Origin of the sequence: Pseudomonas sp. Root71 (assembly GCF_001429045.1) — a bacterium.
Taxonomy (GTDB): domain Bacteria; phylum Pseudomonadota; class Gammaproteobacteria; order Pseudomonadales; family Pseudomonadaceae; genus Aquipseudomonas; species Aquipseudomonas monachiensis.
Window position 1 is genome coordinate 392702 of the sequence record NZ_LMHY01000001.1, and the last position, 56770, is coordinate 449471.

Sequence of the window (56770 nt, forward strand, 5' to 3'; positions counted from 1 at the left end):
AGCATCCGCAGCCACTGGATGCGATTTTCGTCCCGGTGGGCGGCGGCGGCCTGATCGCCGGCATCGCCGCTTACGTGAAGTACCTGCGCCCCGACATCAAGGTCATCGGCGTCGAACCGGATGACTCCAATTGCCTGCAAGCCGCCATGGCGGCGGGTGAGCGTGTGGTACTGCCGACCGTAGGCCTCTTCGCCGACGGCGTGGCGGTGGCCCAGATTGGTCAGCACACCTTTGACATCTGCAAAGACCATGTCGACGAAGTGATCACCGTCAGCACCGACGAAATCTGTGCGGCGATCAAGGATATCTACGACGATACCCGCTCGATCACCGAACCTGCCGGCGCCTTGGGCGTGGCCGGGATCAAGAAGTATGTCGAGCAGCGCGGCGTCAGCGGCCAGACCTTCGTGGCCATCGACTCCGGGGCCAACGTTAACTTCGATCGCCTGCGCCATGTCGCCGAGCGTGCGGAGCTGGGTGAGGGTCGCGAAGCAATCATCGCCGTGACCATTCCCGAGAAACCGGGCAGCTTCAAGGCGTTCTGCGAGGCCATCGGCAAGCGTCAGATCACCGAATTCAACTACCGCTACAACACCGGCAGCGAAGCGCACATCTTTGTCGGCGTGCAGACCCACCCGGAAAACGACCCGCGCAGCGCGTTGATCGCCAGCCTGAGCGAGCAGGGTTTCCCGGTGCTGGACCTGACCGACAACGAACTGGCCAAGCTGCACATCCGCCACATGGTGGGTGGGCGTGCGGCGCATGTGGTCGATGAAGTGATCCTGCGTTTCGAATTCCCGGAGCGTCCGGGCGCGCTGTTCAACTTCCTCAACAAGCTCGGCGGGCGCTGGAACATCTCGATGTTCCACTACCGCAACCATGGCGCGGCCGATGGCCGTGTCGTCGCGGGCCTGCAAGTGCCTCACGACGAGCGCCACCTGGTGCCGGCGGCGCTGGAAGAAATCGGTTACCCATACTGGGACGAAAGCGACAACCCGGCCTATCAGCTGTTTCTTGGCTGAACGGCTACGCTGACGGGCAAGGCAATAAGGAAATCTGACAATGGAAACGTTAACTGCCCTGAAAGCGGCGCACATGGTGGCAACGGTTGTACTGCTGGCTTGTGCGCTGGGGCTGGGAGCCTGGGTTTTGCTTGCGCGGCGCAAGGGTGACGCGACGGCGGGTAGTCGAACCTTGCAGCGGCCAAGGGTATTTGTCTGGCTGCTGATGGGCCTGGCACTGCTGAGCATGCCGTTTACCGGCTGGTGGATGGTGCACCTGGTGGGCTGGCCGCTGGGGCAAACCTGGTTGCTGGCGTCGAGCGTGCTGTACACCGTGGCGGCGCTGGCGTGGTTTTGGCTGCTGGTGCGGCTGAACAAGCTGCGCAAGACGCCGGGTGGTGTGGGGAAATTCACCTTTGCCTTGGCGTTGTTCAGTTTTGTCTGTCTTGTGGCCATTGCCGGGTTGATGGGTGCCAAGCCTGTTTGACCCAAAAAGATCGCAGCCTTCGGCAGCTCCTACAGGTGTGTGCGCGATACCTTGTAGGAGCTGCCGAAGGCTGCGATCTTTTGATTTATCAATCGCGCAACGAAATCACCGGCCAACCCCGCTTCTCGGCCTCGGCTCGCAGATTCGGGTCCGGATCAACCGCCACCGCATGAGTCACCTGCTCCAGCAACGGAAAATCATTCATCGAGTCGCTATAGAAGTAGCTGTCTTCCAGCGTAAACCCGGTTTCCTCCAGCCAGCGATTCAAGCGCGTCACCTTGCCCTCGCGAAAGCACGGCACGTCGGTGCTGCGCCCGGTGTAGCGGCCGTCGACCATTTCGCATTCGGTGGCGATCAGGGTTTCGACACCCAGGCGCTCGGCAATCGGCCCGGTGACGAAGCGGTTGGTCGCAGTGATGATCACCAGTTTGTCGCCGGCCGCGCGGTGCTTGGCCAAAAGCTCGATGGCTTTGGGCAGCAGGATCGGTTCGATGCAGTCGCGCATGTAATCGCTGTGCCATTGAGCCAGCGTGGCCATTTCGGTGCGGCCGAGGACTTCCAGGCAGAAGTTCAGGTAAGCGGCGTTATCCAGTTTGCCGGCCAGGTAATCCTGGTAGAACGCATCGTTGCGTGCCTTGTAGGCGACGGCGTCTAGAAAGCCGCGCTCGCACAGGTAATCGCCCCAGGCGTGATCGCTGTCACCGCCCAGAAGGGTGTTGTCCAAATCGAATAAAGCCAGGCGCATTACAGTTACCCGCTGAAAAGTCAGTAAAAAGGCGACAAGAATACGGTCTTTTCACAAGAGTGCACATAAGGTAGGAACCTTCGTTGCCGCCTTCACAACCTTTGTGGAACAATGCGGCGACATGCGTTTGCGAGGTTGTTGCCGTGATCGACCCCGATGGTTTTCGCCCCAATGTCGGGATCATTCTGACGAATGACGCCGGCCAGGTGCTATGGGCTCGCCGAATCAATCAAGATGCCTGGCAGTTTCCGCAGGGGGGAATCAACCCCGAAGAGACGCCGGAAGACGCCTTGTACCGCGAGCTGAACGAAGAAGTGGGCCTTGAACGCGAAGATGTTGAAATTCTCGCCTGCACCCGGGGCTGGTTGCGCTATCGTTTGCCGCAACGTCTGGTACGTACCCATAGCCAACCGCTGTGCATCGGCCAGAAACAGAAATGGTTTCTCCTGCGCCTGATCTCCAACGAGCAGCGGGTGCGGATGGATTTGACCGGTAAACCGGAATTCGATGGCTGGCGCTGGGTCAGCTATTGGTATCCGTTGGGCCAGGTGGTGACATTCAAGCGCGAGGTGTATCGACGCGCTCTCAAAGAGCTTGCCCCGCGCCTTTTAGCGCGCGACTGACGACGGAGTTCGACCCCGAGCCATGCTCAATACGCTGCGCAAGATCGTCCAGGAAGTTAACTCCGCCAAGGATCTCAAGGCGGCGTTGGGGATTATTGTGTTGCGCGTCAAAGAGGCCATGGGCAGCCAGGTCTGCTCGGTCTACCTGCTTGATCCGGAGACCAACCGGTTCGTGCTGATGGCCACCGAGGGCTTGAACAAGCGCTCGATCGGCAAGGTCAGCATGGCGCCCAACGAAGGTCTGGTGGGTCTGGTCGGCACGCGTGAAGAACCCCTGAACCTCGAAAACGCCGCGGACCACCCGCGCTACCGCTACTTCGCCGAAACCGGTGAAGAGCGCTACGCTTCGTTCCTCGGTGCGCCGATCATTCACCACCGCCGCGTCGTCGGCGTGTTGGTCATCCAGCAAAAAGAACGTCGCCAGTTCGATGAGGGTGAAGAAGCCTTCCTCGTGACCATGAGCGCGCAGCTCGCCGGTGTTATCGCCCACGCCGAAGCCACTGGTTCGATCCGTGGCCTCGGTCGCCAGGGCAAGGGCATCCAGGAAGCCAAGTTCGTCGGCGTGCCGGGTTCGCCGGGTGCGGCAGTCGGTACGGCGGTGGTCATGTTGCCCCCGGCCGATCTGGACGTGGTGCCGGATAAGGCCATTTCTGACATCGACGCCGAGCTCAAACTGTTCAAGACCGCCATCGAAGGCGTACGCGCCGACATGCGCGCGTTGTCGGCCAAGCTCGCCACCCAGCTGCGCCCCGAAGAACGGGCCTTGTTCGACGTCTACCTGATGATGCTCGACGATGCCGCGCTGGGCAGCGAAGTCACCACCGTGATCAAGACCGGCCAGTGGGCCCAGGGCGCGTTGCGCCAGGTGGTCACCGATCACGTCAACCGCTTCGAATTGATGGACGACGCTTACCTGCGTGAGCGTGCCTCCGACGTCAAGGATCTCGGCCGTCGCTTGCTGGCTTATTTGCAGGAAGAGCGCCAGCAAACCCTGGTCTACCCCGACAACACTATTCTGGTCAGCGAAGAACTGACGCCGGCGATGCTCGGCGAGGTGCCGGAAGGCAAGCTGGCCGGCCTGGTGTCGGTGCTCGGTTCCGGTAACTCCCACGTCGCCATCCTCGCCCGCGCCATGGGCATTCCGACCGTGATGGGCCTGGTCGACCTGCCGTACTCCAAGGTCGACGGCATCCAGATGATCGTCGACGGCTACCACGGCGAGGTCTACACCAACCCGAGTGAAGTGCTGCGCAAGCAGTTCGCCGAGGTGGTCGAGGAAGAGAAACAACTGGCCCTGGGGCTGGATGCGCTGCGCGACCTGCCGTGCGTGACGGTCGATGGCCACCGCATGCCGCTGTGGGTCAACACCGGCCTGCTGGCGGATGTGGCGCGCGCGCAGAAGCGCGGTGCCGAAGGCGTGGGTCTGTACCGCACCGAAGTGCCGTTCATGATCAACCAGCGTTTCCCGAGCGAAAAGGAACAACTGGCGATCTACCGCGAACAGCTGTCCGCCTTCCACCCGCAACCGGTGACCATGCGAACCCTGGACATCGGCGGCGACAAATCGCTGTCGTACTTCCCGATCAAGGAAGACAACCCATTCCTCGGCTGGCGCGGCATTCGCGTCACCCTTGATCACCCGGAAATTTTCCTGGTGCAGACCCGCGCCATGCTCAAGGCCAGTGAAGGCCTGAACAACCTGCGCATCCTGCTGCCGATGATTTCCGGCACCCACGAGCTGGAGGAAGCCCTGCACCTGATCCACCGTGCCTGGGGTGAAGTGCGTGACGAGGGCTGCGACGTACCGATGCCGCCGATTGGCGTCATGATCGAGATTCCGGCGGCGGTGTACCAGACCAAGGAACTGGCGCGGCAAGTGGACTTCCTGTCGGTCGGCTCCAACGACCTGACCCAGTACCTGTTGGCCGTGGACCGCAACAACCCGCGGGTGGCCGACCTCTACGATTACCTGCACCCGGCGGTGCTTCAGGCGCTGCAGAATGTGGTGCGTGATGCCCACGCCGAAGGCAAGCCAGTGAGTATCTGCGGTGAAATGGCCGGTGATCCGGCGGCGGCGGTGCTGTTGATGGCGATGGGGTTCGACAGTTTGTCGATGAACGCCACCAACTTGCCGAAAGTGAAGTGGATGCTGCGCCAGATCAACCTGAGCAAGGCCAAGGAACTGCTGGCAGAGCTGATGACCATCGACAACCCGCAAGTGATTCACAGCTCGTTGCAGCTGGCGCTGAAGAACCTCGGGTTGGCGCGGATGATCAATCCGGCAGCAATCAAGCCCCTCTAAAACGCTGACGGCCCCTGTGGCGAGGGAGCTTGCTCCCGCTGGAGTGCGAAGCGCTCCTAACTCCGGCTAATGCGGTTTTTCAGAAAAACTGTGGTAGCTGGATTGCGACTGCTTCGCAGCCGAGCGGGACGGTGCGGCGATCCGACAAGCACCCTCGCCACAGGGCCACGTCAGATCAAATTTTGAGTTCCACTTCTCCAAGATGCCCACCAAACGGCCCGAAACTCCTTTCGACCATATGCAGCGCCCCATCCGCCTGCACAATCAACGCCGTACTCGCCCGCGTTCCATAGCTCTGGCTGGCAATGAACACGCTCGACAGCAACGTCTCGGTGGCCAGTCCGACACCGGTATCCGGCAACTCGGCAAACGGCGCGGTCTGTGCATCGCTCAATAACGCCAGCAGCGCCTGCGGCTGCGGATCATCCAGCACCTCGCTCAATGCAGCCTTGGCCTTGAGCAACTTCGGCCATGGCGTATCCAGCCCGGCGTTCGACACGCCGTAGACTCCCGGTTGCAGCATCACGGCTTCCGTTTCCCGGGCGTTGAAGTGCCAGAGCTCGTTCCTGTTGCCAACCAGTAGATTGAAACCGCCATATTCAAGCGAACGTCGGACAACGTCGGCCAAATAGTCATCAATCGAGCAGTCGCCATTGAGAAATCGCGCGACCAGCTCCCCACGAGACTTGCGCCCCGGTGGCCGATGGGGGTCGCGGATGTTGGTCAGCGCCGCAAAGCGTCCGTTGGCGCCGACGCCGAGCCAGGTACCACCGGCCTCGAGGTCGCGCCCCGCATGCACATGCGGCGCTTCGGTCCATGACGCCAGGGGCAGGCTGGGGCGGGCGTAGAATTCATCGCGATTGGCCGCCACGACCAGCGGCTGGGCATGACCCGGTCGCCAGGCAAAAACAATCAGGCACATCAGGCTGTCCTTGTGTGTTTTTTGCTCACTCTACGCAGACATCGCTCATCGATCCATCGCCTTGCGCAGTGGAGCTTGAGGCCATGCATCCGTTACCATGCCGCTCCGGTTTTGGGGATGCGGGCGGGACGACCATGGAATTTCTGCTCTATCTGGCGCTCGGCGCCTGTGCAGGTGTACTCGCCGGGCTGTTTGGCGTGGGTGGCGGGATTATCATAGTCCCGGTGCTGGTGTTCAGCTTCAAGGCCCAAGGGTTCGATCCGTCGATCCTCACGCACCTGGCAGTGGGTACGTCCCTGGCGACGATCATCTTTACCTCGGTAAACGCGGTACGCGAGCATCATCGCCGTGGCGCCGTGCGTTGGCCGATCTTCATGTGGATGACCGTCGGTATTCTGCTCGGAGCCGGGTTCGGCGCGCTGACGGCCGAAGCGATTTCCGGCCCCAACCTGCAGAAGCTCATTGGTGTATTCGCCCTGGTGATCGCCGCTCAGCTGGCGCTGGAGATCAAACCCAAGGCCAGCCGAACCGTGCCGGGCAAACTCGGTCTGACCGTGGCCGGCAGCGTGATTGGCTGGGCTTCGGCGATTTTCGGCATTGGCGGCGGTTCGTTGACCGTACCATTCCTGACCTGGCGCAGCGTGCCGATGCAGCAAGCGGTGGCCACTTCATCGGCCTGCGGTCTGCCGATTGCCCTGGCCAGTGCACTAAGTTTCATGATTCTGGGCTGGCACGATCCGTTGCTCCCGGCCCATAGTCTCGGTTTTATCTATTTGCCGGCGTTGCTGGGCATTGCCCTGACCAGCATGGTGTTCGCCCGCTTGGGCGCGCGATTGGCCCACAGGTTGTCGCCGAAGTTGCTGAAACGGCTGTTTGCCGCTTTGCTGTTCTGCGTCGGCCTGAACTTTCTAGTCTGAAGCATCTGCTCTGACGGGCAGCGCAATCCTGGCTTAATCCTGAGGTGGCAGCGTCGCCCGGGAATTTTTAAGATTTGAACTCTAACGAGGAGTCGCAATGCTGCCTTACCCGCAGATCGACCCGGTGGCCCTGGCCATCGGTCCGCTGAAAATCCACTGGTACGGCTTGATGTATCTGATCGGCATTGGCGGCGCCTGGCTGCTGGCGTCCCGCCGCCTGAACCGCTTCGACCCGACCTGGACCAAGGAGAAACTCTCCGACATGGTGTTCTGGATGTCGATGGGGGTGATCGTCGGCGGACGTCTGGGTTATGTGCTGTTCTACGATCTGAGCGCTTACCTGGCCAACCCGATGCTGATTTTCGAAGTGTGGAAGGGCGGCATGTCGTTCCACGGCGGTTTCATCGGCGTGATGCTGGCGGCATTGTGGTTCGGCAAGAAGAACAACAAGTCGTTCTTCCAACTGATGGATTTCGTTGCGCCGATGGTGCCGATTGGCCTGGGCGCCGGGCGTATCGGCAACTTCATCAACGCCGAGTTGTGGGGCAAGGCGACCGATGTGCCATGGGCGATGGTCTTTCCGACCGATCCGGCGCAACTGGCGCGTCATCCGTCGCAGCTGTACCAGTTCGCCCTCGAAGGCGTGGCACTGTTCCTGATTCTCTGGCTGTTCTCGCGCAAGCCACGGCCGACCATGGCGGTATCGGGGATGTTCGCGCTGTTCTATGGCATCTTCCGTTTCATCGTCGAGTTCGTCCGCGTACCGGACGCCCAGTTGGGCTATCTGGCCTGGAACTGGCTGACCATGGGCCAGGTACTGTGCGTGCCGATGATCGTCGGCGGGCTGTTCCTGATCTGGCTGGCGTATCACCGCGCCCCGGCAACTCCAGCGGCAGCCGTATAAAATTCGAACCCCGGGGCTACGGTCCCGGGTTCAAGGACACAGGTAATTCATGAAGCAATATCTCGAACTGGTCGCCCACGTCATCAAGAACGGCACCAAACAGGCCAACCGTACCGGCGTGAACACCATCAGCTTTCCCGGTGCGATGCTGCGTTATGACCTGCAGGAAGGTTTCCCGGCGATTACCACGCGCAAGATGGCGTTCAAATCGGCCATTGGCGAAATGTGCGGATTCCTGCGTGGCGTGAACAACGCTGCCGAATTCCGCGCTCTGGGCTGCAAGGTCTGGGACCAGAACGCCAACGAAAACGCCCAGTGGCTGGCCAACCCGTTCCGTCAGGGCGAAGACGACCTCGGCGAAATCTACGGCGTGCAATGGCGCAAATGGCCTGCGTACAAGCAGATCCCGGTCAGCAACCCGGCTGCCATCGAGCAGACCCTGAAGCAAGGCTATCGCCAGATTGCCGAAGGCGAAGAAGACGGCCAGGCCTATGTGGTGCTCTACAAGGCCATCGATCAGGTTCGCCAGTGCGTCGACACCATCATCAAGGACCCGGGCAGCCGCCGCATCCTGTTCCATGGCTGGAACTGCGCGCAGCTAGATGAAATGGCCTTGCCACCGTGCCACCTGCTCTACCAGTTCCACCCGAATGTCGAGACCAGGGAGATTTCCCTGACCCTCTACATCCGCTCCAACGACCTGGGCCTGGGCACGCCGTTCAACCTCACCGAAGGTGCTGCGCTGTTGAGCCTGATTGGTCGCCTGACTGGCTACACGCCGCGTTGGTTCACCTATTTCATCGGTGATGCCCACGTCTACGAAAACCACTTGGACATGCTCAACGAACAGCTCAAGCGCGAGCCGTTCCCGATGCCGAAACTAGTGATTTCCGACCGTGTGCCGGAGTTTGCCAAGACTGGCGTGTATCAGCCGGAATGGCTGGAGCTGGTGGAGCCGAGCGATTTTTCGCTGGAAGGTTATGAACACCACGCGCCGATGACCGCGCCGATGGCGGTCTGAAACACGACGCTTAACCAATGTGGGAGCGGGCTTGCTCGCGAAAGCGGTCTGCCAGTGATATTTCTATCAGCTGACACGGCCCCTTCGCGAGCAAGTCGAATCGTCGCACCGCCGCTCCCACATTTGGTTTTGTGTTGTTTTCAGTGGCCGTGACTACGGCCAACGTGGGAATGCTCCACCTCCGTCGCCGCCACCCCGCCACTCACTTCCAGCCGCTGCAAAATCCCGCATTGATCGACTCCCGGCCCTTCGCCACAGCGTTGGCGCAGGTCGAGCAGTTGTGCCTGCAAGGCCAGCAAGCCGTCGATCCGCGCCTTGACGTGGTGAATGTGCTCGTCGATCAGTGCATTCACGCTTTCACACTGATCCTGCGGACTGTCGCGAAACGCCAGCAGGCTGCGGATTTCCTCGAGCGTCATGTCGAGGGTGCGACAGTTGCGGATGAATGTCAGGCGCTCGGCGTGGGCCTGGGTATAGACGCGATAATTGCCGTCACTGCGGGCCGGTTCCGGCAGAAGGCTCTCGCGCTCGTAGTAGCGGATCGTTTCCACGGCGCAGTCCGTGAGTTTCGCCAATTCTCCAATTTTCATGACGCCAATCTCCAAAACTCCGGAATGGGTGCTTGACCCTATAGTGGCTACAGGGTCTTTACTTGGCAACAGGCACTCTTATGGACGCAACCAATGAGCGATTCCCTGCATTCCCACAAACCCGAGGCTGGACACGAGCACAGCCACAAGCTCAAACCCGTGAAAAAACATGACCACGGCGGTCATGGCGACGCCTGTTGTTCATCTAAAGCGGCAGCGCCTGCGCTGGTAAAACTGAGCGAATTGCCGACGCCCGGGGCCCGACTGAGCCGTTTTCGCATCGAGGCGATGGACTGTCCAACCGAACAGACGCTTATCCAGAATAAGCTAAGCAAACTGACCGGCGTGCACCAGTTGGAGTTCAATCTGATTAATCGGGTGCTCGGCGTGACCCACGATTTTCCTGGAGTCGAGCCGATCGTCGAGGCCATCAAGTCCTTGGGCATGCAGGCCGAACCGCTGGAACAGGGTGCTGAAGCCCCGACGCCGACGCCGGCGCCTGGGAAAAAGCCGTGGTGGCCCTTGGCGCTATCCGGTGTTGGTGCATTGCTGGCAGAAGTTATCCACTTCACCGGCTTCGCGCCGAACTGGGCGGTGGCGGTTATCGCGCTGGTCTCGATCCTCAGCGGTGGCCTTGGTACTTACAAAAAAGGCTGGATCGCCCTTAAGAACCGCAACCTGAACATCAACGCCCTGATGAGCATTGCCGTGACCGGCGCGGTGCTGATCGGCCAGTGGCCGGAAGCGGCGATGGTGATGTTCCTGTTCACCGTGGCCGAGTTGATCGAAGCCAAATCCCTCGACCGTGCGCGCAATGCCATCAGCGGTTTGATGCAAATGACCCCGGACACGGCAACGGTGTTGCAGGCTGACGGGAGCTGGCTTGAGCAGGATGTCAAAAGCATCGGGCTTGGCGCGCGGGTACGGGTGCGCCCCGGTGAGCGTATCGGCCTGGACGGTGAAGTGTTGTCCGGTCGCTCGACCATCGACCAGGCGCCAATCACCGGTGAAAGCCTGCCGGTGGAAAAAACCGTCGGCGACAAAGTGTTCGCCGGGACCATCAATCAGGCCGGTTCGCTGGAGTACGCGGTGACCGCCGTGGCGGATAACTCGACCCTGGCCCGCATCATCCACGCCGTCGAGCAGGCCCAAGGGGCGCGGGCGCCGACCCAGCGTTTCGTCGACAGCTTCTCGAAAATCTACACCCCGGCGGTGTTTGTCCTGGCCTTGGCCGTGGCGGTGATCCCGCCATTGTTCATGGGCGAGTTGTGGTTCGACTGGATCTACCGGGCGCTGGTGCTGCTGGTGGTGGCCTGCCCCTGTGCGCTGGTGATTTCCACGCCGGTGACCATCGTCAGCGGCCTCGCGGCGGCGGCGCGCAAAGGCATTCTGGTCAAGGGCGGCGTCTATCTGGAGGGCGGTTACAAGCTCGATTACCTGGCCCTGGACAAGACCGGTACCATCACTCACGGCAAACCGGTGCAGACCGACTACCTGTCGCTAGACCCGACCGCCGACGACTCGGCGCCCGCCATTGCCGCCGCGCTGGCCGGGCGCTCGGATCACCCGGTCTCCCTGGCCATCGCCAAAGCGGCTGTGGATAACCAGACCGCGATGCTGATTGTGGATAACTTCGAAGCGCTTGGCGGGCGCGGGGTGCGCGGCGAGATCAACGGCCAGCTCTACCATTTGGGCAATCATCGACTGGTGGAAGATCTGGGCCTGTGTTCGCCGGCGCTGGAGGAAAAGCTGTTTGCCCTGGAAAAACAGGGAAAATCGGTGGTGTTGCTGCTCGATTCGTCCGGCCCTTTGGCGCTGTTTGCCGTGGCGGACACGGTAAAGGAGTCAAGCCGCGAGGCTATCCGGCAGTTGCATGACCTGGGCATCAAGACCCTGATGCTCACCGGCGATAACGTCCACACCGCGCAAGCCATTGCCGTGCAAGTCGGCATCGACGAAGCCCGGGGCGACCTGTTGCCAGGCGACAAATTGCAGGCTGTCGAGGAGCTTTACGCCCAAGGGCATCGGGTCGGCATGGTCGGCGATGGCATCAACGACGCCCCGGCCCTGGCGCGTTCCGAAATCGGCTTCGCCATGGCCGCCGCGGGTACCGATACCGCAATCGAAACCGCCGATGTCGCCCTGATGGACGACGATCTGCGCAAAATCCCGGCGTTCATTCGACTGTCTCGGCAGACCTCGAGCATCCTCAAACAGAACATCGCCCTGGCTTTGGTGATCAAGGCGATCTTTCTTGGGGTAACCTTCGCCGGGGTCGCTACCATGTGGATGGCGGTGTTCGCCGACATGGGCGTGAGTCTGCTGGTTGTGTTCAACGGTTTGCGCCTGCTGCGCAAGTAAAGGATGAGGGGCGGGTGTGCTGAGTGCCGAGCTGAAGGCGTTTTACATGGTGGCCCGCCTGGGCAGCATTACCCAGGCTGCCAAAAAGCTCGGCCTGAGCCAGCCGACGGTGACGACGCAGATCCGCAACCTCGAAAGTCAGTATTCGGTCGAGCTGTTCTACCGTGGCGGCCGGCGTCTCAGCGTCAGCGAGGAGGGCGCGCGGCTGCTGCCGATGGTCAAGGTGCTGATGCAGCAGGAAGCCGACATCGAGTTTTTCCTGCGTAACTGCGGTCAGGTCCAGGGCACGTTGCGCATAGCCGCCACGGCGCCGTATTACATTCTCGACCTGGTGAAAACCTTCCGCGAACGCCTGCCGCAGGTTGAGGTTTCGGTGGAAATCGGCAACTCCCAACAGGTGCTTGAAGCGCTGGAGGATTACCGGGTCGATGTCGCGGCCTCGTCGCAGTTGCTTGACGACGCGCGACTGGTTCGCCGGGTGCTCGGTAGCGATCCGCTGGTGCTGGCGGTGCATCGCAATCATCCGCTGGCGGTTCACGATCACGTGCCGCTCGGCGCCTTGGCCGGGCACACCTTGCTGATGCGCGAACCGGGCTCGACCACCCGTCGTTTGACCGAAGAGTTGCTGCTCAGCGCTGGCGTGTGTTTCGGCCCGCTGCTGGAGATCGGCAGCCGCGAATCGATTCGCGAAGCGGTGCTGCGCAACATCGGCATCAGCATCATTGCCCGACAGGAAGTGCCCCATGATCCGCAACTGCGAGTGCTGACCATCGAGAATGCACCGCAGATACCCGAATACCTGTATTGCCTCAAGGAGCGCAAAAACGCGCGGCTGCCGGCGGCGTTTCTGGGGTTGGCGCAGGAAATGGCTCCGGCCTGAATTCTGTGGTGTCTGTACCGGCGCCATCGCGAGCAAGCTCGCTCCCACAGGGATTTTGGGTGTTCACACAATTTGTGTTTCACCTCAAACCCACTGTGGGAGCGAGCTTGCTCGCGATGAGGCCAGTTCAGGCAATACAAAATTTGAACCAAAATCCTTGAATACCACTATCGGCAGTTTTTGCCTTACTGCCACATGACGGACTCATTACAACTCTAGGATTGCCCCATCTGCTAGATGAGGTCCGTCCATGAACAACCCGATTGCAACTGCCTTGACCAACCCCGGTGCACCGATGAAAGTGCGCGGCGTACAGAAATGTTTTGGCGCTTTCACGGCGCTGGATAACGTTTCCCTCGACGTGGCGGCCGGTGAGCTGGTGTGTCTGCTCGGCCCGTCGGGTTGCGGCAAAACCACGTTGCTGCGTTGCATCGCCGGTCTGGAAAAGCAGGACAGCGGCGAGTTGTACCTCGGTGATCGCGACGTTTCACACTTGGCGCCCCAGGCGCGGGACTACGGTATTCTGTTTCAGTCCTACGCGTTGTTTCCCAATCTCACCGTCGAAGCGAACATAGCCTACGGCCTCGCCGGCAGCGGTCGCGACGAAGTGCGCCGTCGTGTCGGTCAGATGTTGGAACTGGTCGGCCTGAGTGGCAGCGAGAAAAAGTATCCCGGTCAATTGTCCGGCGGCCAGCAGCAGCGGGTTGCCCTGGCTCGCGCCCTGGCCCCGGCACCTTCGCTGTTGCTGCTGGACGAGCCGATGTCGGCCCTCGATGCCCGGGTGCGCGAGCATCTGTGTACCGAGTTGCGCCAACTGCAACGCAACCTTGGCATCACCACCCTGATGGTCACCCACAATCAGGACGAGGCCATGCTGATGGCCGACCGCATCGCCGTGATGAACAACGGCAAGGTCGAGCAGTACGCCACGCCGCAGGAAATCTACAACCGCCCGGCCACGCCGTTTGTGGCGGAGTTCGTCGGCCAGGGTAATTGGCTACCCTTCCAGCGCAGCGGCGACAGCCACGCCCAGGTCGGCGGGATGAACATGCGTCTGGCCGATGGCAGCGCCAAGACCGCGTCGGGCCGCTTGTTCTGCCGTCCGGAAGCGATCAATGTCAATCCGCTGGTGCACGAGGAAAACCTGTTCCCGGCCAAGGTTCGCGAGATCACCTTCCTCGGCAACCGCTGCCGCATGAGCTTTGAACTCGATCATTTGCCGGGCCACGCCTTGCTGGCTGAGCTGGCGCCGGAAGCCATGCCGCGCCTTGGCACCCAGCAGATCATGGTCGCCTTGCCGCCGCGCAGCCTGCAGGTGTTTGCCTGATGAGCGCGAACATCGCCCTGCCGCTGCCGCACAAGCAGGTTCGGCAAACCACCCGCGCCGAGGTTGGTGACCGGTTGTTCGTGGTCGGTGGCAAAGTCCTCATGCTGGTGTTGTTGGGCGTTGCCGTATTGATGCCGTTGCTGGCGATCTTCTGGCGCGGTTTCAGCGCCGAAGCCGGGCAGGGCGGTGGCTGGGTCGCAGCGAAAGAGCTGGTGAGCAGCGAGAACTTCCATTGGTTGCTCGGTAACAGCCTGAAGGTTTCCCTCAGCGTCGCGGCCATTGTCGTACCGCTGGCCTACCTGTTTGCCTACGCCCTGCAACGCACCTTGATTCCGGCCAAAGGCATCTGGCGCGGTATTTCGCTGTTGCCATTGATGGCGCCGTCGATGCTGCCGGGGATTGCGCTGGTTTACCTGTTCGGCAACCAGGGCATGTTGCGTGGCCTGCTTTCGGACAACATCTACGGCTTCTGGGGCATTGTGCTCGGCGAAGTCATCTACACCTTCCCACACGCCTTGATGATTCTGCTGTCGGCCCTGTCCCTGGCCGATGCGCGACTGTTCGATGCTGCCTCCAGCATGGGAGCCAGCCCGGCCAAAGCCTTCCGCAGCATCACCTGGCCGGCGACCCGACAGGCTGTGTTCGCTGCGTTCTGCCTGGTGTTCACCCTGACCATCACCGATTTCGGCGTGCCCGTGGTGGTCGGTGGCGACTATCAAGTGCTGGCGCTGGAAGCCTACAAGGCGGTGGTCGGCCAGCAACAGTTTGGTCGCGGGGCGTTGATCGGCATGGTGCTGTTGCTGCCGGCGCTCTTCAGTTTCGGGGTCGATGCCTGGTTGCGTCGGCGCCATGGCGACGCCATGAGCGGTCGCGCCCAAGTGTTCAAGCCTTTGCCGTCGAAGCTGCGCGACAGCTGCTACCTGGTCATCGTCCTGCTGATCTGCGCCGCGTTGCTGCTGGTGTTCGGCATGGCGGTGTTCTCGTCCTTGGTGAAGTTCTGGCCGTACAACCTGTCGCTGTCGCTCAACCACTATCAGTTCAACGAAACCGCCGGCGGTGGCTGGCTGGCCTACGGCAACAGCCTGAAGATGGCCCTGGGCACGGCGTTGATCGGCAGTCTGCTGATTTTCACCGGCGCCTACCTGATGGAAAAAACCAAGGGCCAGCGCGGCCTGAACCTGAGCTTGCGCATGCTCAGTTTCGTCCCGATGGCGGTACCGGGACTGGTGCTTGGGCTGGGTTACGTCTTCTTCTTCAATCTCACCGGCAACCCGCTGCATGTGCTGTACGGGACCATGACCCTGCTGATCGTCTGCACCATTGCTCACTATTTGACCACCGCACAAATGACCGCCACCACCGCGCTGCGTCAGCTCGACGCCGAGTTCGAAGCCGCCGCGCTGTCGCTCAAGGCGCCGCTGTATCGCCATTACCTGCGGGTCACCGTGCCTATCTGCCTGCCGGCACTACTGGACATCGTGCGCTACCTGTTCGTCTCGGCCATGACCACCGTTTCGGCGGCGATCTTCCTCTACAGCCCCGACACCATCCTCGCGGCGGTGGCGGTACTGAACATGGACGACGCCGGCAACGTCGGCGGTGCGGCAGCGATGTCGACGCTGATCCTGATTACCTCGGCGGGCGTGTCTCTGCTGCTGGCCTGGGCCTCGCGCGGTTTGCTGCGCCGCTCCCAAGCCTGGCGGCAGACCGCGCCCGGTCATTGAATCTGCACAACCCCTCAACTCAAAAACAGGAAAAGATCATGTTCAAGCCTATGGCCCTGGCCGCTGCTGTCCTCACCGCTTTCAGCCTGAACGCCTTTGCGGCGAAAACCGAGTTGACGGTGTACACCGCCCTCGAAGCCGAACAACTGAAGACCTACAAAGAAGCTTTCGAAAAGGCCAACCCGGACGTCGAAATCAAATGGGTGCGTGATTCCACCGGCATCATCACCGCCAAACTGCTGGCCGAAAAAGCCCGTCCGCAGGCTGACGCCGTGTGGGGCCTGGCAGCTTCCAGCCTGGCGATCCTCGATCAGCAAGGCATGCTGCAAAGCTATGCACCGAAAGACCTGGGCAAGATCGGCGCCAACTACCGCGACGCGGCCAACCCACCAGCCTGGGTCGGCATGGACGTCTGGGCCGCGACCATTTGCTTCAACACCGTCGAAGCCGAGAAGCAGGGCCTGAGCAAACCCGTGAGCTGGCAAGACCTGACCAAGCCTGAGTACAAAGGCAAGATCGTCATGCCGAACCCGGCATCGTCCGGCACCGGTTTCCTCGACGTCAGCGCCTGGCTGCAAACCTTCGGCGAGAAGCAGGGTTGGGCCTACATGGACGGCCTGCACCAGAACATCGGCCAGTACGTTCACTCCGGTTCCAAGCCTTGCAAACTGGCGGCGGCTGGCGAATTCCCGATTGGTATTTCCTTTGAATACCCGGCCGTTCAGCTGAAACGCCAGGGCGCACCGCTGGACATCATCCTGCCGAAGGAAGGCCTGGGTTGGGAGATCGAAGCGACTGCGGTGATCAAGGGTGCTGCCCACGAAGAAGCGGCGAAGAAACTGGCTGACTTCTCCGCCAGTCCAGAGGCGATGGAACTCTACAAGGAAAACTTCGCCGTGCTCGCCCAGCCTGGCATCGCCAAGCCACAGACCGAACTGCCGGCTGACTACGAACAGCGCCTGATCAAGAACGACTTCGCCTGGGCTTCGAAGAACCGCGACGAGATCCTGACCGAATGGCGCAAGCGCTATGACGGCAAGTCAGAGAAAGTGGCGGCCAAGTAGGTCTTTAACGGCTGACAGGGCCTCTTCGCGAGCAAGCCCGCTCCCACATTGGAACGCATTCCCCTGTGGGAGCGGGCTTGCTCGCGAAGACGGTTTCACATTCAGGACAAGACTCCATGACACAACACAACGACATGCTGATCGTCGGCGCCGGCATCCTGGGTTTGTCCCACGCGTATGCCGCCGCCAAACGCGGTCTGAAGGTCAGGGTTTTCGAGCGCAGCGAAACGCCTGTTGGCGCTTCGGTGCGCAACTTCGGCCAGGCACTGGTCACCGGCCAACCGCCAGGACCAATGCTGGAACTGGCCCGCGCCAGTCGCGGGATCTGGTGCGACTGGGCGCAGCTCGCCGGCCTGCAACTCAAGCGCAATGGCTCGTACCTGTTCGCCCGCAACGAGGCGGAAGAGCAGTTGCTGGAAGCTTTCTGCGACGGCCGCGCCGTCGAACACGGTTACCGCGTCGACCTGCTGCGCGGCGCCGCGCTGCGCGATTTGTACGGCGGTCAGTTCCGCCATCACCGCGCGGCCTTGCATGGTATGGACGATCAGCAGCTGTATTCCCGCGAAGCGATTCCGGCGCTGATCGATTTCCTGCGCCGCGACCTGGGCGTCGAGTTTCACTTCTCTACCCTGGTACGCGATATCGAGCCGGGCCGCCTGCACAGCACCGCCGGCAGCTTCAGTGCCGGGCAGATCATCGTCTGCTCCGGCCACGATTATCAGACGCTGCTGGCCGAACAGATCGCCGAACTCGAGCCGCAAATCTGTCGCCTGCAAATGCTTCGCGCGCGCCCGCAAATCAACCTCAACCTGCAACACGCGCTGCTCACCGGTTTGAGTTGCGTGCACTACGGCGCCTTCGCCGACTTGCCGGAGGCCGGCGCGGTACAGGCAGAAATTCTGCGGTACGCGCCGCATCTGCACGAGAACGGTATCCACCTGCTGATCAGCCCGACGCCCTATGGTGAATTGATCATTGGTGATTCGCACCATTACGGCAGCGATCCGTCACCCTTCAATGCCGAGCAGATTGACGACTGGATGATCGAGCTGGCCGAGCAGACCCTGGGCTGCAAGGTACAAGTGGTCGAGCGCTGGCAGGGGGTCTATGGTTCACGGGGACCGGGACCGTTCTCGTTTCTGCGCCCGGCAAAAGGCCTGAGCGTGGCGTTGATGCATACCGGTGTCGGCATGAGTGTCGGGCCAGCGATGGCTGAACGAAACATCGCAGCTGTGTTGGGGGAAATCTGATGGCGCGCAATGAACAAGTCGTCGCCGAAGTATTCAGTCTGTACGAGCGTTTTGGTGACAGCGATTACATCGGTGAACCGGTGTCGCAGATCGAGCACATGTCCCAGGCCGCTGAGCTGGCCATTGCCGAAGGCTTCGATGATGAAGTGATTCTGGCGGCGTTCTTTCACGACATCGGGCATATCTGCGCTGAAAGCGCGGAGAACATGGGCGGCTTAGGCGTGGTCAGTCATGAGCGTCTGGGTGCGGATTATCTGCGCCGCGCCGGATTCAGCGAGCGCATGGCGCGGTTGGTCGAGTATCACGTGCAGGCCAAGCGTTACCTGACGCTCAAGGAGGCGGGATACTACGAGCGCCTGAGTGAAGCCAGTCGCCGAACCCTGGAATATCAGGGCGGGGTGATGACGGCTGAAGAGGCGCAGGCGTTCGAGCAGGACCCGCTGTGTGCCGTGAGCTTGCGCATGCGCCAGTGGGATGAACTGGCGAAAGAGATGCATGTGCCGGTGATTGATCTGGCGGTGTTGAAGGACAAAGCGGTGCGTTTGTTGGCTGCATGAAGCCTTTGAACCGAGGCGCGGCCTTCGCGAGCAAGCCCGCTCCCACATTGGATTTGCGTCTGGTCACAGATTGTTGTTCCAGCACAAAAACCTGTGGGAGCGGGCTTGCTCGCGAAGAGGCCAGCGCTCACACCATAAATCATCGGTCATGCCACTAAAGCTGCTGCGCCAACCCCTCAACCTGCTCCTGCCGCTCCGCCTGATTCAATTTTGGATGAGGATTGAGCGACGACCACTGCGGATGCGCCCGCGCCTTGTTCAGCGCTTCGGGCAGTTTGCCTTCGCGCCAGGTTTTATCCTGTGGCGTGGCGACCTGAATACTGTCCATCGCAGCGTGCCCACGGGCATTAAGCGCTTGCAGCAATTGCCGCTGACGTAGCGCCAACAGCCGCAGCACGTTGTCATCCACCGTCAATTCACGCTGGCCCTTGATTTTACCGAGCAAACGGCTGCCGTAACTGCGCGCGGTTTGCAGGGCGCCGCCAGCGATGGCCCCGGCGAGTGCCGCCGCGCCCAGGGTGATGCCACCCACCAGCAGATCAACCCCGGCCCCGGCGGCCGCGCCGGCTGCGATTCCGCCACCGACTCGCACGCCCAATTGTTTCAGGGTTTCCGGATTGAACAAGTCGTCGCCCCAACGGCCGTCGAGCAGCGGCAAATCACTGGCGGCGGCATCCTGTGGGCGGAAGGCGTAGAGCTTGAGCAGGGCCTCGACGCAACGCTGCTCGCGCTGGCGTACGGCTTTGCGTAGTTCGCTGATCGCCTGTTGTTCCTGCTCGGCCTCACTGACCACACTGCGTCGGCAGGCCGCGCAATCGATCAATAATTCGGCAATCAACCGCGCCGCACTTTGCTGGCGAGCCAGACGCTGGGCTTGCTGATCGGCGATCAGGCGTTCGAGCTGCGGCCGGGCGGATTCCAGCAACAGGGCGAGACTTTCATAGAGTCGACGCTCGCCATCCTCCGGCGGCGCGACGCTGTCAAAGCGCACCAAGGCATGCAAGCCAAGCCGCGCCAGTGCTTCACGCCATGCCGGCTCGCGGTGGTTGGCGCTGCTGACGAAGTTCAGTACCGGCAGCAAGGGTTTGCCACAACTGGCCAGCACTTCCAGTTCGTCGCGATACTTGGCCAACACCGGCTCCCGGGCGTCGATCACATAGAGCCCGGCGTCCGACGCCAGCAACTGGCGCAGCACCTTGGCTTCCTGTTCGAAGCGTTGCCGGGCTTCGCTGCCATCGAGGAAACGAGTCAGCCGCGCCGGGCCGTCGAGGCGTTCGCCAGGCCGCTCCAGGCGTTCGAGGTAGTCGAGCAGGGCGATGGCGTCTTCCAGACCGGGAGTGTCGTAGAGGTCGAGCAAGGGCTCGCCGTCCACCGACAACCGTGCACCTTCGACGTGCCGCGTGGTGCTGGGGCGATGGGACACTTCACCGAAGCCGACGTCGCGGGTCAGGGTACGCAGCAACGAGGTTTTGCCGACGTTGGTGTGGCCGACCACGGCGAGTTTCAGCGGCTGCTTCCAGGTATCAGTCATGACCCGTCTCCAGCCAGTTCATCGGTGCACAATCGGCAAACGGCAGCTCAAGCTGTTGCAGCGCCACGTGCCAGTCGCCCAGGCGTTCAGCGTCCAGTGCTTCTCCGGGTGGTGCCTGCAACAACCACACGCGGGTGGCGCTGGCACTGCGCGCCAGTTCGGCAATCAAGGCCAGGCTGCCGCGATCCGGCGAACGCCGTGGATCGCACGCAATGGCCAGGCGCGCGGGGGGAAAGCGACTCAGTTGTTCGAGGAGTTTGTGTCTTGATTCGCGGCTGTCGAGGATGCCGGCGTTGCTGACGGTTTTCGGCAATTGCGGTGGCCACGGGCGGTCGTCGTCCAGTTCGATGGCGACCAATAGAGCACCATCACTTTGTTGTTCACTGACGCCGCTTTCCACGCGATGCAGTTGGGCCGGTGCCGCATCGCTGACGCCGAGGCGCTCACTGGTGGGCATCAAGCGTTCGCGCAGTTGTGCGTAACCAGGCAGGTTCAAATCCAGGCGCAGCGCCGCCTGCCCGGATTTCCAGCGCCACAGGCAAAACAGCGCGAGCAGCAGGCGCGGCAAAACGCCGTAGACCAGCAGAACGCCCACCAGCCACGCGGCCCAGGCCTGGCGGGCGCTTTCGATGTTGAGGGCGGCGTCGCCACTGGCGCGGATCATCTCCTCGGTGGGCACGCTGAAGCCGAGCAGGGCCGGCAGCGCGCCGAGGGCCTGGGTCACGGCAATAAAAGTATCGGCGCCGAGGATGGTGGTTTCCCAGACGAAGCCATAGCGCCGGGTCGCCATCAACGTCAGCAGGATCACCAGCGCGCTGAGCATCGCCAGCAACCACAAGCTGTTGACCAGCACACCGATTGCCCAGCGGTTGAGTTTCTGCCGTTGCAGCAACAGCAGCAGAGCCGGCGCCAGTTGTGCGGCTTTGGCGTCCCGGGCGAGTTTTTCGCTTAGCCACAGCCACAGGCGTCCGAGGCTGGCGCCGTGTTCACCGGCAAACACCAGGCCCAAGGCCCAGCTCAGCAGCAGGATCAAATTGAGCCCGAGCAAGCTGCCCAAGGCCCAGAACACATTCACCGGGTGCAGGCCGTCGCCCATGGCGGCAAAGGCCAGGCCGGCCCCGCTGATCACCGCCAGCACCGCCATGACGATCAGCGCCAGTCGTGCACCTTGCAGCCAGTGTTTGAGGGCCGTAACCAGGCCATCGCGTTCAGCCAGCCACAGGGCCCGGCGTTGAATGCGCAACGGTAAATCGCCGCCGGTGCTGCGGGCCAGTCGGTTGGCTTCAAGGTCTTCCAGAGGGCCGGCGTACTCTTCGCGCAGGCGGATGGTTTCTGTCAGCCAGAGGGTATTGAGTTCAGTCACGCGGCATCCCGTCGCTTAATTGAGCAGTGAGCATAACCGCTGTGACGCTTATCGGCGAAAGCGAGGCTCTGGTATCCTCGCCGGCATGACTAAATCACTCCCCCTCAGCCTGATCGCAGCCCTCGGTGAAAACCGTGTGATCGGCGTCGACAACAGCATGCCCTGGCACTTGCCGGGGGACTTCAAATACTTCAAGGCCACGACGCTCGGCAAGCCGATCATCATGGGTCGCAAGACCTGGGATTCCCTCGGTCGCCCGTTGCCGGGCCGTTTGAACATCGTGGTCAGCCGTCAGGCGGATCTGGTGCTGGAAGGCGCGGAGGTTTATCCGTCGCTCGAAGCCGCTGTGGTTCGCGCCGAAGCATGGGCGAAGGAACAGGGCGTTGATGAGCTGATGCTGATTGGCGGGGCGCAGTTGTATGCGCAAGGGTTGGCGCAGGCTGATCGGTTGTACCTGACCCGCGTGGCGCTGAGCCCGGAAGGGGATGCGTGGTTTCCGGAGTTTGATTTGAACCAGTGGAAACTGGTGTCGAATGTGCCGAACCCGGCCGAAGGCGACAAACCGGCGTACAACTTCGAAGTCTGGGAAAAAGCCTAAAGATCGCAGCCAGCGGCAGCTCCTACAGGATCAGCGCATTCACTGTAGGAGCTGGCGAAGCCTGCGATCTTTTGATCTTTCTTTGCCACGAAAAGATCGCAGCCTGCGGCAGCTCCTACGCGTGAGCCAACTCCGAATGCTCATCCGCATCCAGCAATTCTTTATCAGTCTGCTGCATCACCTGACTGGTAATCGCCCCCGCCGTCATCGAGCCACTGACGTTCAACGCCGTACGCCCCATATCAATCAGCGGCTCGACCGAAATCAGCAACGCCACCAGTGACACTGGCAAGCCCATCGCCGGCAACACGATCAACGCCGCAAAGGTCGCACCGCCGCCAACCCCGGCCACACCGGCCGAACTCAGCGTGACAATCGCCACCAGCGTCGCGATCCACAGTGGGTCCAGCGGGTTGATGCCCACGGTCGGCGCCACCATCACCGCCAACATCGCCGGGTACAGGCCGGCGCAACCGTTCTGGCCAATGGTTGCGCCAAACGAAGCGGCGAAACTGGCGATGGACTGCGGGATACCCAGGCGACTGGTCTGCGCTTCGATGCTCAATGGAATCGTCGCAGCGCTCGAACGGCTGGTGAAGGCAAACGTCAGCACCGGCCAGATCTTGCGGAAGAAGCGTAGCGGATTGATCCCGGCGGCCGACACCAGCACGCCATGTACCACGAACACCAGGCCCAGGCCGATGTAGGACACCACCACGAAACTGCCGAGCTTGATGATGTCTTGCAGGTTCGAACCGGCGACCACTTTGGTCATCAGCGCCAGCACACCGTACGGGGTCAGCTTCATCACCAGGCGCACCAGACGCATCACCCAGGCTTGCAGGGTGTCGATGGCGTTGATCACTTTCTGACCTTTGTCAGCATCATCCTTGAGCAACTGCAGGGCCGCGACACCGAGGAACGCCGCGAAGATCACCACGCTGATGATCGACGTCGGCTTGGCCCGCGCCAGATCGGCGAACGGGTTTTGCGGAATGAACGACAGCAACAGTTGCGGCACATTCAGGTCGGCGACCTTGCCGGCGTAGTCGGTCTGGATGGTTTGCAGGCGCGCCATTTCCTGGGTACCGGCCACCAGGCCTTCGGCGGTCAGGCCGAACAGGTTGGTCAGACCGATGCCGATCAAGGCCGCGATGGCCGTGGTGAACAGCAGCGTGCCGATGGTCAGGAAGCCGATCTTGCCCAGCGATGAGGCGTTGTGCAGGCGGGCCACGGCGCTGAGGATCGAGGCGAACACCAGCGGGATCACGATCATTTGCAGCAGTTGCACATAACCGTTGCCCACCAGATCGAACCAGCCGATCGAGGTTTTGAGGACCGGGTTGCCGGCACCGTAAACGGTGTGCAAGGCCACGCCGAACGCCACGCCCAGCACCAGTGCGAGCAGGACTTTTTTCGCCAGGCTCCAGGTGGTGTGGCGGGTTTGCGCCAAGCCAAGGAGCAGGGCGAGGAACACCAGCAGATTGAGAATCAGCGGCAGATTCATTGGAACTCCCATTAGACTTTTGCCAACTGCCTTCCAGGACAGCTGCGAACCGGCAAGCCTAACAGCTTGAAAACTAATGAATTAATATCAAAAACGCATGGTTTCCGTCGTTTTTGGAATAAGCGGATGTCGCTGTCAGAAATGCAGCTGGCGCGAAAGGGACGCAGGCGGTCGCTGACAGACGGGGACTGTCACACTTATTTGTTAGCGTCGATCTCCTTTATTCAGGGTCTTTTTATAAGGGAAGCATGCCAATGAAGTTCGCACCGAAATTGCTGGCTGCAGCACTTTGCCTGGGCCTTGCCGGCCAGGTGCTTGCAACGGATCTGAAACACTGGCCCGCCGATCAGGCCAAGGCGCTGGAGGCGATGATCGCCGCCAACGCCAACAAGGGTAACTACGCGGTGTTCGACATGGACAACACCAGTTACCGCTACGACCTCGAAGAGTCGTTGCTGCCGTTCATGGAGAACAAGGGCCTGATCACCCGCGACAAGCTCGATCCCTCCCTGAAACTGATGCCGTTCAAGGACACCGCCGACCACAAGGAAAGCCTGTTCAGCTACTACTACCGCCTCTGCGAAGTCGACGACATGGTCTGCTATCCATGGGTCGCCCAGGTGTTCTCCGGCTTTACGCTCAAGGAGCTCAAGGGCTACGTCGACGAGATGATGGCGTCGGGCAAACCGGTGCCGGCCACCTATTACGAAGGCGACGTGGTCAAGAAACTCGACGTCAACCCGCCGAAGATCTTCACTGGCCAGCAAGAGCTCTACAACAAGCTGATGGAGAACGGCATCGAGGTCTACGTGATGACCGCCGCCTCCGAAGAGCTGGTGCGCATGGTCGCGTCCGATCCGAAGTACGGCTACAACGTCAAGCCGCAGAACGTGATCGGCGTGTCGCTGCTGCTCAAGGACCCGAAAACTGGCGAGCTGACTACCGCGCGCAAGCAGGTCACCGCCGGCAAGTATGACGAGAAGGCCAACCTCGGCCTCGAACTGACCCCGTACCTGTGGACCCCGGCAACCTGGATGGCCGGCAAGCAGGCGGCAATCCTGACCTACATCGACGAGTGGAAAAAACCGGTGCTGGTTGGCGGCGATACCCCTAGCAGCGACGGCTACATGCTGTTCCATAGTGTTGATGTGGCCAAGGGCGGCATCCACCTGTGGGTCAACCGCAAGGACAAGTACATGACCCAGATCCAGGGCATGATGGCCAAGAACGCCGCGGCCCAGGCCAAGGAAGGCTTGACGGTGACGGCTGACAAGAACTGGGTGATCGTCAAGCCGGAAGATATCCAGTAAGACCGGGTGCAACTATTGTAGGAGCGAGCTTGCTCGCGATGGTCGTTAACGATGACGCGTGCTTTCTGGTGCAGCGCGTCGTCCTTTCATCCATCGCGAGCAAGCTCGCTCCTACAAAGATCTCAGGTGACACGGAAATTGTGTGAACACCGAAGATCCCCTGTGGGAGCGAGCTTGCTCGCGATGGGGCCAATCGGTGCAATGAAAGCCTCCGCTCGAACGACATCTCCTTACAGTCGCAACCTACGCATTCTTGCGTAGCGGCCTACGACTACGCCAGAATCCGCCGGCTTGTGCGCCTGAGGGGCGGCTTCTATCGTTTCCGTGTCACTGAACATCAGTGATCGGGTTTGGTAGCCCGTGTTCACCTCGGCGCATTGCGCCACCCTTAGCAGGGGTCGTTTCTGTCTCTGCTCATATGGTGGCCATGCGCAGGGCATCTTCGGACGCGCCGGGTTCCTGGTGACCGGTCTACCAACCTGCGTGTGGCCGCCACCCATCGTTTGGTAGCGAGGGTGATGGCTCCTTTTTTCTCACCCGGAGTTCCATCAATGCTGAAAATCACCCCCGATCCTCCCGATTCCAACAACCTCTGCGCCCACATCAACACCACCCCGCGCAAACCCAGCCGAACATTCGTGATCGCCCCCGGCCTCGACACCGAAACCCTGTTGGCCCACGCCTGCGAATCCCTCGCCTCGGCCAATGTCATGGCCAGCGATTTCGCCGGACTGCTGGAAGGCTCGCAACGCAGCACAATGCTGGGGATTGCGCAGGTGATCATGTTGGGCGAGCTGGCGGTGAATCAGGCGTTGGATAACCTCGACCCGCAGGACTGATCGATGTGAGGCCCACTCGCCCACTGTAGGAGCGAGCCTGCTCGCGATGGTCGTTAACGATGACGCGTGCTTCCTGATTTAGCGCGGTGTCTTTACGTTCATCGCGAGCAGGCTCGCTCCTACAGGGGATCGGCGTAAACAAAAATGCCCCGCACTTGGCGGGGCATTTTCATGTTCGACGGTTAACGCTTACAGCCCGTCAAGCATCGCCTTGTTACGCACAGCACCCTTGTCGGCGCTGGTCGCCAGCAGGGCGTAGGCCTTCAACGCGGTGGTCACTTTGCGTGGACGCACTTCCACCGGCTTCCAGCCTTTCTTGTCCTGCTCGACCCGGCGTGCAGCCAGTTCTTCGTCGCTGACCAACAGGTTGATCGAGCGGTTTGGAATGTCGATCAGCACTTTGTCGCCGTCCTGCACCAGGCCGATCGCGCCGCCGGCAGCCGCTTCAGGCGAAGCGTGGCCGATGGACAGGCCCGAGGTGCCGCCGGAGAAACGACCGTCGGTGAGCAGGGCACAGGCTTTGCCCAGGCCTTTGGATTTCAGGTACGAAGTCGGGTAGAGCATTTCCTGCATGCCCGGGCCGCCTTTCGGGCCTTCGTAGCGAATGATGACGATGTCGCCTTCCTTCACTTCATCGGCGAGGATGCCGCGCACGGCACTGTCCTGGCTTTCGAAGATCTTGGCGTTGCCTTCGAACACGTGGATCGACTCGTCGACACCAGCGGTTTTCACCACGCAACCGTCAAGAGCGATGTTGCCGTAGAGAACGGCCAGGCCGCCTTCTTGCGAGTACGCGTGCTCGACACTGCGGATGCAGCCGTTTTCACGGTCGTCGTCCAGGGTTTCCCAGCGGGTCGACTGGCTGAACGCGGTTTGCGTCGGGATGCCCGCAGGACCGGCCTTGAAGAAGTGGTGCACGGCTTCGTCGGTGGTCTGGGTGATGTCCCACTTGGCGATGGCTTCTTCCATGCTGCGGCTGTGCACGGTCGGCAGCTGGGTATGCAGCAAGCCGCCACGGGCCAGCGAACCGAGGATGCTGAAAATCCCGCCGGCACGGTGCACGTCTTCCATGTGGTACTTCTGGATGTTCGGCGCGACCTTGCACAGTTGCGGCACGTGACGGGACAGACGGTCGATGTCGCGCAGGTCGAAATCGATCTCGGCTTCCTGGGCAGCGGCCAGCAAGTGCAGGATGGTGTTGGTGGAACCGCCCATGGCGATGTCCAGGGTCATGGCGTTTTCGAACGCCTGGAAGTTGGCGATGTTGCGCGGCAGTACCGACTCGTCATTCTCGCCGTAGTAACGCTTGCACAGCTCGACGATGGTGCGGCCGGCCTGCAGGAACAGCTGCTCGCGGTCGCTGTGGGTGGCCAGGGTCGAACCGTTGCCCGGCAATGCCAGACCCAGGGCTTCGACCAGGCAGTTCATCGAGTTGGCGGTGAACATGCCGGAGCACGAACCGCAGGTCGGGCATGCGCTGCGCTCGTACTCGGCGACTTTCTCGTCAGAAGCGCTGGAGTCGGCGGCGATCACCATGGCGTCGACCAGGTCGAGGCCGTGGGAGGCAAGTTTGGTCTTGCCGGCTTCCATCGGGCCGCCGGATACGAAGATCACCGGGATGTTCAGGCGCAGGGACGCCATCAACATGCCGGGGGTGATCTTGTCGCAGTTGGAGATGCACACGATCGCGTCGGCGCAGTGGGCGTTGACCATGTACTCGACGGAGTCGGCGATGATCTCGCGGCTCGGCAGCGAATAGAGCATGCCGTCGTGGCCCATGGCGATGCCGTCATCGACAGCGATGGTGTTGAATTCCTTCGCCACGCCGCCGGCGCGTTCGATCTCGCGGGCGACCAGTTGGCCCAGGTCCTTGAGGTGTACGTGACCCGGTACGAACTGGGTGAACGAGTTGGCAATGGCGATGATCGGCTTCTTGAAGTCGTCATCTTTCATCCCCGTGGCGCGCCACAGTGCGCGGGCACCGGCCATGTTGCGGCCGTGGGTGGATGTTTTCGAGCGGTAATCAGGCATGAAGCACTCCGGGCGGCTAATCAGGTATCAAAAGGGAAGTGAGCTTCTATTGACGTCTGGAACACTCAGAAATGGCCGCGTGTCCGGAAGTTGCCGATAACTTTGCGGGATCGCCGCGCGCTTCAGCTTGAGCTCATAAACCCGCCGGGGATGACTGGCGATGAATGTTCGCGATTCTACACGGCTGGCGGCTGGAGGGAATGCTCGCAAGCATGGAGAGAGCGTTCACATGACGTGTGGGCAAACTCTCGGCGTCATGCCTCGCTGATCGGGTGGCGCTGACTGATCACAGTGTTCAGCCCTGCCCCCATGGCACTCAGAATCAAAAAGCACACTGCAAGGGCAGTAATCAGGTGATCACTGGCCATGTTGATCACGGCACTGATCAGGCCGCCACACATGAAAATAAACAGACTGCCGGCAGAAGTCGCGGTACCGGCATGTTGCGGGTAGAGGCCCATTGCCCTGGAGTTGGCGATGGGCCGGGAAATGGTGGTGCCGGCAGTGCAGATCAGCATGGGGATCAGCACCGTTGCGGCGGACAGGCCGAATTGCAGGTTCAGCCAGAGCATCACCAGTCCCGACAGGGCGATCAGGCCCAGGCCTGTGATGATTTGCGTGGAGCCTTCCAGATGGCGATGCAGGATGCTCGCAACAACCCCGCCGATTACATAAGCCGAGCCATACAGCAACAGCGCCCAGGCGAACTGATAGGCCGAAAGGTCCAGGTGTTCCATGAAAATGATCGGCGAAATGACGATGAACGAAAAATGGCAGGCGAAGGCGAGGGCAGAGATCAACCAGTAGCCGGTAAATCGGATGTCGGAAAGGAGCATCCAGTACGCGCCGAAAAATCGCCGGGACTGCCGCTCGCTACTTCGGCTTTCTTTTAGCAGGAACCACGATCTCAGCCAGACAATGGCTGCCAGGGTGATGAATACATAAAAGCTGCCCTGCCAATCCAGATGCAACTGCAACCATGTACCCATCAGCGGAGAACTGGAGATGAAAATCCCGCCGGCGGTCGTCGTCCAGATGCGCAGTCGTTCCAGCTCGCGGCCGCTGAACAGATCCTGGATCAATGCCTGAGACAAGGCAAACGATCCGCAGCCCACTGCCTGAACCACTCGAAAGCCCAAAAACCAGGTGAAATCGGTGGCGAACAGGCAACCTGTTGCTCCCACCGCGGCAAGTGCCATCCCCCCCAGTAACAGCTTTTTGCGGCCGAACATGTCGGACAACGGCCCGATCAGCAGCAGTGAGCACGCCAGGCCGATGGCAAAGATGCTGACGGATAGGGCGATATCGGAAGGTGTGGTACGAAAGTGGTCGGAAAGGGCGGGGAAGGAGGGAAGGACCACGTCGAGAGGGAAAACGGCGAGCAGCGTCATGGCCATCAGCAGCAGGATGAACGACGACTTTTCTTTGGCATGCAGGGTGTTGGTCATCAATCAACGCGCTCGGTCCGTGAAGGGGGAGACGAGAGTTGATTTGATGCGGTTGCAAGTCAATGCCGGTGGCGCGGGACTTTTCTGAAACTGTTGTAGGAGCGAGCTGACTCGCTCCTGCACGCAGGTTTTGGTTAGCTGTTAGGCAACAACCGGCAAGTAATGCTCTTGATGTACCGCGTCTCGGCAATGGCCGGGTGCACTGGATGATCCGGACCTTGACCACCACGTTCCAGTATCTGAATGTTGCGGTCCAGGTGACGGGCGCTGGTCAGCAGAATGTTCTGCAGGTCGTCTTCCGGCAGGTGCATCGAGCACGATGCGCTGACCAGGATGCCGTCCTTGGTGAGCAGGCGCATGGCTTGTTCGTTCAGGCGGCGGTAGGCGCCTTCGCCGTTCTTCATGTCTTTCTTGCGCTTGATGAACGCCGGCGGGTCGGCCACGATCACGTCGAAGCGTTCCTCGCTGGCTTTCAGCTCTTTGAGGGCTTCGAACACGTCGCCTTCGATGCAGGTCATTTTCTCGGCGAAGCCGTTCAGCGCGGCGTTGCGCTCGACACCGTCGAGGGCGAAGGCCGAAGCGTCGACGCAGAACACTTCACTGGCGCCGAACGCGGCAGCCTGCACGCCCCAGCCGCCGATGTAGCTGTAGAGGTCGAGCACGCGTTTGCCTTTGGCGTACGGCGCCAGGCGTGCGCGGTTCATGCGGTGGTCGTAGAACCAGCCGGTTTTTTGACCCTGGATGACCGGGGCTTCGAATTTCACGCCGTTCTCTTCGAGGGCAACCCACTCCGGCACCAGGCCGAATACGGTTTCTACGTAGCGGGTGAGGCCTTCGGCGTCACGGGCAGCGGAGTCGTTCTTGAACAGGATGCCGCTCGGCTTGAGCACTTGGGTCAGCGCTGCAATCACGTCGTCTTTATGGGCTTCCATGGTCGCCGAGGCGATCTGTACCACCAGGATGTCGCCGAAACGGTCGACCACCAGGCCTGGCAGCAGGTCGGAATCACCGTAGACCAGGCGGTAGAACGGCTTGTCGAACAGACGATCACGCAGGGACAGGGCTACGTTCAGGCGATGCACCAGCAGCGACTTGTCCAGCGGCAACTTGATGTCGCGCGACAGCACACGGGCGCAGATCAGGTTGTTCGGGCTCATGGCAACGATGCCCAGCGGCTTGCCGCCGGCGGCTTCGAGGATCGCCTGGTCGCCGGCCTTGAAACCGTGCAAAGGCGTAGCGGCTACATCGATTTCGTTGCTGTAGACCCACAAGTGACCGTTGCGCAGACGACGGTCGGCGTTGGCTTTGAGGCGCAGGCTAGGCAGGGACATGTCGTCGCTCCGGAAAAAAAGCGGGAGTATAGCGTGTTGGGACCCCGGATTGGCCTGCAAGTGGACATGTGGCGAGGGTTGTCATGCGATTTGGTATGTCGGATCCAACTTCATAAAGGTTAGAATCACCGTCTGACCCAGAGTGTGCACAAATGTCCCAAGAGCTGACTTCCGAACAGATCCAACAAGCCCTGCAGGGCATCAGCGTACCGGCCCAGCCGCAAATCATGGTGGATTTGCAGATGGAGCAGTACATGCCCGACCCGGATCTGGAAGTCATTGCCAAACTGATCTCCCAGGATCCGGGCCTTTCCGGTTCCCTGCTGAAGATCGTCAATTCACCGTATTACGGGTTGAGCAACAAGATTGCTTCGATCCAGCGCGCGGTGAATCTGCTGGGCAGCCGTTCGGTCATCAACCTGATCAATGCGCAGTCGATCAAGGGCGAGATGAATGACGACACCATTGTCACCCTGAACCGTTTCTGGGACACCGCTCAGGACGTGGCCATGACCTGCCTGACCCTGGCCAAGCGCATCGGCATAGAGAACGGCGATGAAGCCTATGCCCTGGGCCTGTTCCACGACTGCGGCGTGCCCTTGATGCTCCAGCGCTTCCCCGACTACATGGGCGTTCTGGAGCAGGCCTATGCCAACGCCAGCGCCGAATGCCGGGTGGTGGACACGGAGAACCAGGTGTTCAATACCAATCACTCGGTGGTCGGGTATTACACGGCCAAGTCCTGGCGCCTGCCGGAACACGTGAGCGCGGCGATCGCCAATCACCACAATGCCCTGGCGATCTTCAGCGATGAATCTTCGCGCAACAGTTCGTTGAAGAACCTGTTGGCGATCCTGAAGATGGCCGAGCACATTTGCGCGTCGTACCGCGTGCTGGGCAATCAGACCGAAGATCACGAGTGGAACAGCATCGCGCCGCTGGTGCTCGATTATGTCGGCCTCTCGGACTACGACTTCGAGACCCTCAAGCAGACGATCCGCGACCTCGGCACTCATCGCTGAGTGTCGGAACCTTCCAGGCCATGCGCCTGAGCCGAGAGCACCATGCCTGAATTGCCAGAAGTCGAAACCACCCGTCGCGGCATCGCGCCGTACCTGGAGGGTCAGCGTGTCAGCCGGGTGATCGTGCGTGACCGGCGCTTGCGCTGGCCAATTCCCGAAGACCTCGATGTGCGGTTGTCCGGACAGCGTATCGTGCTGGTGGAACGACGCGCCAAGTACCTGCTGATCAATGCCGAAGTCGGCACCTTGATCAGCCATTTGGGTATGTCAGGCAATTTGCGGCTGGTGGAAGCCGGACTGCCGGCGGTCAAGCATGAGCATGTGGACATCGAACTGGAGTCGGGCCTGGCCCTGCGTTACACCGACCCGCGACGCTTCGGCGCAATGCTCTGGAGCCTCGACCCGTTCAATCACGAATTGCTGATCCGCCTGGGCCCTGAGCCACTGACCGACCTGTTCGACGGCGAGCGTCTGTTCCAGCAGTCCCGCGGACGTTCGATGGCGGTCAAGCCGTTCATCATGGACAACGCGGTGGTGGTGGGCGTGGGCAATATCTACGCGACTGAAGCGTTGTTCGCCGCCGGGATCGATCCGCGCCGCGAAGCCAAGAGCATTTCCCGTGCGCGTTACTTGAAGCTGGCCATCGAGATCAAGCGCATCCTGGTCGCCGCCATCGAGCGCGGCGGTACAACGTTGCGGGACTTTATCGGCGGTGACGGTCAGCCTGGTTATTTCCAGCAGGAACTGTTCGTGTACGGCCGTGGCAGTGAACACTGCAAGGTCTGTGGCACGGGCTTGCGGGAAGTGAAGCTCGGGCAGCGCGCCAGCGTGTTTTGCCCGCGTTGTCAGAGCTGATACGTCAGTTAGATTTTCAGTGAGGCTGATGACGCCTTCGCGAGCAAGCCCGCTCCCACAGGGGAATGCATTCCAAATGTGGGAGCGGGCTTGCTCGCGAAGGCGGCCTGACAGGCGCCGAATGGCTTAAGCCTTCCCGGTAATTTTCCGGTACTTCTCCATCAACTGCTCTTCAGTCTCCGGATGAGCTTCGTCCAGTGGAATGCAATCCACCGGGCAAACCTGCTGGCACTGCGGTTCGTCGTAGTGGCCGACACACTGGGTGCACAGGTTCGGGTCGATCACGTAGATCTCTTCGCCTTGGGAAATGGCGGCGTTCGGGCACTCGGGTTCGCAGACGTCGCAGTTGATGCAATCGTCGGTGATGATCAGGGACATGCTAACTCCAGCCAGGGCGGCAAGCCCGGGCGCAATAAACCAATGCGCACAATTGTGCCGCATTGGCGCCCGCAGTGCACGCGGGCGCGATCAAGTGCAGAAAGGTGCAGGCTGCGAAAGCTGAAAAGACCGCAGTCTGCGCCAGCTCCTACTTCTTGAAGCGTTCGGTCAGTGCATCCGCCACCACAGGGTGCACGAACTTGGTGATATCGCCGCCCAAGGCTGCAATTTCACGGACCAGCGTCGAGGAAATGAACGAATAACGCTCGGACGGGGTCAGGAACAGGCTTTCCACGTCCGGCGCCAACTGGCGGTTCATGTTGGCCAGCTGGAATTCGTATTCGAAGTCCGACACCGCACGCAAACCACGCAGGAACACATTGGCGTTCTTCTCTTTGGCGAAGTGCGCCAACAGCGTCGAGAAGCCGACGACTTCAACGTTCGGCAGATGTTTAGTGACCTCGCGCGCCAGTTCTACCCGTTGTTCCAGAGGAAACAGCGGGTTTTTCTTCGGGCTCGCGGCGACGGCGATGATCACGTGATCGAACAGGCGCGAGGCGCGTTCGACCAGATCGCCATGGCCCTTGGTAATAGGGTCGAAGGTACCTGGGTACAACACTCGGTTCATCGCGTCGTCCTGGCGGGAATCCGTTGGGGAGTCGGATGGTATCGCAGCCTTCCCGGTCGGCCAAGTCGCCTGTTGGGTAAGAAAGCACTATAGACGATGGGAATATTCGTCATTTTCATGGATTTTTTAAACGTTCGGCCAGGGAAGTCGCCAGTTGTGCCGTCAGTCCGTAGACCGACAACTGCGGATTGGCGCCAATGCTGGTGGGGAACAGCGAGCCGTCGTGAATCGACAGATTGCCCAGTTGGTGATGTCGGCCGAGGCTGTCGGTCACCGCGATTGTCGGGTCTTCTCCCATGGCGCAACCGCCCATCACATGGGCACTGCCCAGGCGTGTGCGATACAACTCCAGGCTCAGGCTGTCGATCAGCGTGCGCGCTTCGGCGAGGGTCTTCACGTAGCGGGCGTCGGCGTGCATCGGCATCACGGCCTTGGCGCCACCGGCAAACTGGATCTCGGCCATGGTATGGAACGCCCGACGCAATCCATCCCAGGCGTAGGGTGATAGCTGGTAATCCAGCACCGGCGTGTCATCGCTGCGCAATTCGACGCTGCCACCGGGGCTGTCCGGGTGAAAACCGTCCCGCAGCAACGCCAGCATGGCGTGGGTATGGGCCAGATTGGCCATGTGCTGCGAGTTTTCCTGGCCGAAACCACCGAGCAGTGTCGTGGCCAGCGCCGGATGCAGGGGCGGGACTTCCAGTTTGTAGGACATCTTGCCCGTGGTGCCGTCCTGCCACTGGAAATGGTCGGAATAGATCGACTGCGGCGCGCCGTAGAAAGGGTTGACCACTTCGTCGAACAACGCAGCGGACATGTTCACCGGGTGCAGGAATGTGCGTTTGCCCAGGCGCTTGTGCGGATCGGGTGCTCCGGAACGCATCAGCAGGGCCGGGCTGTTGATGCCGCCACCGGCCAGCACGAAATGCCGCGCCTTGACCGTGATGGTGCGTCCGGTCGGTGCGACGCAGCGTTCATCCATCGCCGAACATTGCAGGCCGATGACCTTGTCGCCGCTGATGTTGAGTTTTTCGGCGCGGGCCAGGTAAAGCAGCTCGCCGCCTTTTTCCAGGGTTGCTGGAATGGTGGTGACCATCATCGATTGCTTGGCGTTGGTCGGGCAGCCCATGCCGCAGTAGCCGAGGTTCCAGCAGCCGCGAACGTTGCGCGGGATGACGTGCCATGAGTAATTCAGTGCTTCGCAGCCCTTGCGGATCACATCGTTGTTGGCGTTGGGTGGCACCATCCACGGCGCGACGCCCAGGCGTTGCTCCATTTTCTCGAACCACGGCGCCATTTCCGCCGGGCTGTGGCCCTTGACGTTGTGCTCTTTGGCCCAGTGTTCCAGGGTCGGCTCCGGAGTGCGGAAACTGGACGTCCAGTTGATCAGCGTGGTACCGCCCACTGCCCGGCCCTGGAGGATGGTGATCGCGCCGTCCTTGCTCATGCGGCCGATGCCTTCCTGGTAAAGGCTGGCGTAGGCCTGGTCTTCCAGCAGCTTGAAGTCGCTGCTGGTCTTGAGCGGGCCTTCCTCGATCAGCAGCACCTTGTAGCCGGCGGCACTGAGGATTTCGGCGGTGGTGCCGCCGCCGGCACCACTGCCGATGATCGCCACGTCCGCTTCGAGCGTCAGGTCCTGGGTCAGTTGCGAGCCGTTGTAGGTTTTCCAGCCTCGGGCCATGCCTTCGCGGAACGGATCGGGTACGGGCATCTTTCAGGTTCTCTTTATTATTTTGGATGCGGTGGTGTGGCGACTGGCGCCATCGCGGGCAAGCCACGCTCCCACAGGTTATGTGCAGAGTTTTAAACGGTGGGTGGCCCGGGATACCCGCAATGCGCCCACGATTCCTTGCGGCCGTACCAGGCCATCATCACCAGCTGCAGCAAGGAACTGTGGCCCATGCGCAACAGGCTCAACGAGCTGTTTTCCCAGCGGTTCAGAAACTGCCGGATATCATCGGCCCTGGCATTTTCCCAGCTGCCCCAGATCCCGGTCAGCGGTCCGCGGGTCACGGCCATGCCCAGCACATCGAACAGTTGCTGGGTCAGCTTGAGCATCTCCGGCGACAGGTGGGCGAGGTTGTAGTCCAGGCTTTTCAGTGTGCCCTCGACAGCCTCGGGCATCCGTTCGGTGGTCACGGCACCCTCGAGCATGACCGGAATCAATGCCCGCAAGAACAGCAGGTCGCCGCTGCGCAACGTGACAAAACCATTGGCCGGAACGCTCGACGAGCAACCGCTGAGGCTGGCTCCGAGCCCGGCGGTGGCAAGGAAAGCTGTGGCGCCGAGGCTGAATTTAAGCAGCCCGCGCCGTGACAGCGCGGGTGTATCGGACAGGCTGGGGATCATTATTGTTATTACCTGACGGTGATGATCGTTAGCGGATGAACAGCTTCTGGATCAGCTTCTGAATCGACTTGCCGTACGGCGGGTAGATCAACTTCGCGGCGTTGAACCGTTGTTTGATCAACACGCCTTTGGCCTTGCTGAAGGTCAGGAAGCCTTCATGGCCGTGGTAGTGGCCCATGCCCGAGGCACCGATGCCGCCAAACGGCATGTCGTCCTGGGCGACGTGCAGCAGGGTGTCGTTCAGGCACACGCCGCCGGAATGGGTTTCGTGCAGCACGCGCTGTTGTTCGCGCTTGTCGTAGCCGAAGTAATACAGCGCCAGTGGGCGAGGGCGCTGGTTGATGTAGGCAAATGCCTGGTCCAGATCCTTGTACGGCACGATCGGCAGCAGTGGCCCGAAGATTTCGTCCTGCATCACCGTCATCTCGTCCGTGACGTTGAGCAGCAGGCTATGGCCCATGCGGCGGCCCTGGCCCTGGTCGAACAGCGGCATCAGCAGCGCACCCTTGCTGGTGGCGTCGCTGACGTAACCGTTGAGACGCGCCAGTTGTCGCTCATTGATGATCGCGGTGTAGTCCGGGTTGTCGGCCAGCGTCGGATAGAACCCGCGGACGGCTGTGCGATAGGCTTCGACGAAACTTCCGACGCGATCCTCCGGCACCAGCACATAGTCAGGGGCCACGCAGGTCTGGCCGGCATTCAGGGTCTTGCCGAAGGCGATGCGCTCGGCGGCGTCCTTGAGCGGCACGTCGTGAGAAACAATGGCCGGGGACTTGCCGCCCAGTTCCAGGGTCACCGGGGTCAGGTTTTCCGCAGCGGCGCGCATCACGTGTTTGCCAATGCTGGTGGCGCCGGTGAACAGCAGGTGATCAAACGGCAGGCGTGAAAACGCCACGCCCATATCCGCCTCGCCCAGGACCACGCAAACCAGGTCTTCGGGGAAGATTCGCGCCAGCAGTTGCTTCATCAGCAAGCCGGTCGCGGGGGTCGACTCACTGAGTTTGAGCATTACCCGATTGCCCGCCGACAGCGCGCCGACCAACGGTCCGATGGCCAGGTACAGCGGATAGTTCCACGGCACGATGACCCCGACCACGCCCAGCGGTTGGTAAACCACTTTGGCCGAAGCCGGCTGGAAGGCGGCGCCCACCTTGCGTCGCGAGGCGCGCATCCAGCCCTTGAGGTGTTTGCTGGCGTAATGGATGCCGTGCAGGCTGGGCATCAGTTCGGCGAGCAGGGTTTCATCGGCGCTGCGATGGCTGAAGTCCTGGCTGATCGCATCGATCAGGGCCTGGCGTTCATTGTTCAATAAATCCTTTAGTGCCTTGAGCCATTGCTGGCGCTGCGCGGCCGGTGGCATCGGGTTGGCGGCGTAGGCGGCACGCTGTGCGTCGAACAGGGCCTGAAGCTCTTCCAGCGGCTGCTGTAGGTTCTGCAGGTAGGAAATTTCAGCAGTCATGGTCGGCTCCGGATTTATTGTAATGAAGCACTTTTTAGAGTCTATGCTCTAAAAAGTCAAATGACATCCTGGAACAGCTTGGTTTTATCCGCTCGCGGATAGATCTAAGATGCCCGTCAACGCACTCTGAATTAAAGCTCAAGCCATGGCCCCACGGATCAAAACCAGCGAGCGCATCGTGCAGAACAGCCTGGAGCTGTTCAATCAGCAGGGCGAGCGCAGCATCAGCACCAACCACATTGCTGCCCACATGGAAATTTCCCCGGGCAACCTGTACTACCACTTCCCGAACAAGCAGGCGATCATCGCCGTGCTGTTCAGCGAGTACGAAAGCCTGGTGGACAGCTTCCTGCGCCCGCCCCAGGGCCGCGCCGCCACGGTGGAAGACAAACGCTTCTACCTCAAGGAGCTGCTGTCGGCGATGTGGCGCTACCGGTTTCTGCATCGCGATCTCGAGCATCTGCTCGACAGCGATCCGGACCTTGCCGACCGCTATCGACGGTTCTCCCAGCGCTGCCTGATCCAGGGTTCGGCGATCTACGAAGGTTTCGTCGCCGCCGGCATCCTGAAGATGGACAAGGTGCAGATCGAGTCCCTGACGCTCAATGCCTGGATCATCCTCACGTCCTGGGTGCGCTTCCTGTGCACCACGCGGGAGAACTCCAGCCACTTGAGCGAACAGGCCATTAAACGCGGGGTGTATCAGGTGCTGGTGCTGGAAGCCGGGTTCGTCACGGATGAGGCCCGCGATGCGGTCAGCGCCTTGTTCGAAGAGTTTTATGTGCCCCTCGCCCAGGCACTGGAAGAAGTACAGTAGGATCAAGGCCGACTTAATCACAGGAGCCCGCTATGCCCATTGCGCAACTGATCAGCCCGCAAGCACTGGACCTGAAAAAGGACCAGCCGGGGCTGGTGATTCTGGATTGTCGTTTTGCCCTCGAAGACCCGGATTACGGTCAGCGCAGCTATGCCGAAGGGCACATCGCCGGTTCGAGCTATGCCGACCTCGAGCGTGATCTGAGTGGTGCCGTGGTCAAGGGCGTGACCGGGCGTCATCCGTTGCCCGAGCCGGCGCAACTGATCGAGCGCCTGCAAGCCTGGGGCATCAATGCCGATAGCGAAGTGGTTCTGTATGACGACGGTCCGGGCGCCTATGCGGCGCGGGCCTGGTGGTTGCTGGCATGGCTGGGCAAGCGCGACGGTGTATTCATCCTCGATGGCGGTCTCAAGGCCTGGCACGCGGCCGGTTTGCCGCTGAGTCTGGATGCGCCGGTGATCACCCCAGGTTCCTTCACCGGCAGTCCTGACACGGCGTTGCTGATCAGTGCCGAGCAGCTGCAAAAGCGCCTTGCACGGCCGGAACTGACCCTGCTCGATGCCCGCGCACTCCCGCGTTTCAAGGGTGAAATGGAACCAATCGATCCGGTTGCCGGGCACATTCCCGGTGCCCAGTGTGCGGCGTTTACCGACAACCTGGACAGTGACGGGCGCTTCCTGCCAGCCGATCAGCTCAAGCAGCGCTTCGCCGCGAAATTGGGCGATCGCTCACCGAGTGATCTTGTAGCGTATTGCGGTTCCGGTGTGACGGCGTGCCACAACCTGTTTGCGCTGTGTCTGGCCGGTTATCCGTTGGGTTCGTTGTATGCCGGGTCGTGGAGCGAGTGGATCAATGAGCCTGCGCGGGGCATCGCCACCGGCGAATGAGCGCCACGAAACCTTGTGGGAGCGAGCTTGCTCGCGATGGGGCCATTACATTCAATATTGATGCTGATTGTTAAGCCGCCATCGCGAGCAAGCTCGCTCCCACAGGGATGGATGGTGTTTGTGAGACCTCGTTAAGCCTCAAGTCCCCGCTTTGCACTGCGATACGCCCCCGGTCCAACCCCATACACCTGCTTGAACTGTCGGCTCAGATGGCTCTGGTCGGCAAACCCCAGTTGCATCGCAACTTCCAGCGGCAAACAACCACTTTGCAGCAAGGCCCGCGCCCGGGCGATGCGTTGTTGCATCAGCCAGGTGTGTGGCGGCATACCGGTGGCCCGACGGAACACCCGGGCGAAATGGAATGGCGAGAGGTTGACCGCCGCCGCCAGCGCCTCCAGGGAGGGTGGTTCTGCCAGTTGTGCGTGCAGCAGTTCCTTGGCCAATGTCACCGCCCGGTGTTCTTTCCCGGGTTTTCCAGCGTTCGGAACCGCCGCATGACGCTGCAACAGCGACAGCATCAGTTCGCGCCAGACCGTTTGTTGCTGCAATGCGGTGGCGGGGCTTTCCAGTAAACGGTGAAGCTGGCAGAAACCGTTCACCAGATCCCGATCGCGATACAGCGTGGCGCCGAACGCCGGCAAGTGATGGGTCGGCAGTTCGAGTTCGGCCAGTAGCGAAGTTATCTGCCCGCTGTCTGGATAAAACGCCCGGTACAGCCAGCCATCCTCGGTGCCTTTGTGGCCGGTGTGCAGTTCATCGGGGTTGATCAGCACCAGCGTGCCGCTACCCGCCAGGTGTTCGGCGCCGCGATAGCGATAACGCTGGGCGCCGGCCATGATCATGCCGATCACATAGCCGTCATGCACATGGGGGGCAAAGCGATGATCGATGTAGCGGGCGGACAACAACTCGACCCCGGCCAGTGGCGGGGTTTGCCAAAAGTGGATTGACTCGCTTTGTTCAGCATCCATGATTCAAGTGCGCCCTGCGGCGGCCAGCCACTCGGGGATGCGCCGTTCCAGGTAGTAACCCGGTTGCCTGAGCGTGCCGTCGACGAAGCCGACATGCCCGCCCTTGGCTTGCAGTTCGAATTGCGTGCAAGCGGACAACTCGTCGACTTGCGGCAGGCTGTGGGGAAAAACGAAGGGGTCGTCGGCGGCCTGAATCATCAAGGTCGGCGTACGAATTTCACCAAGGAAATAGCGGCTGGAGGCGCGGCGATAGTAATCCTCGGCATCGGCGAAACCGTGCAGTGGTGCGGTGACGCGACCATCGAAATCCCAGAACGTGCGCATGTTTTCCATGGATCCGAGGGCCGCCAGGGCGGCCAGGCCCTCCTCGCGTCCGTCGTGCTGGAACTGTCGCTGTTTGTTCTTGATGTAGGCGACCATCTCGCGCATGAAATGTGCCTGGTAAACCTTGGAAAAGCCTTGGCCGATACGGTCGGCGCACTGGTCCAGGCGGAACGGCACCGACACCGCCACGGCGCCCATCAAATTACTGTCGCTACCGGTTTCGCCCAAATGCTTGAGCAGGACATTACCGCCCAGGGAGTAACCCACCGCATACAGTGGCGCCAGAGGCCGTTTGGCCCGCAAGTGTTTGATGGCTTCGGCCAGGTCTTCACTGGCACCGGAATGGTAACTGCGCGGCAGCAAATTGGGTTCGCCCGAACAACCGCGCCAGTTCAGCGCGACGCTGGCCCAACCTCGGTCGTCCAGGGCCTTTTGCATGCCAGCGACATAAGGCGAATTCGAGGAGCCGGTGAGCCCGTGCAACACCAGTACCAGGGGTGCGTTGGCGCTGTGTGGGCCATGCCAGTCGAGGTCGAGGAAGTCGCCGTCTTCAAGCCACAGGCGTTCGCGTTCGCGGTCGATGTGCACGGTTTTACGCCACAGCGGCCCCCACAAGGTTTGCAAGTGCGGATTGCCGATGCCGAAGGCAGGGGTAAAGGACGGCGGTGGGGCCAGGGCGGGGTGCGGTTGCACAGTCATTCTCGGTGGAGGTGTTCATGAGTCTGCCCGAAGACGCGGCGGGGCAGCGCCGCGACCGCGTCATCATGGCTGCTGTCTAACTTGCCACAATCTCGCCAGGCATGCGACACATGGCATTGGTTGCGCTTTCGCTCGGAGCTGGCAGCGGTTGTTGATCTGTCTTCGGCCCCAGAATGACAACGCGCCATTGGTCGGCGTGGTGATGCCGGTTGAGCGCGCTTTTGATTGAAGCGAGGTCCAGCTTCAAGGCCGCTTGCGTGGAAAAATCGAGGTCCAGCGGCAGATCGTGGGCACTGATGATTTGCAATCGCTTCAGGATCTGCGCGTTGGTAGCACTGTTCAACGGTGAGCTACCGGCCAGTTGCTGTTGGATGTCGTCAAGTTCCTGTTGGGTCGGCCCTTGGGCGAGGAAGTCGCTGAACATTGTTTTGATATGGGCCAGCACGGCATCGGCCTGCTCTGGTGGGGCCTGCAATTGAACGGTCAGCCACCCTTGTGCCTGAAGAGCTGAAAGGCCGGCTTCAACGTGGTAGGTCAGGCCTCGGCGCTCACGAAGTTCATTCATCAGTCGGTTGGTGAAAATACTGCTGGCCATGTAAAGCGCGACATAGTCCGGACTGCTTCGCAGGACACTTGGCTGGGTAAGACGCAGGTAAGCCTGGGTCGATGGTCGCTCAATGCGCAGCAGATCTGGAGCGCCTGGGCTTGTCACTGGCTGGATCGCGGCAATGGCCGGTCCCAGGGGCAAGGCCGCTGATATCTGCGCACCGATGCGCTGGGCTTCTTCCTCGGTGAGGTCGCCGACCAGTGTGATCTGGGCATTGCCCGCGGCATAAGCCTGGCGATGAAAGTCTTGCGCCTGGGTGCGGGTGATGGAGGCAAGCCCGGCCCGGGTTCCGTAGAGGGACTGAGCATAACCGTGGCCGGGAAACATCTGGCCGAGATTGGCTTCTCGGGCTTGAGCGGCATGGGACTGATCTTCAAGGTCCAGAAAGTACTGAAATTGGGATTTCACCTCAGGCAGGGATTCTTCCGGCAACAGCGGCTTGCCGAGTACCTGGGCGAACAGCTCCAGGGCTGGAGTGCGCCGTGATTCGTCACTCAGGCTACGCAGGGAAAGCCAGGTCCGGTCCTGGCTGATACCCATGTCCATCCTTGCCCCCAGATTATCGAACGTCGCCTGTATGGCATTGACGTCCTTGCCAGCCACACCCTCATTCAAAAGGCCATAGGTGAGCGCAGCCAGGCCGGGTTGATCTGGTGTGAGGGCGCTGCCGGCGGCAAAGCTCACCAGGGCATCGAACATCGGCAGGCCGGGGATGCGGATGAACAGGATCTTCGTTCCGCCGAGGGTTTTGTAACCCTTGATCGGCAGTGTGCGGTGGGTCGTCGGAGTCTGGGGTTCATTGAGCGATTGCAGCGCTGGTTTCCGGGGCGCCGTGGTTGCAGCGGCAGGGGCCTGGGTACTCAACAGCATGCCGGCCAGGATCAATCCATTGATGAGGCCTTTGAACTTATCCATTGTTTTTCTCCGGCAAGATTTTCGCGGTAGTCAGGCGATCACGCGTCAGGTACGTCTTTGCCACCTCCTGAATCTCCAGGGGCGTAACTTTGCTCAACTCATTCGTATCCTGATCGGCCAGCCGCCAGTCCAGGCCGATGGTTTCCAGCAGGCCCAAGGTGTTGGCCTGCCCTTCCAGATCGTCCTGCGCATAAACGGTGTCAGCGATCAGGAGATTTTGCGCGCGTTCCAGCTCCGCCGGTTCCGGTGCCTTGTTCTTCAGTGATTCGATCACTTGCCACAGGCGGGCAAGGGCTTCGTCAGCATCATTGAGCTTGTCCGGGTTGAGCTGTGTGCTGATGGTCAGCAACGAATCACCACGATTGAAGGCGTCGTACTCTGAGCGGGCCTCAGTGAATATCGCTTCGCTCAGTTGCAGTTGTTGTTTGATCCGCGCGCTACTGGATCCGGCCAGTAACATATTAAGAAGGCGCAGGGCATGGGCGGTCCGACGATCCGGTGCCGTGGCCAGGCTTGGCGCGTTGAAGCTCATGATCAGGCGTGGGGAAGCTATCGGTGCATACAGGGTCAGTGACCGTTCACCGGCAGAAGCCAGCTCGACGGGGGCATGGGCCACGGGTGTCGCGCGCCGCTCAAGATGGCCGAAGTGCTGCTGTGCAAGGGCCTTGATCCGCTCAGGCGTTACATCGCCAACCACCACCAGCGTCGCATTGTTTGGCGAATACCAGGCCTGATACCACTGCCGCAATTGCACGGCGTTCATGCGTTGCAAATCGTGCATCCAGCCAATCGTCGGGGTGCGATAGCCGCTGGCCGGGTAGGCAATGCTGTTCAGTCGCTCGCGAGCCGAAGCGATGATTCCATCATCAACGTGCATCCGGCGCTCTTCCTGAATGACCTTGAGCTCCGGAGTGAAGTCCTGTTCATTGAGCTCGGCCGTACTCATCAGGTCAGCCAGTATTTCGAAAGCAACACCTGTCCGGGCAGAGGGCAGTGTCTGGTGAAACGACGTGTAGTCCGTGTAAGTTACGGCGTTTTCACTGGCGCCAAGCTTCTTCAGTATCGCCTCGAACTCTCCGGCGCAGGCCTTGCTGCTGCCTTTGTAGACCATGTGTTCGAGGGCGTGGGACAGGCCCGACTGGCCGGGCGGTTCGTAGCTTGCACCGACCTTGATCCAGAGTTGGGCGGTGACGATGGGGGAGCGGTGGTCCTCGCGCACGACAACCTTGAGGCCGTTATCCAGTACGAAGTCTTGCGTCGCAGGGGGGGTCGCCGCGCTGGCCATGAGCGGCAGCCAGGCGATGAAGGGCAGCACAAGCGTGCTGCATGAGATGTTCATCCGTGTTCATCCTCAGTGGTTTGCAGTTAATTGCGCAAACCACTGTGGATGATCCGTAAGGACGTCAGGCGGTAACTATGTAGTGCACTTCACGACCGGTTTGGGGTGGTCGTCTCGCGGGAATCAGAGGTGCGTTGCTCGCAGCTTGTCTGGAAATACCGTGCACCACAGCCGGTCCGCAAGGGACAGGAAACAATTGATGGTGGGTCCATTATTAATGTTCCGGAACCCCCAGCGGTTACTCGAAAGGGTTATCAGTAGGGGCCGGTAACGGCTTTTGCGGCACGGTCGGGCCAGCACTGACGATGACCATCTTGTCCATGCTCAGGTGTTTGTTCATGGCGGCCTTGACCTGCTCGACGGTCAGGGCCTGGGACTGTTGCATGAAGTCTTCCAGGTGACTCAACGGCAAATTAAAGTAGCCGATGACCGCCAGTTGATCGACGATATCGGCGTTGCTCGCGGTGGACAGCGGGAAGCTGCCGGCCAATCCGCGCTTGGCATCGTCAAGCTCTTTTTCGGTCGGGCCGGTCTCAAGGTAATCGGCCAGCACGTCCTGCACCAGTTTCACGGTGCCTTCGCTCATTTCGGCGCGGGTTTGCAGTTCGATCATGAACGGGCCACGCACCTGCTTTGGGGTGAGGCTCGAATACACGCCGTAAGTCAGGCCGCGTTTCTCGCGCACTTCGCTCATCAAGCGGGTGCCGAAGCCGCCGCCACCGAGAATCTGGTTACCCATGGACAACGCCGCGTAATCCGGGTCGTAGCGGTCGATGCCCAATTGCGCGAGTATCAGGTTGGTCTGCTTGGACGGGAACTCGATATGGCCGACGCTGGCCTTGGGCTCGACCGGTTGCGCGATTTTCGGCAAGGCTGGCCCTTTGGGCAGGGCGCTGGAAATCTGGGCAGCAATCGCTTCGGCTTCCGCGCGGGACAGGTCGCCGACCAGTGCGATCCCAACGTTACCGGCTGTATAGGCTTTCTCGTGGAAAGTACGCAGTTGCGCCAAAGTAATCGCCGGTACGGTTTCCGCCGTGCCGTAGCTGGAATGAGCGTACGGATGATCACCATACAAGCGGCTCATCAGTTCCAGGTTCGCCAATTTACCGGGGTCCTGCTTGTAATATTCGAAATGGGTGAATATCAGATTCTTCATGCGGGTTAACGAGTCGGCCGGGAAGATTGGTTTGCCCACGACTTCAGCGAACAGCTTCAGGGCCGGCTCGCGCTTGTCCTTGGCACTCAGGCTGCGCAGCGTAGCGACTGCCATGTCGTTATAAGTGTCGTTGCCGAAATTGGCGCCAAGGTCTTCGAAGCCCTGGGCAATGGCACTGGCGTCTTTGCCGGCCACTCCTTCGCCGAGCATGGCGTTGGTCAATAGCGCCAGACCGAGTGCGTTGCCGTCGTGGCTGCTGCCGGCGGCGAAGGTCAGGCGCATGTCGAACATCGGCAGTTCATGGGCTTCGACAAACAGCACCTTGGCACCGTTGGCTGTGTTCCAGGTTTGTACGTCAAGTTTGCGGGAGCTCGGTACTTTGCCGTCGAGCATCGCCAGTGATTCCACCGGCAGGTTGGGGCCATCAGGACCGTCAGTCTCATGAGTTGTTTCCTCGGGCAAGGCATGGGCAACACTCACGCGAGAGCGGGTGAAAAATGTGTGGGCCGCTTTCTGGATGTCCTCGGGAGTTACCTCCTGCAGACCGGCAAGTTCAGTATCCATCAGCTTCCACGACAGGCCGATTGTTTCCAGCTGTCCGATGGTGTGAGCCTGACTGTTGATCAAGTCTCGTTGGTAGACCAGTTGAGCGATCGCTCGAGCGCGCGCCCGCTCGATTTCTTCAGCAGAAGGCGCGGTGGTTTTGAGCTGTTCGAGCAGTCGCCACAGGCCGGCTTCAACCTGCTCTATGGTTTTGTGTTTCCGGACGTTAGGTGTCGCTGACAAGGTGAACAAGCTGTCGCCTCGGGTGTAGGGGGAGTAGTACGAGGACGCAAAGGAGACAAGCTCTTCACCACGTTGCAATAGCGCCGGGATACGGGCGCTATAACCACCATCAAGCAGGGACACAATCAGCCGCAAGGCGTTTACCGCGTGTTTGTCTTCGGCGGTGGCTATACCGGGCACGTTGAACGCCATGAGTATTTCCGGTTCCCGGGTCTGTGTGTGCACTGTAATCCTGCGTTCGCCTGGCTCTGCCAGTTCCAGCGGAATCTTGACTGGGGGGATGTCACGACTTTGGATCGGCCCGAACCAACGCTGGGCCAGAGTGACGACCTCTTCCGGTGTCACATCACCCACCACAACTAGCGTGGCATTGTTCGGCGCATACCAGGATTGGTACCAGTGACGCAGCTCTTCGATCTTCATGCGCTCAAGATCGGCCATCCAGCCAATGGTTGGCGTTCTGTAGCCGCTGCTGGGGAAAGTGATGGTAGAGAAGAGTTCTCGCGCCCTGCTCATCGAGCTGTCGTCGACACGCAGGCGGCGTTCTTCCTTGATGACTTCGATCTCTTTATTGAACTCTTCGGCTGGCAGGTGTGCGTTCACCATGCGGTCGGCTTCGAGTTCGAAGGCCACGCCAAGGTAGTCGCGGGACAGCAACTGGTAATAAACGGTAGCGTCGTCGCTGGTGAAGGCATTCTCCTCAGCGCCGAGGCTGCGCAATATTATCGATGCTTCACCGGGTCGGGTTTTATTGCTGCCCTTGAACACCATGTGTTCCAGGGCGTGGGATAGCCCCGATTGCCCCGGATGTTCATAGCTGGAACCGACTTTGTACCAGAGCTGGGAGATCACCACAGGTGCTCGATGATCTTCGCGAACGATGATCTTCAGGCCATTTTCGAGAGTGCACTCATGCGTAGGGGTTGGAGTTCGTTCAGTCATTGGCTTGTTCATCCATTGGTTATTCATTGCATCCATGCGAGACATTTCGCACGTCAACGATGATCCAGGAGCAGAGGAACAAGCCACCTCAGATGTGTTGCGTTTTAAGAAGCCACCGTGGTGCCGGGCAAGCCATCGGCCTGCCCGTGCGCTTTACTCGGCAGGGTTTTCAGTGCTGCGCTGCCACAATGAGTAATACACGCGCCCGGATTTCTGTTCCCGGTGCAGGCGCCAGTTCTCCGGCAGGCCCAGGGTCGACGGCGCCGACTCGCTTTCGGTGTACACCCAGGCGTCTTCGGCCAGCCATTGGCGCTCTTCGAGCAACTTGCAGACGGTGGGCAGCAGGTCCTGGTTGAACGGCGGGTCAAGGAACACCAGGTCGTAGGCCGTTGCGGTCTGGGTTTCCAGGTAGCGCAGGGCGTCGGCGGTCTGGACCTGGCCGTTGGTGCAACGCAATGTGCCCAGGTGTTCCTTCAGGCTGGACACCGCGATGCTGCTGGCGTCCAGCGCCTGACCCATGGCTGCGCCGCGGGACAGGGCTTCGAGGAACAGCGCGCCACTGCCGGTGAACGGGTCGAGTACCTTGGCACCGGGTACATAAGGTGCGAGCCAGTTGAACAGGGTTTCACGCACTCGGTCCGGCGTCGGGCGCAGGCCCGGGGCGTCGGGGAAGCTCAGCTTGCGGCTGCGCCATTCACCGCCGATGATGCGCAACTGGTTTATGCCGTTGTGGACGTTTTTGGCGGGTTTTTTAGGGTGGGCCATTAATGCTCCGGAACCCCGAGCGGCTGCTCGGAAGGTTTATCAGTAGGGGCCGGTAACGGCTTTTGCGGCACGGTCGGGCCAGCGCTGACGATGACCATCTTGTCCGTACTCAGGTGTTTGTTCATGGCGGCTTTGACCTGCTCGACGGTCAAGGCCTGGGACTGTTGCATGAAGTCTTCCAGGTGACTCAGCGGCAAGTTGTAAAAACCGATGGCGCCCAGCTGACCGACGATATCGGCGTTGCTGGCGGTGGACAGCGGGAAGCTGCCGGCCAGTTCGCGCTTGGCGTCGTCCAGCTCTTTTTCGGTCGGGCCGGTATTAAGGTAGTCGGCCAGTACATCCTGCACCAGTTTCAGGGTGCCCTCGCTCATCTCGGCACGGGTTTGCAGGTTGATCATGAACGGGCCGCGTGCCTGCATCGGGGTGAAGCCCGAATACACGCCGTAAGTCAGGCCACGCTTTTCGCGCACTTCACTCATCAAGCGGGTGCCGAAGCCGCCGCCACCGAGAATCTGGTTACCCATGGACAACGCCGCATAGTCCGGGTCGTCGCGATCGATGCCCAGTTGCGCAAGCATCAGGTTGGTCTGCTTGGACGGGAACTCGATATGGCCGACGCTGGCCTTGGGCTCGACCGGTTGCGCGATTTTCGGCAAGGCCGGGCCTTTGGGCAGGGCGCTGGAAACCTGGGCGGCAATCGCTTCAGCTTCCGCGCGGGACAGGTCGCCGACCAGCGCGATCACCACATTACCGGCTGCGTAGGCTTTCTCGTGGAAAACACGCAGCTGTGCCTGGGTTATCGCCGGGACGGTTTTCGCCGTGCCATCGCTGGCGTGTGCGTACGGGTGATCACCGTACAAGCGGTTCATCAGTTCCAGGCTCGCCAGTTTGCCGGGGTTCTGTTTCTGGTATTCAAAACCGGCGAGCATCTGGTTCTTGATGCGGGCCAGCGAGTCGGCAGGGAAAGTCGGCTTGCCGATGACTTCGGCGAACAGCTTCAGGGCCGGTTCGCGCTTGTCCTTGGCACTCAGGCTGCGCAGCGAAGCGATTGCCATGTCCTTATAAGCGCCGTTGCCGAAATCGGCACCCAGGCCTTCGAAGCCCTGGGCAATGGCACCGACGTCCTTGCCGGCCACACCTTCGTTGAGCATGGCGTTGGTCAACACCGCCACGCCCGGTGCATCGCCGTCCTGGCTGCTGCCGGCAGCGAAGATCAGGCGCATGTCGAACATCGGCAGCTCATGGGCTTCGACAAACAGCACCTTGGTGCCTTCGGCGGTGTTCCAGGTCTGCACGTCCAGCTTGCGGTGTTGCGGTGCCTTGCCGTTGAGTTCGGTCAGCGATTGCAGTTTCTGGCTGGCCTTGGCCTTGTCGAGGGCTTCGCTGGCATTGGTTTCACCGGAGCGCGACAGATAGAACGCGGCGGAGCCGATAACGGCGACGGCGACCAGGCCGATCAGGGCCAGGCGGGAGGGTTTACGCTCACTCATGAGTCGTCTCCAGAGGCAATACATGGGCGACGCTGAGACGTTCGCGGGTGAAGTACAGCTTGGCGGCTTTCTGGATGTCTTGCGGCGTGACGCTTTCCAGATCGGCCAGTTCGGTGTCCATCAGTTTCCATGACAGGCCGACCGTTTCCAGTTGGCCGATGGCGGTGGCCTGGCTGGTGATCGAGTCGCGCTCGAAGACCAGGCCGGCGATGACTTGTGCGCGTACGCGTTCCAGTTCTTCGGCGGTTGGCGCCGTGGTTTTCAACTGGTCGAGCAGCTTCCACAAACCGGCTTGCGCCTGGGCGATGGTCTTGTGTTTCTGCGAGTTTGGCGATGCCGACAGAGTGAAGAGGCTGTCGCCACGGGTGTAGGCGTCGTAACTCGACGAGCCGCCGGACACCAGTTCTTCTCCGCGTTCCAGTTGCGTCGGGATGCGCCCGCTGTAGCCGCCGTCGAGCAGCGCCGAGATCAGACGCAGGGCATTGACCAGGCGCTTGTCTTCGGCGGTGGCGATGCTCGGCACGTTGAAGGCCAGCATCAGGCTGGGCAGTTGGGTCTGTACGTGCAGAGTGATCTGGCGCTCGCCTGGTTCGGCCAGTTCCAGCGGTTTTTTTGCGGCGGGCACATCACGCTTGGCGATCGGGCCGAAATAGCGTTGGGCCAGGGTTTTGACTTCGTCCGGAGTGACATCGCCAACCACCACCAGCGTAGCGTTGTTGGGCACGTACCAGGTTTCGTACCAGTGGCGCAGCTCTTCGACCTTCATCCGCTCAAGGTCGGCCATCCAGCCGATGGTCGGCGTGTGATAGCCGCTGGCCGGGTAGGCCATGGCCTTGAAGCGCTCGTAGGCCTTGGCCATCGGCTTGTCGTCGGTACGCAGGCGACGTTCTTCCTTGATGACCTCGATTTCCTTGGCGAACTCGTCGGGCGGCAGGCGCAGGCTGGCCATGCGGTCGGCTTCCAGCTCGAAGGCAACGCCCAGGCGATCACGGGCCAGCACCTGGTAGTACGCGGTGAAGTCGTCACTGGTGAATGCGTTTTCTTCGGCGCCGAGGTCGCGCAGGATCAGCGAGGCTTCGCCGGGGCCGACTTTCTCGCTGCCCTTGAACATCATGTGCTCCAGAGCGTGGGACAAACCGGTATTACCCGGCGTCTCGTAGCTGGAGCCGACCTTGTACCAGACCTGGGAAACCACCACGGGCGCACGATGGTCTTCGCGCACGACCACCTTCAAGCCATTGTCGAGAGTGAATTCGTGGGTGGGTTGCGGGTCGGCAGCCAAGGCCGAAAGGGGCAGGCAAACTGTGCTGAGCAGCAGGCCTGCGGCGCGGCGGGCAAGAGCATTCATTCGTTTTCAAACCTTTGGGGCTGCCCGCTTGGTCTTAGCGTCAGCGGGCGAGAGGTAGGGCGTGTCATCAATCATTACCAGTACCGCGCCGGAGCCTGATAGTGCGCAGGGCAAGGCGCGAGGAGTGTAGTTTGGTATTCCAAATAAACTCCGAGCAACGCAGCCCTGCGCACTATCAGGCCCGGCCCTCCGGGTGGTCGCCTGAAAGCGGGCCATACTGCGTTGCAGTCCTTGGCAAGGAAAGCACATTCCCTGCGGCCTGCGCCTTGTCTGGCCCGCTTTCAGGCGGCCACGCGGTACTGGTAATGATTGATGACACGCCCTAGGATACTGATCCGTTTTAGCGGCGGCCACGCCTATCAGGCCTTTATGCTTGATCAGGTTGAATGGGTTTGCGACGGAAGGTGGATATTTATCAACTGAATTCCGCGTTTTCGCCGATTTTGCTGCTTTAGTCCTATGAGAAATCGATTCCTTGAGGCGCCGATGAGCACCTCGACAAAATGTTGCGCGTGAACAAGCTGGGTGAAACACAGTCTGTTCTGCATCGAATATTTATTTGCCGGGGCGCCATTGGCGCGTCGCTACCGTGAGATAGCCGTCCTCCATGTTTGGTTCCAACGACGACAAGAAGACCCCAGCTGCGGCTGGCGAGAAAAAAAGCCTGTTCGGATGGCTGCGCAAAAAGCCGCAGGAACCCGTCGTCGAACAGCCACAAGCCATTTCTGAACCAGCGCCGACGCCGGTCCCGGTAATAGAAGAAGCGCCCGCGTCGGTTGTTTTGCCGATTGCCGAGCCGTTGCAGCAACCCAAGGTTGAAGCCGCTCCCGAACCCGTCAGCGAAATCGTCACCGAACAGCCGTTGGCCCCGACGGCCGAGCCGTGGTTGACCCTGCCGGTGGCCGAAGAACCCGTGGCATTGGTCGAAAATGACCTGGCTCCTCACGTGACACCACTGATTCCGGCTCCGGTAGCGTTTACGCCTGCACCGGCTCATGTGCCTGTGGTCGAACCTATTGTTGAACCAGCCGTCGTAGCCGAGCCTGTGCCTGTTGTCAGCCAGCCAGAGGTTCCGGTATTCGTTGCTCCGGTTGCTCAAGCACCGGCACCCGCTCCGATTCCTGAGCCGATCGCGGTACCCGTTGAAGCTCCGGCGGAGCTGGTACGCACCGAAGAAACCAAAGCCGGTTTCTTCGCCCGCCTCAAGCAGGGCCTGTCCAAGACCAGCGCCAGTATCGGCGAAGGCATGGCCAGCCTGTTCCTGGGCAAAAAGGTTATTGATGACGAGCTGCTCGAAGACCTCGAAACCCGTTTGCTGACCGCCGACGTTGGTGTTGAAGCCACCTCGGTGATCATTCAGCGTTTGACGCAGAAGGTTGCGCGCAAGGAGCTGGCCGACGCCGATGCCCTGTACAAATCCCTGCAAGCCGAGCTGGCAGCGATGCTCAAGCCTGTCGAGCAGCCGCTGAAAATCACCTCGCAGAACAAGCCGTTCGTGATTCTGGTCGTCGGCGTCAACGGTGCCGGCAAGACCACAACCATCGGCAAGCTGGCGAAGAAACTGCAGCTGGAAGGCAAGAAAGTCATGCTCGCCGCCGGCGATACCTTCCGTGCCGCGGCGGTGGAGCAATTGCAGGTCTGGGGTGAGCGCAACAAGATCCCGGTGATCGCGCAGCACACTGGCGCCGACTCGGCCTCGGTGATCTTCGATGCCGTGCAGGCCGCCAAAGCCCGTGGCATCGATGTGTTGATCGCCGACACCGCCGGCCGCCTGCACACCAAAGACAACCTGATGGAAGAGCTGAAAAAGGTTCGTCGGGTGATCGGCAAGCTCGACGCCGACGCCCCGCACGAAGTGCTGTTGGTGCTTGACGCCGGCACCGGCCAGAACGCCATCAACCAGGCCAAGCAATTCAACCAGACCGTCGAACTGACCGGCCTGGCGCTGACCAAGCTCGACGGCACCGCCAAGGGCGGGGTGATTTTCGCCCTGGCCAAGCAATTCGGCCTGCCGATCCGCTACATTGGCGTCGGCGAAGGCATCGATGATTTGCGTACCTTTGAAGCAGAACCCTTTGTCCAGGCATTGTTTGCCGAACGGGAGCGTTCATGATTCGTTTCGAACAGGTCGGTAAGCGCTACCCGAACGGTCACGTCGGCTTGCATGAGCTGAGCTTTCGAGTCCGTCGTGGCGAGTTCTTGTTTGTCACCGGCCATTCCGGCGCCGGTAAATCCACGCTGTTGCGCCTGTTGCTGGCGATGGAGCGCCCGACCAGCGGCAAGCTGCTGCTCGCCGGGCAAGACCTGAGCACCATCAGCAACGCGCAGATTCCTTTCTTGCGCCGGCAGATCGGCGTGGTGTTCCAGAATCACCAGTTGCTGTTCGATCGCACGGTGTTCAATAACGTCGCGCTGCCTTTGCAGATCCTGGGGCTGTCCAAGGCCGAGATCGCCAAGCGCGTGGACTCGGCACTGGAGCGCGTGGCGCTGTCGGATAAAACCGATCTGTACCCGGGCGACCTGTCCACCGGTCAGCAGCAGCGCGTCGGCATCGCCCGCGCCATCGTCCATCGTCCGGCCTTGCTGCTGGCGGATGAACCGACCGGTAACCTCGACCCGCGTCTGGCCGCCGAGATCATGGGCGTGTTCGAAGACATCAATCGCCTGGGTACCAGCGTGCTGATCGCCAGTCACGACCTGGCCCTGATCGCCCGCATGCGCCATCGCATGCTGACGTTGCAACGCGGTCGATTGATCGGTGACGGGGAGGCCGCGGTATGAGTGCAACACGTAGCCCCAAGGTTTCCGAGCGTGTGGCCCCGAAGGCCGCCGATCCGCAGCCGCAAAAGAAAAAACGCGATGATGACGACGGGCCGGACTTTGCCACGTTGTTCCGCGCCTGGATCGAAAGTCATCGTGCCAGTCTGGTGGACAGCCTGCGCCGCCTGGGCAAGCAGCCCATCGGCAGTTTCTTCACCTGCATGGTGATGGCGGTGGCCCTGAGTTTGCCCATGGGGCTGTCACTTTTGCTAAGTAACGTCGAGCGCCTCGGTGGCTCCTGGCAGCGTGCGGCACAGATTTCCCTGTATCTGGACCTTGAGGCCAAGTCGGCCGAAGGTGAATCTCTGCGCGATCAGATCAAGGGCATGCCTGGCGTCGCCGAGGCCGAATATGTTGGCCGGGATCAGGCGCTGGAAGAGTTCCAGCAACAGTCCGGGCTGGGCGAGGCGCTCAAGGAATTGCCGGAGAACCCGCTGCCGGGCGTGGTCCTGGTGACGCCGAACGAAGTCGACAAGCCGGCCCTTGAAGCATTAAGACAAAAACTATCCGAGTTACCGAAGGTACAACAGGCGCAACTTGATTTAGTCTGGGTCGAGCGTCTGGCAGCCATCCTCAAGCTGGGTGACCGTTTTGTCTTCGGTCTGACCGTGCTTCTGGTTTCTGCATTACTTTTGGTGATAGGCAATACCATTCGTCTTCATATTGAAAACCGCCGCACAGAGATAGAAGTGATTAAACTGGTTGGCGGCACTGACAGCTATGTGCGCAGGCCCTTTCTGTATATGGGCGCGTTGTATGGCTTCGGTGCGGGGATTCTGTCCTGGGGCGTCCTGGCGTTCGGCCTTGATTGGCTGAACGACGCGGTGGTAGGGCTGGCCGGTTTGTACGGCAGTGATTTTGCACTGGCTGGAGTGCCAGTTGCCGACGGTCTGTCTCTCTTGCTTGGCGCGGTGCTGTTGGGGTATATCGGTGCATGGATTGCAGTCGCACGCCACCTGAGGGAGCTTGCGCCTAAGTAGTATCATTTTGCTCGTATTGACCTTTCAGCGTTTTTGGGTTTTAGGGAACTTGTCTTTCGGTTTCCGGTCAATTTTCGCAGTGCTGAACTGCACGAGTTTGTAAGTCGGAGGTTTTTTCGTATGACCAATTCTTTGCAACCTGCATATGCTCTGGTCCCGGGTGCGAACCTGGAGGCCTATGTGCACACCGTCAACAGCATTCCATTGCTGTCGCCGGAGCAGGAGCGTGAACTGGCCGAGAGTCTCTATTATGAGCAGGATTTGGGGGCGGCTCGGCAGATGGTGCTCGCCCACCTGCGTTTTGTCGTACATATCGCCCGTAGCTATTCCGGCTACGGCCTGGCCCAGGCTGACCTGATCCAGGAAGGCAACGTCGGCCTGATGAAGGCCGTGAAGCGCTTCAACCCGGAAATGGGCGTGCGCCTGGTGTCCTTTGCCGTGCACTGGATCAAGGCGGAAATCCACGAGTTCATCCTGCGCAACTGGCGCATCGTGAAAGTCGCGACCACCAAGGCCCAGCGCAAGTTGTTCTTCAACCTGCGCAGCCAGAAGAAGCGTCTGGCCTGGCTGAACAACGAAGAAGTCCATCGCGTAGCGGAAAGCCTGGGTGTAGAGCCTCGGGAAGTGCGCGAGATGGAAAGCCGCCTGACCGGCCATGACATGGCCTTCGACCCGGCTGCCGAAGCGGACGACGACAGTGCTTTCCAGTCGCCGGCCAACTATCTGGAAGACCACCGGTACGACCCGGCCCGTCAACTGGAAGATGCCGACTGGAGCGACAACTCCAACCACAACCTGCACGAAGCGCTGGAAGTGCTGGACGACCGCAGCCGTGACATCCTCTACCAGCGCTGGCTGGCGGAAGAAAAAGCCACGTTGCATGACCTGGCGCAGAAGTACAACGTGTCGGCCGAGCGTATTCGTCAGCTTGAGAAGAGTGCGATGAACAAGCTCAAGTTGTCGATCGCTGCGTAATCGGCGAGCAGGCAATAAAAAACGCCCCGGTCATTGATCGGGGTGTTTTGTTTTCAGGCTCAAAAGATCGCAGCCTTCGGCAGCTCCTACATAGGATTGCGTACCCCAGTAGGAGCTGCCGAAGGCTGCGATCTTTGATTTTTTCAGTTACTGCGCCCAAGGCGCCCGACGCGAATCGTTCAGCCCGACCAGATAGCTGTCGCCACCCAGTTGGCTCATCTGTCGCCGAATCCAGCCTGCGCGTCGCGCCACGTAAGCGGTCGGATGGCTCGCACTCCACACGCGAGGATTGGGCAATACCGCAGCCAACAAGCTCGATTGCTGACGGCTCAGGTTCTTGGCGCTCACACCAAAGTGATGCCGGGCCGCCGCTTCGGCGCCAAACACGCCGTCATCCCACTCGACGCTGTTGAGGTACACCTCAAGAATTCGCTGCTTGGGCCAGAGCACTTCGATCAGTCCGGTGAACCAGGCTTCCAGGCCTTTGCGCAGCCAGCTGCGGCCAGACCACAGGAACAGATTTTTCGAAACCTGCTGGCTCAGGGTGCTGGCGCCACGGATCGAACCGCCGCGCTCGTTATGGGCAAACGCCGCCTGAATCGCGCCGATATCGAAGCCCCAGTGCTCCGGGAATTTTTGGTCTTCGCCGGCAATCACCGCGACTTTCAGGTCATCGGAGATCTCGTCCCAGGGTTTCCAGGTCCGTTGCAGGTCGATGGGTTCGCCGTCAAACCAGGACTCGATCTTGCGCTCGACCATCAGCGTCGTCCCCGGCGGCGGCACCACGCGAAAGATCAGCACCAGCAATACGCTGCCACCCATGAACCAGAGCACGGCCTTGGAGAAATGACGGAAATAGATACGCAGCATAGAGATGGCTTGGCCGAACCCGTTGAGCGGGCCATTATACAGACCCTTTGAATCGAAACTGACTGGAGTTCTGCATGCTGCGTGGCTTTGTGATGCTGGCCGCTTTTTTCGGCTTCACCGGTGTCGGCCTCGGGGCCTTTGCCGCCCATGGCCTGAAGAGCCGCCTGAGCGCCGATTACCTGGCGATCTTCCACACTGGCGTCACCTATCAACTGGTGCACGCCCTGGCGTTGCTCGGTGTTGCAGCGCTGGCCACGCAAATTCCCGGTCGACTCGCCACCTGGGCCGCTGCATCGTTTGCCATCGGTATCCTGCTGTTCTCCGGTAGCCTGTATGTATTGACGCTGACGGGCATCAGCAAGTTCGGCATCATCACCCCGTTCGGTGGTCTGGCCTTTCTGGTGGGTTGGTTTTGCCTCGGACTTGCCGCCTGGCGCCTGAGCTGACTTAACGGTCCATTTCATGACGAATGGCTTGGGTCGGCCTGACTGATCGGGCTAGAATGCCAGCCCCTAAAAATGATGGCGGCATCCGGCATGCGCATTCAGTTGAACGGCGAATCCCTTGAACTGCCCGACGGTGAAACCGTTGCGGCCCTGCTGACCCGTCTGGACCTGACCGGACGCCGGGTGGCGGTCGAACTCAATCTGGATATCGTCCCGCGCAGTCAGCTCGCAGACACCACGTTGAACGACGGCGACAACGTCGAAGTGGTGCACGCCATCGGCGGCGGCTAGCAGCCTCGGCCCAGTGGC

49 protein-coding genes and 2 pseudogenes (1 of these 51 only partly in view) are annotated in these 56770 nt (G+C 60.8%); 27 read left to right on the top strand and 24 right to left on the bottom strand.

The features are described from left to right. Both ilvA and ASD95_RS01880 read left to right on the top strand, forming a co-directional pair. Nucleotides 1-1022: the 3' portion of a threonine ammonia-lyase, biosynthetic gene (ilvA, locus tag ASD95_RS01875; protein WP_008048261.1), read on the top strand. It extends 493 nt beyond the left edge of the window; the window shows 1022 of its 1515 coding nt (coding positions 494-1515); the start codon falls outside the window, past its left edge; it ends in the stop codon at nucleotides 1020-1022. 40 nt (nucleotides 1023-1062) lie between these two features. Beyond that, a complete protein-coding gene (locus ASD95_RS01880; protein WP_056726441.1) occupies nucleotides 1063-1488 on the top strand; it encodes a DUF2269 domain-containing protein in 426 nt (141 codons plus the stop codon). 88 nt (nucleotides 1489-1576) lie between these two features. On the opposite strand, the gene ASD95_RS01885 is transcribed toward ASD95_RS01880, so the two are convergent. Then, nucleotides 1577-2233: an HAD family hydrolase gene (locus ASD95_RS01885; RefSeq protein WP_056726442.1), complete on the bottom strand. Its 657-nt coding sequence runs from the start codon at nucleotides 2231-2233 to the stop codon at nucleotides 1577-1579. A 143-nt stretch (nucleotides 2234-2376) separates the two neighbouring features. Here ASD95_RS01885 and ASD95_RS01890 point away from each other — a divergent pair, with 143 nt between their 5' ends. Beyond that, complete coding sequence (locus ASD95_RS01890) at nucleotides 2377-2856, top strand: RNA pyrophosphohydrolase (protein WP_003229203.1); 480 nt, start codon at nucleotides 2377-2379, stop codon at nucleotides 2854-2856. A gap of 22 nt (nucleotides 2857-2878) precedes the next feature. Beyond that, nucleotides 2879-5158, top strand: coding sequence for a phosphoenolpyruvate--protein phosphotransferase (gene ptsP / locus ASD95_RS01895; protein WP_056726443.1), 2280 nt, complete (start codon nucleotides 2879-2881; stop codon nucleotides 5156-5158). A 175-nt stretch (nucleotides 5159-5333) separates the two neighbouring features. Here ptsP and ASD95_RS01900 read toward each other — a convergent pair whose 3' ends face one another. Further along, the gene (locus tag ASD95_RS01900) at nucleotides 5334-6080 is read right to left on the bottom strand and encodes an NRDE family protein (RefSeq protein ID WP_056726444.1); all 747 of its coding nucleotides are present in this window, start codon (nucleotides 6078-6080) and stop codon (nucleotides 5334-5336) included. A 134-nt stretch (nucleotides 6081-6214) separates the two neighbouring features. Here ASD95_RS01900 and ASD95_RS01905 point away from each other — a divergent pair, with 134 nt between their 5' ends. From ASD95_RS01905 to ASD95_RS01915, 3 genes are all read left to right on the top strand, one after another. Beyond that, nucleotides 6215-6997 (top strand): sulfite exporter TauE/SafE family protein, encoded by a 783-nt coding sequence (locus tag ASD95_RS01905; protein WP_056726445.1) that lies wholly within the window; start codon nucleotides 6215-6217, stop codon nucleotides 6995-6997. 97 nt (nucleotides 6998-7094) lie between these two features. Next, the gene (lgt, locus tag ASD95_RS01910; protein ID WP_056726446.1) at nucleotides 7095-7901 is read left to right on the top strand and encodes a prolipoprotein diacylglyceryl transferase; all 807 of its coding nucleotides are present in this window, start codon (nucleotides 7095-7097) and stop codon (nucleotides 7899-7901) included. Between the two features lie 49 nt (nucleotides 7902-7950). Next, the gene (locus tag ASD95_RS01915) at nucleotides 7951-8922 is read left to right on the top strand and encodes a thymidylate synthase (protein ID WP_056726447.1); all 972 of its coding nucleotides are present in this window, start codon (nucleotides 7951-7953) and stop codon (nucleotides 8920-8922) included. A 140-nt stretch (nucleotides 8923-9062) separates the two neighbouring features. Here ASD95_RS01915 and cadR read toward each other — a convergent pair whose 3' ends face one another. After that, entirely contained in the window at nucleotides 9063-9512 is a 450-nt protein-coding gene (cadR, locus tag ASD95_RS01920; protein WP_056726448.1) for a Cd(II)/Pb(II)-responsive transcriptional regulator, read from the bottom strand. Nucleotides 9513-9605: 93 nt separating this feature from the next. On the opposite strand from cadR, the gene ASD95_RS01925 reads away from it, so the two are divergent. The 7 genes from ASD95_RS01925 to ASD95_RS01955 all read left to right on the top strand — a co-directional run bounded on the left by ASD95_RS01925 (nucleotide 9606) and on the right by ASD95_RS01955 (nucleotide 18675). Next, nucleotides 9606-11873: a heavy metal translocating P-type ATPase gene (locus ASD95_RS01925; protein ID WP_056726449.1), complete on the top strand. Its 2268-nt coding sequence runs from the start codon at nucleotides 9606-9608 to the stop codon at nucleotides 11871-11873. 16 nt (nucleotides 11874-11889) lie between these two features. Then, nucleotides 11890-12753 (top strand): LysR family transcriptional regulator, encoded by an 864-nt coding sequence (locus tag ASD95_RS01930; protein ID WP_056726450.1) that lies wholly within the window; start codon nucleotides 11890-11892, stop codon nucleotides 12751-12753. A gap of 250 nt (nucleotides 12754-13003) precedes the next feature. Beyond that, on the top strand, nucleotides 13004-14080 hold the full coding sequence (locus ASD95_RS01935) for a putative 2-aminoethylphosphonate ABC transporter ATP-binding protein (RefSeq protein WP_056726451.1): 1077 nt from the start codon (nucleotides 13004-13006) through the stop codon (nucleotides 14078-14080). Next, nucleotides 14080-15804 carry a putative 2-aminoethylphosphonate ABC transporter permease subunit gene (locus ASD95_RS01940; protein ID WP_056726452.1) on the top strand — a complete coding sequence of 575 codons (1725 nt, stop codon included), beginning with the start codon at nucleotides 14080-14082 and terminating at the stop codon, nucleotides 15802-15804. Before ASD95_RS01935 ends, ASD95_RS01940 begins: the two co-directional genes overlap by 1 nt. Before the next feature lie 38 nt (nucleotides 15805-15842). Next, nucleotides 15843-16868, top strand: a complete 1026-nt coding sequence (locus ASD95_RS01945) for a putative 2-aminoethylphosphonate ABC transporter substrate-binding protein (protein WP_056726453.1) — start codon at nucleotides 15843-15845, stop codon at nucleotides 16866-16868. Between the two features lie 116 nt (nucleotides 16869-16984). After that, nucleotides 16985-18118 (top strand): TIGR03364 family FAD-dependent oxidoreductase, encoded by a 1134-nt coding sequence (locus tag ASD95_RS01950; protein ID WP_056726454.1) that lies wholly within the window; start codon nucleotides 16985-16987, stop codon nucleotides 18116-18118. Beyond that, the gene (locus ASD95_RS01955) at nucleotides 18118-18675 is read left to right on the top strand and encodes a phosphonate degradation HD-domain oxygenase (RefSeq protein ID WP_056726455.1); all 558 of its coding nucleotides are present in this window, start codon (nucleotides 18118-18120) and stop codon (nucleotides 18673-18675) included. Before ASD95_RS01950 ends, ASD95_RS01955 begins: the two co-directional genes overlap by 1 nt. A gap of 154 nt (nucleotides 18676-18829) precedes the next feature. On the opposite strand, the gene ASD95_RS01960 is transcribed toward ASD95_RS01955, so the two are convergent. Both ASD95_RS01960 and ASD95_RS01965 read right to left on the bottom strand, forming a co-directional pair. After that, complete coding sequence (locus ASD95_RS01960; protein ID WP_056726456.1) at nucleotides 18830-20206, bottom strand: GTPase/DUF3482 domain-containing protein; 1377 nt, start codon at nucleotides 20204-20206, stop codon at nucleotides 18830-18832. Continuing rightward, nucleotides 20199-21569: a DUF2868 domain-containing protein gene (locus ASD95_RS01965; RefSeq protein WP_056726457.1), complete on the bottom strand. Its 1371-nt coding sequence runs from the start codon at nucleotides 21567-21569 to the stop codon at nucleotides 20199-20201. The genes ASD95_RS01960 and ASD95_RS01965 overlap by 8 nt, the downstream gene beginning before the upstream one ends. 85 nt (nucleotides 21570-21654) lie before the next feature. On the opposite strand from ASD95_RS01965, the gene ASD95_RS01970 reads away from it, so the two are divergent. After that, nucleotides 21655-22167, top strand: coding sequence for a dihydrofolate reductase (locus ASD95_RS01970; RefSeq protein ID WP_056726458.1), 513 nt, complete (start codon nucleotides 21655-21657; stop codon nucleotides 22165-22167). Nucleotides 22168-22282: 115 nt separating this feature from the next. Here ASD95_RS01970 and ASD95_RS01975 read toward each other — a convergent pair whose 3' ends face one another. Then, nucleotides 22283-23674 (bottom strand): L-cystine transporter, encoded by a 1392-nt coding sequence (locus ASD95_RS01975; protein WP_056726459.1) that lies wholly within the window; start codon nucleotides 23672-23674, stop codon nucleotides 22283-22285. A gap of 254 nt (nucleotides 23675-23928) precedes the next feature. On the opposite strand from ASD95_RS01975, the gene ASD95_RS01980 reads away from it, so the two are divergent. Beyond that, entirely contained in the window at nucleotides 23929-24984 is a 1056-nt protein-coding gene (locus tag ASD95_RS01980) for a phosphorylcholine phosphatase (RefSeq protein ID WP_056726460.1), read from the top strand. Nucleotides 24985-25535: 551 nt separating this feature from the next. Next, nucleotides 25536-25823 (top strand): DUF6124 family protein, encoded by a 288-nt coding sequence (locus ASD95_RS01985; protein WP_056726461.1) that lies wholly within the window; start codon nucleotides 25536-25538, stop codon nucleotides 25821-25823. Between the two features lie 189 nt (nucleotides 25824-26012). Here ASD95_RS01985 and ilvD read toward each other — a convergent pair whose 3' ends face one another. The 3 genes from ilvD to ASD95_RS02000 form a co-directional block, all read right to left on the bottom strand. Continuing rightward, the gene (ilvD, locus tag ASD95_RS01990; protein ID WP_056726462.1) at nucleotides 26013-27854 is read right to left on the bottom strand and encodes a dihydroxy-acid dehydratase; all 1842 of its coding nucleotides are present in this window, start codon (nucleotides 27852-27854) and stop codon (nucleotides 26013-26015) included. A gap of 254 nt (nucleotides 27855-28108) precedes the next feature. After that, nucleotides 28109-29302: an MFS transporter gene (locus tag ASD95_RS01995; RefSeq protein ID WP_056726463.1), complete on the bottom strand. Its 1194-nt coding sequence runs from the start codon at nucleotides 29300-29302 to the stop codon at nucleotides 28109-28111. Between the two features lie 134 nt (nucleotides 29303-29436). Then, the gene (locus ASD95_RS02000) at nucleotides 29437-30633 is read right to left on the bottom strand and encodes a class I SAM-dependent rRNA methyltransferase (RefSeq protein ID WP_046039197.1); all 1197 of its coding nucleotides are present in this window, start codon (nucleotides 30631-30633) and stop codon (nucleotides 29437-29439) included. A 152-nt stretch (nucleotides 30634-30785) separates the two neighbouring features. On the opposite strand from ASD95_RS02000, the gene ASD95_RS02005 reads away from it, so the two are divergent. Then, complete coding sequence (locus tag ASD95_RS02005; protein WP_056726464.1) at nucleotides 30786-31655, top strand: HDOD domain-containing protein; 870 nt, start codon at nucleotides 30786-30788, stop codon at nucleotides 31653-31655. 42 nt (nucleotides 31656-31697) lie between these two features. Beyond that, nucleotides 31698-32510 carry a bifunctional DNA-formamidopyrimidine glycosylase/DNA-(apurinic or apyrimidinic site) lyase gene (gene mutM / locus ASD95_RS02010; RefSeq protein ID WP_056726465.1) on the top strand — a complete coding sequence of 271 codons (813 nt, stop codon included), beginning with the start codon at nucleotides 31698-31700 and terminating at the stop codon, nucleotides 32508-32510. 126 nt (nucleotides 32511-32636) lie between these two features. On the opposite strand, the gene ASD95_RS02015 is transcribed toward mutM, so the two are convergent. The 5 genes from ASD95_RS02015 to ASD95_RS02035 all read right to left on the bottom strand — a co-directional run bounded on the left by ASD95_RS02015 (nucleotide 32637) and on the right by ASD95_RS02035 (nucleotide 37324). Next, entirely contained in the window at nucleotides 32637-32888 is a 252-nt protein-coding gene (locus ASD95_RS02015; RefSeq protein ID WP_003195146.1) for a YfhL family 4Fe-4S dicluster ferredoxin, read from the bottom strand. Nucleotides 32889-33036: 148 nt separating this feature from the next. Continuing rightward, nucleotides 33037-33516 (bottom strand): pantetheine-phosphate adenylyltransferase, encoded by a 480-nt coding sequence (gene coaD / locus ASD95_RS02020; RefSeq protein WP_046039203.1) that lies wholly within the window; start codon nucleotides 33514-33516, stop codon nucleotides 33037-33039. A 115-nt stretch (nucleotides 33517-33631) separates the two neighbouring features. Beyond that, nucleotides 33632-35227, bottom strand: coding sequence for a GMC family oxidoreductase (locus ASD95_RS02025; protein WP_056726466.1), 1596 nt, complete (start codon nucleotides 35225-35227; stop codon nucleotides 33632-33634). 92 nt (nucleotides 35228-35319) lie between these two features. Further along, complete coding sequence (locus tag ASD95_RS02030; protein ID WP_056726467.1) at nucleotides 35320-35865, bottom strand: hypothetical protein; 546 nt, start codon at nucleotides 35863-35865, stop codon at nucleotides 35320-35322. Between the two features lie 28 nt (nucleotides 35866-35893). Beyond that, nucleotides 35894-37324 (bottom strand): coniferyl aldehyde dehydrogenase, encoded by a 1431-nt coding sequence (locus ASD95_RS02035; protein WP_056726468.1) that lies wholly within the window; start codon nucleotides 37322-37324, stop codon nucleotides 35894-35896. Nucleotides 37325-37469: 145 nt separating this feature from the next. Between ASD95_RS02035 and ASD95_RS02040 the strand changes: the two genes are divergently transcribed. Further along, nucleotides 37470-38141, top strand: a complete 672-nt coding sequence (locus ASD95_RS02040; protein ID WP_008048320.1) for a TetR/AcrR family transcriptional regulator — start codon at nucleotides 37470-37472, stop codon at nucleotides 38139-38141. A 32-nt stretch (nucleotides 38142-38173) separates the two neighbouring features. Beyond that, nucleotides 38174-39028 carry a sulfurtransferase gene (locus ASD95_RS02045; RefSeq protein ID WP_056726469.1) on the top strand — a complete coding sequence of 285 codons (855 nt, stop codon included), beginning with the start codon at nucleotides 38174-38176 and terminating at the stop codon, nucleotides 39026-39028. Nucleotides 39029-39159: 131 nt separating this feature from the next. On the opposite strand, the gene ASD95_RS02050 is transcribed toward ASD95_RS02045, so the two are convergent. The 9 genes and pseudogenes from ASD95_RS02050 to ASD95_RS02085 all read right to left on the bottom strand — a co-directional run bounded on the left by ASD95_RS02050 (nucleotide 39160) and on the right by ASD95_RS02085 (nucleotide 50370). Further along, nucleotides 39160-39999, bottom strand: coding sequence for an AraC family transcriptional regulator (locus tag ASD95_RS02050; protein ID WP_056726470.1), 840 nt, complete (start codon nucleotides 39997-39999; stop codon nucleotides 39160-39162). A gap of 3 nt (nucleotides 40000-40002) precedes the next feature. Next, nucleotides 40003-40998, bottom strand: a complete 996-nt coding sequence (locus ASD95_RS02055; protein WP_236709709.1) for a hydrolase — start codon at nucleotides 40996-40998, stop codon at nucleotides 40003-40005. Nucleotides 40999-41098: 100 nt separating this feature from the next. Continuing rightward, a complete protein-coding gene (locus ASD95_RS02060) occupies nucleotides 41099-42544 on the bottom strand; it encodes a M16 family metallopeptidase (RefSeq protein WP_056726472.1) in 1446 nt (481 codons plus the stop codon). After that, nucleotides 42537-43883 carry a M16 family metallopeptidase gene (locus ASD95_RS02065; protein WP_056726473.1) on the bottom strand — a complete coding sequence of 449 codons (1347 nt, stop codon included), beginning with the start codon at nucleotides 43881-43883 and terminating at the stop codon, nucleotides 42537-42539. The genes ASD95_RS02060 and ASD95_RS02065 overlap by 8 nt, the downstream gene beginning before the upstream one ends. Before the next feature lie 238 nt (nucleotides 43884-44121). Further along, nucleotides 44122-45447, bottom strand: a pseudogene (locus tag ASD95_RS29025) (M16 family metallopeptidase); the annotation flags it as partial. A gap of 30 nt (nucleotides 45448-45477) precedes the next feature. Then, nucleotides 45478-46803: pseudogene (locus tag ASD95_RS29030) on the bottom strand (M16 family metallopeptidase); the annotation flags it as partial. A gap of 117 nt (nucleotides 46804-46920) precedes the next feature. Continuing rightward, complete coding sequence (gene rsmD, locus ASD95_RS02075; protein ID WP_056726474.1) at nucleotides 46921-47532, bottom strand: 16S rRNA (guanine(966)-N(2))-methyltransferase RsmD; 612 nt, start codon at nucleotides 47530-47532, stop codon at nucleotides 46921-46923. Next, complete coding sequence (locus tag ASD95_RS02080; protein ID WP_056726475.1) at nucleotides 47532-49022, bottom strand: M16 family metallopeptidase; 1491 nt, start codon at nucleotides 49020-49022, stop codon at nucleotides 47532-47534. Before ASD95_RS02080 ends, rsmD begins: the two co-directional genes overlap by 1 nt. Next, nucleotides 49015-50370, bottom strand: coding sequence for a M16 family metallopeptidase (locus ASD95_RS02085; RefSeq protein WP_056726476.1), 1356 nt, complete (start codon nucleotides 50368-50370; stop codon nucleotides 49015-49017). The genes ASD95_RS02080 and ASD95_RS02085 overlap by 8 nt, the downstream gene beginning before the upstream one ends. Before the next feature lie 607 nt (nucleotides 50371-50977). Between ASD95_RS02085 and ftsY the strand changes: the two genes are divergently transcribed. From ftsY to rpoH, 4 genes are all read left to right on the top strand, one after another. Beyond that, complete coding sequence (gene ftsY, locus ASD95_RS02090; protein ID WP_056726477.1) at nucleotides 50978-52483, top strand: signal recognition particle-docking protein FtsY; 1506 nt, start codon at nucleotides 50978-50980, stop codon at nucleotides 52481-52483. After that, nucleotides 52480-53151, top strand: a complete 672-nt coding sequence (gene ftsE / locus ASD95_RS02095) for a cell division ATP-binding protein FtsE (RefSeq protein ID WP_007975383.1) — start codon at nucleotides 52480-52482, stop codon at nucleotides 53149-53151. The genes ftsY and ftsE overlap by 4 nt, the downstream gene beginning before the upstream one ends. Beyond that, nucleotides 53148-54170, top strand: a complete 1023-nt coding sequence (gene ftsX, locus ASD95_RS02100) for a permease-like cell division protein FtsX (protein ID WP_056726478.1) — start codon at nucleotides 53148-53150, stop codon at nucleotides 54168-54170. The genes ftsE and ftsX overlap by 4 nt, the downstream gene beginning before the upstream one ends. A 120-nt stretch (nucleotides 54171-54290) precedes the next feature. After that, nucleotides 54291-55145 (top strand): RNA polymerase sigma factor RpoH, encoded by an 855-nt coding sequence (gene rpoH / locus ASD95_RS02105; RefSeq protein ID WP_007975386.1) that lies wholly within the window; start codon nucleotides 54291-54293, stop codon nucleotides 55143-55145. Between the two features lie 147 nt (nucleotides 55146-55292). Here the strand turns inward: rpoH and mtgA are convergent, their stop codons facing one another. Then, complete coding sequence (gene mtgA, locus ASD95_RS02110) at nucleotides 55293-56015, bottom strand: monofunctional biosynthetic peptidoglycan transglycosylase (protein WP_056726479.1); 723 nt, start codon at nucleotides 56013-56015, stop codon at nucleotides 55293-55295. A gap of 74 nt (nucleotides 56016-56089) precedes the next feature. Between mtgA and ASD95_RS02115 the strand changes: the two genes are divergently transcribed. Continuing rightward, the gene (locus tag ASD95_RS02115; RefSeq protein ID WP_056726480.1) at nucleotides 56090-56461 is read left to right on the top strand and encodes a DUF423 domain-containing protein; all 372 of its coding nucleotides are present in this window, start codon (nucleotides 56090-56092) and stop codon (nucleotides 56459-56461) included. Nucleotides 56462-56551: 90 nt separating this feature from the next. Then, the gene (gene thiS, locus ASD95_RS02120) at nucleotides 56552-56752 is read left to right on the top strand and encodes a sulfur carrier protein ThiS (RefSeq protein ID WP_162252424.1); all 201 of its coding nucleotides are present in this window, start codon (nucleotides 56552-56554) and stop codon (nucleotides 56750-56752) included. Nucleotides 56753-56770: the final 18 nt, after the last annotated feature.

Excerpts from the sequence above, each read along its gene's own strand:
- ASD95_RS01880 (WP_056726441.1), top strand. The coding sequence starts at position 1,063 with ATGGAAACGTTAACTGCCCTGAAAGCGGCGCACATGGTGGCAACGGTT.
- ASD95_RS01885 (WP_056726442.1), bottom strand. The coding sequence starts at position 2,233 with ATGCGCCTGGCTTTATTCGATTTGGACAACACCCTTCTGGGCGGTGAC.
- ptsP (WP_056726443.1), top strand. The coding sequence starts at position 2,879 with ATGCTCAATACGCTGCGCAAGATCGTCCAGGAAGTTAACTCCGCCAAG.
- ASD95_RS01900 (WP_056726444.1), bottom strand. The coding sequence starts at position 6,080 with ATGTGCCTGATTGTTTTTGCCTGGCGACCGGGTCATGCCCAGCCGCTG.
- ASD95_RS01905 (WP_056726445.1), top strand. The coding sequence starts at position 6,215 with ATGGAATTTCTGCTCTATCTGGCGCTCGGCGCCTGTGCAGGTGTACTC.
- lgt (WP_056726446.1), top strand. The coding sequence starts at position 7,095 with ATGCTGCCTTACCCGCAGATCGACCCGGTGGCCCTGGCCATCGGTCCG.
- ASD95_RS01915 (WP_056726447.1), top strand. The coding sequence starts at position 7,951 with ATGAAGCAATATCTCGAACTGGTCGCCCACGTCATCAAGAACGGCACC.
- cadR (WP_056726448.1), bottom strand. The coding sequence starts at position 9,512 with ATGAAAATTGGAGAATTGGCGAAACTCACGGACTGCGCCGTGGAAACG.
- ASD95_RS01925 (WP_056726449.1), top strand. The coding sequence starts at position 9,606 with ATGAGCGATTCCCTGCATTCCCACAAACCCGAGGCTGGACACGAGCAC.
- ASD95_RS01935 (WP_056726451.1), top strand. The coding sequence starts at position 13,004 with ATGAACAACCCGATTGCAACTGCCTTGACCAACCCCGGTGCACCGATG.
- ASD95_RS01940 (WP_056726452.1), top strand. The coding sequence starts at position 14,080 with ATGAGCGCGAACATCGCCCTGCCGCTGCCGCACAAGCAGGTTCGGCAA.
- ASD95_RS01945 (WP_056726453.1), top strand. The coding sequence starts at position 15,843 with ATGTTCAAGCCTATGGCCCTGGCCGCTGCTGTCCTCACCGCTTTCAGC.
- ASD95_RS01950 (WP_056726454.1), top strand. The coding sequence starts at position 16,985 with ATGACACAACACAACGACATGCTGATCGTCGGCGCCGGCATCCTGGGT.
- ASD95_RS01955 (WP_056726455.1), top strand. The coding sequence starts at position 18,118 with ATGGCGCGCAATGAACAAGTCGTCGCCGAAGTATTCAGTCTGTACGAG.
- ASD95_RS01960 (WP_056726456.1), bottom strand. The coding sequence starts at position 20,206 with ATGACTGATACCTGGAAGCAGCCGCTGAAACTCGCCGTGGTCGGCCAC.
- ASD95_RS01970 (WP_056726458.1), top strand. The coding sequence starts at position 21,655 with ATGACTAAATCACTCCCCCTCAGCCTGATCGCAGCCCTCGGTGAAAAC.
- ASD95_RS01975 (WP_056726459.1), bottom strand. The coding sequence starts at position 23,674 with ATGAATCTGCCGCTGATTCTCAATCTGCTGGTGTTCCTCGCCCTGCTC.
- ASD95_RS01980 (WP_056726460.1), top strand. The coding sequence starts at position 23,929 with ATGAAGTTCGCACCGAAATTGCTGGCTGCAGCACTTTGCCTGGGCCTT.
- ASD95_RS01985 (WP_056726461.1), top strand. The coding sequence starts at position 25,536 with ATGCTGAAAATCACCCCCGATCCTCCCGATTCCAACAACCTCTGCGCC.
- ilvD (WP_056726462.1), bottom strand. The coding sequence starts at position 27,854 with ATGCCTGATTACCGCTCGAAAACATCCACCCACGGCCGCAACATGGCC.
- ASD95_RS01995 (WP_056726463.1), bottom strand. The coding sequence starts at position 29,302 with ATGACCAACACCCTGCATGCCAAAGAAAAGTCGTCGTTCATCCTGCTG.
- ASD95_RS02000 (WP_046039197.1), bottom strand. The coding sequence starts at position 30,633 with ATGTCCCTGCCTAGCCTGCGCCTCAAAGCCAACGCCGACCGTCGTCTG.
- ASD95_RS02005 (WP_056726464.1), top strand. The coding sequence starts at position 30,786 with ATGTCCCAAGAGCTGACTTCCGAACAGATCCAACAAGCCCTGCAGGGC.
- mutM (WP_056726465.1), top strand. The coding sequence starts at position 31,698 with ATGCCTGAATTGCCAGAAGTCGAAACCACCCGTCGCGGCATCGCGCCG.
- ASD95_RS02015 (WP_003195146.1), bottom strand. The coding sequence starts at position 32,888 with ATGTCCCTGATCATCACCGACGATTGCATCAACTGCGACGTCTGCGAA.
- coaD (WP_046039203.1), bottom strand. The coding sequence starts at position 33,516 with ATGAACCGAGTGTTGTACCCAGGTACCTTCGACCCTATTACCAAGGGC.
- ASD95_RS02025 (WP_056726466.1), bottom strand. The coding sequence starts at position 35,227 with ATGCCCGTACCCGATCCGTTCCGCGAAGGCATGGCCCGAGGCTGGAAA.
- ASD95_RS02030 (WP_056726467.1), bottom strand. The coding sequence starts at position 35,865 with ATGATCCCCAGCCTGTCCGATACACCCGCGCTGTCACGGCGCGGGCTG.
- ASD95_RS02035 (WP_056726468.1), bottom strand. The coding sequence starts at position 37,324 with ATGACTGCTGAAATTTCCTACCTGCAGAACCTACAGCAGCCGCTGGAA.
- ASD95_RS02040 (WP_008048320.1), top strand. The coding sequence starts at position 37,470 with ATGGCCCCACGGATCAAAACCAGCGAGCGCATCGTGCAGAACAGCCTG.
- ASD95_RS02045 (WP_056726469.1), top strand. The coding sequence starts at position 38,174 with ATGCCCATTGCGCAACTGATCAGCCCGCAAGCACTGGACCTGAAAAAG.
- ASD95_RS02050 (WP_056726470.1), bottom strand. The coding sequence starts at position 39,999 with ATGGATGCTGAACAAAGCGAGTCAATCCACTTTTGGCAAACCCCGCCA.
- ASD95_RS02060 (WP_056726472.1), bottom strand. The coding sequence starts at position 42,544 with ATGGATAAGTTCAAAGGCCTCATCAATGGATTGATCCTGGCCGGCATG.
- ASD95_RS02065 (WP_056726473.1), bottom strand. The coding sequence starts at position 43,883 with ATGAACATCTCATGCAGCACGCTTGTGCTGCCCTTCATCGCCTGGCTG.
- rsmD (WP_056726474.1), bottom strand. The coding sequence starts at position 47,532 with ATGGCCCACCCTAAAAAACCCGCCAAAAACGTCCACAACGGCATAAAC.
- ASD95_RS02080 (WP_056726475.1), bottom strand. The coding sequence starts at position 49,022 with ATGAGTGAGCGTAAACCCTCCCGCCTGGCCCTGATCGGCCTGGTCGCC.
- ASD95_RS02085 (WP_056726476.1), bottom strand. The coding sequence starts at position 50,370 with ATGAATGCTCTTGCCCGCCGCGCCGCAGGCCTGCTGCTCAGCACAGTT.
- ftsY (WP_056726477.1), top strand. The coding sequence starts at position 50,978 with ATGTTTGGTTCCAACGACGACAAGAAGACCCCAGCTGCGGCTGGCGAG.
- ftsE (WP_007975383.1), top strand. The coding sequence starts at position 52,480 with ATGATTCGTTTCGAACAGGTCGGTAAGCGCTACCCGAACGGTCACGTC.
- ftsX (WP_056726478.1), top strand. The coding sequence starts at position 53,148 with ATGAGTGCAACACGTAGCCCCAAGGTTTCCGAGCGTGTGGCCCCGAAG.
- rpoH (WP_007975386.1), top strand. The coding sequence starts at position 54,291 with ATGACCAATTCTTTGCAACCTGCATATGCTCTGGTCCCGGGTGCGAAC.
- mtgA (WP_056726479.1), bottom strand. The coding sequence starts at position 56,015 with ATGCTGCGTATCTATTTCCGTCATTTCTCCAAGGCCGTGCTCTGGTTC.
- ASD95_RS02115 (WP_056726480.1), top strand. The coding sequence starts at position 56,090 with ATGCTGCGTGGCTTTGTGATGCTGGCCGCTTTTTTCGGCTTCACCGGT.
- thiS (WP_162252424.1), top strand. The coding sequence starts at position 56,552 with ATGCGCATTCAGTTGAACGGCGAATCCCTTGAACTGCCCGACGGTGAA.